This is a genomic window from Rhodococcus sp. no. 34, from assembly GCF_054589475.1.
This window is the reverse complement of sequence record NZ_BAAILK010000012.1, coordinates 723478-781148: the sequence shown is the minus strand read 5'-3', so window position 1 is coordinate 781148 and position 57671 is coordinate 723478. Positions and strand designations below refer to the sequence as shown.

At 61.4% G+C, this 57671-nt stretch carries 53 protein-coding genes (2 of these 53 only partly in view); 33 read left to right on the top strand and 20 right to left on the bottom strand.

The features are described from left to right. A protein-coding gene (gene bphC / locus ACYP01_RS04615) for a biphenyl-2,3-diol 1,2-dioxygenase (protein WP_042924009.1) crosses the window boundary here: on the top strand, positions 1–396 show its end. The gene continues 525 nt to the left of window position 1, outside the view; the window shows 396 of its 921 coding nt (coding positions 526–921); the start codon falls outside the window, past its left edge; the stop codon is at positions 394–396. Between the two features lie 64 nt (positions 397–460). On the opposite strand, the gene ACYP01_RS04610 is transcribed toward bphC, so the two are convergent. The 3 genes from ACYP01_RS04610 to ACYP01_RS04600 all read right to left on the bottom strand — a co-directional run bounded on the left by ACYP01_RS04610 (position 461) and on the right by ACYP01_RS04600 (position 3330). Then, entirely contained in the window at positions 461–1774 is a 1314-nt protein-coding gene (locus ACYP01_RS04610) for a bifunctional o-acetylhomoserine/o-acetylserine sulfhydrylase (protein ID WP_019745377.1), read from the bottom strand. A gap of 37 nt (positions 1775–1811) precedes the next feature. Continuing rightward, positions 1812–2327, bottom strand: a complete 516-nt coding sequence (locus tag ACYP01_RS04605; protein WP_007732784.1) for an OsmC family protein — start codon at positions 2325–2327, stop codon at positions 1812–1814. A 241-nt stretch (positions 2328–2568) separates the two neighbouring features. Then, a complete protein-coding gene (locus ACYP01_RS04600; protein ID WP_003940058.1) occupies positions 2569–3330 on the bottom strand; it encodes an enoyl-CoA hydratase-related protein in 762 nt (253 codons plus the stop codon). Between the two features lie 117 nt (positions 3331–3447). On the opposite strand from ACYP01_RS04600, the gene ACYP01_RS04595 reads away from it, so the two are divergent. Continuing rightward, the gene (locus ACYP01_RS04595) at positions 3448–4041 is read left to right on the top strand and encodes a TetR/AcrR family transcriptional regulator (RefSeq protein ID WP_003940428.1); all 594 of its coding nucleotides are present in this window, start codon (positions 3448–3450) and stop codon (positions 4039–4041) included. On the opposite strand, the gene ACYP01_RS04590 is transcribed toward ACYP01_RS04595, so the two are convergent. Then, positions 4042–4644: a TetR/AcrR family transcriptional regulator gene (locus tag ACYP01_RS04590; RefSeq protein ID WP_459678794.1), complete on the bottom strand. Its 603-nt coding sequence runs from the start codon at positions 4642–4644 to the stop codon at positions 4042–4044. Positions 4645–4987: 343 nt separating this feature from the next. On the opposite strand from ACYP01_RS04590, the gene ACYP01_RS04585 reads away from it, so the two are divergent. The 14 genes from ACYP01_RS04585 to ACYP01_RS04520 all read left to right on the top strand — a co-directional run bounded on the left by ACYP01_RS04585 (position 4988) and on the right by ACYP01_RS04520 (position 18362). Further along, the gene (locus ACYP01_RS04585) at positions 4988–5791 is read left to right on the top strand and encodes an SDR family NAD(P)-dependent oxidoreductase (protein WP_459678782.1); all 804 of its coding nucleotides are present in this window, start codon (positions 4988–4990) and stop codon (positions 5789–5791) included. Between the two features lie 55 nt (positions 5792–5846). Continuing rightward, the gene (locus ACYP01_RS04580; RefSeq protein ID WP_003940189.1) at positions 5847–6968 is read left to right on the top strand and encodes a DUF5938 domain-containing protein; all 1122 of its coding nucleotides are present in this window, start codon (positions 5847–5849) and stop codon (positions 6966–6968) included. Between the two features lie 73 nt (positions 6969–7041). Beyond that, complete coding sequence (locus ACYP01_RS04575; RefSeq protein ID WP_459678781.1) at positions 7042–8562, top strand: AMP-binding protein; 1521 nt, start codon at positions 7042–7044, stop codon at positions 8560–8562. Positions 8563–8767: 205 nt separating this feature from the next. Beyond that, complete coding sequence (locus tag ACYP01_RS04570; protein WP_007732774.1) at positions 8768–10147, top strand: MFS transporter; 1380 nt, start codon at positions 8768–8770, stop codon at positions 10145–10147. 137 nt (positions 10148–10284) lie between these two features. Continuing rightward, complete coding sequence (locus ACYP01_RS04565; RefSeq protein ID WP_459678779.1) at positions 10285–10827, top strand: VOC family protein; 543 nt, start codon at positions 10285–10287, stop codon at positions 10825–10827. Between the two features lie 2 nt (positions 10828–10829). Further along, positions 10830–11594 (top strand): SDR family NAD(P)-dependent oxidoreductase, encoded by a 765-nt coding sequence (locus ACYP01_RS04560; RefSeq protein WP_042448491.1) that lies wholly within the window; start codon positions 10830–10832, stop codon positions 11592–11594. Next, the gene (locus ACYP01_RS04555) at positions 11584–12504 is read left to right on the top strand and encodes a beta-keto acid cleavage family enzyme (protein WP_215516093.1); all 921 of its coding nucleotides are present in this window, start codon (positions 11584–11586) and stop codon (positions 12502–12504) included. The genes ACYP01_RS04560 and ACYP01_RS04555 overlap by 11 nt, the downstream gene beginning before the upstream one ends. A 58-nt stretch (positions 12505–12562) precedes the next feature. Further along, the gene (locus ACYP01_RS04550) at positions 12563–12919 is read left to right on the top strand and encodes a hypothetical protein (protein ID WP_128638072.1); all 357 of its coding nucleotides are present in this window, start codon (positions 12563–12565) and stop codon (positions 12917–12919) included. Next, positions 12919–13353: a hypothetical protein gene (locus tag ACYP01_RS04545; RefSeq protein WP_459678778.1), complete on the top strand. Its 435-nt coding sequence runs from the start codon at positions 12919–12921 to the stop codon at positions 13351–13353. The genes ACYP01_RS04550 and ACYP01_RS04545 overlap by 1 nt, the downstream gene beginning before the upstream one ends. Further along, positions 13350–14345: a dihydroxyacetone kinase subunit DhaK gene (locus tag ACYP01_RS04540; RefSeq protein ID WP_042448479.1), complete on the top strand. Its 996-nt coding sequence runs from the start codon at positions 13350–13352 to the stop codon at positions 14343–14345. The genes ACYP01_RS04545 and ACYP01_RS04540 overlap by 4 nt, the downstream gene beginning before the upstream one ends. A gap of 32 nt (positions 14346–14377) precedes the next feature. After that, on the top strand, positions 14378–15007 hold the full coding sequence (gene dhaL, locus ACYP01_RS04535; protein WP_007732765.1) for a dihydroxyacetone kinase subunit DhaL: 630 nt from the start codon (positions 14378–14380) through the stop codon (positions 15005–15007). Continuing rightward, on the top strand, positions 15004–15897 hold the full coding sequence (locus ACYP01_RS04530; protein WP_007732764.1) for a beta-keto acid cleavage family enzyme: 894 nt from the start codon (positions 15004–15006) through the stop codon (positions 15895–15897). Before dhaL ends, ACYP01_RS04530 begins: the two co-directional genes overlap by 4 nt. Then, positions 15890–17620 (top strand): IlvD/Edd family dehydratase, encoded by a 1731-nt coding sequence (locus tag ACYP01_RS04525; RefSeq protein WP_215516092.1) that lies wholly within the window; start codon positions 15890–15892, stop codon positions 17618–17620. The genes ACYP01_RS04530 and ACYP01_RS04525 overlap by 8 nt, the downstream gene beginning before the upstream one ends. Further along, positions 17607–18362, top strand: a complete 756-nt coding sequence (locus ACYP01_RS04520; RefSeq protein ID WP_007732761.1) for an SDR family oxidoreductase — start codon at positions 17607–17609, stop codon at positions 18360–18362. The genes ACYP01_RS04525 and ACYP01_RS04520 overlap by 14 nt, the downstream gene beginning before the upstream one ends. Positions 18363–18367: 5 nt before the next feature. Here ACYP01_RS04520 and ACYP01_RS04515 read toward each other — a convergent pair whose 3' ends face one another. The 3 genes from ACYP01_RS04515 to ACYP01_RS04505 form a co-directional block, all read right to left on the bottom strand. Further along, positions 18368–19153: an IclR family transcriptional regulator gene (locus ACYP01_RS04515; protein WP_042926091.1), complete on the bottom strand. Its 786-nt coding sequence runs from the start codon at positions 19151–19153 to the stop codon at positions 18368–18370. A gap of 92 nt (positions 19154–19245) precedes the next feature. Next, positions 19246–20802 (bottom strand): alpha/beta fold hydrolase, encoded by a 1557-nt coding sequence (locus ACYP01_RS04510; protein ID WP_459678777.1) that lies wholly within the window; start codon positions 20800–20802, stop codon positions 19246–19248. Between the two features lie 78 nt (positions 20803–20880). After that, positions 20881–21648, bottom strand: a complete 768-nt coding sequence (locus tag ACYP01_RS04505) for a MerR family transcriptional regulator (RefSeq protein WP_003940101.1) — start codon at positions 21646–21648, stop codon at positions 20881–20883. A gap of 175 nt (positions 21649–21823) precedes the next feature. Between ACYP01_RS04505 and ACYP01_RS04500 the strand changes: the two genes are divergently transcribed. From ACYP01_RS04500 to ACYP01_RS04485, 4 genes are all read left to right on the top strand, one after another. Then, positions 21824–22774 (top strand): TauD/TfdA dioxygenase family protein, encoded by a 951-nt coding sequence (locus ACYP01_RS04500; protein ID WP_052416968.1) that lies wholly within the window; start codon positions 21824–21826, stop codon positions 22772–22774. Positions 22775–22916: 142 nt separating this feature from the next. Then, positions 22917–24047 (top strand): ABC transporter permease, encoded by a 1131-nt coding sequence (locus tag ACYP01_RS04495; protein WP_003940527.1) that lies wholly within the window; start codon positions 22917–22919, stop codon positions 24045–24047. After that, on the top strand, positions 24044–24730 hold the full coding sequence (locus ACYP01_RS04490; RefSeq protein ID WP_003939803.1) for an ABC transporter ATP-binding protein: 687 nt from the start codon (positions 24044–24046) through the stop codon (positions 24728–24730). The genes ACYP01_RS04495 and ACYP01_RS04490 overlap by 4 nt, the downstream gene beginning before the upstream one ends. Positions 24731–24757: 27 nt before the next feature. Next, positions 24758–25309, top strand: a complete 552-nt coding sequence (locus ACYP01_RS04485) for a TetR/AcrR family transcriptional regulator (RefSeq protein WP_007732757.1) — start codon at positions 24758–24760, stop codon at positions 25307–25309. 9 nt (positions 25310–25318) lie between these two features. Here ACYP01_RS04485 and ACYP01_RS04480 read toward each other — a convergent pair whose 3' ends face one another. Continuing rightward, complete coding sequence (locus ACYP01_RS04480; protein ID WP_003940550.1) at positions 25319–25693, bottom strand: nitroreductase family deazaflavin-dependent oxidoreductase; 375 nt, start codon at positions 25691–25693, stop codon at positions 25319–25321. Between the two features lie 110 nt (positions 25694–25803). Between ACYP01_RS04480 and ACYP01_RS04475 the strand changes: the two genes are divergently transcribed. The 6 genes from ACYP01_RS04475 (at position 25804) to ACYP01_RS04450 (ending at position 31665) form a co-directional block, all read left to right on the top strand. Next, positions 25804–26478: a TetR/AcrR family transcriptional regulator gene (locus ACYP01_RS04475; protein WP_459678773.1), complete on the top strand. Its 675-nt coding sequence runs from the start codon at positions 25804–25806 to the stop codon at positions 26476–26478. A gap of 195 nt (positions 26479–26673) precedes the next feature. Continuing rightward, positions 26674–28146, top strand: a complete 1473-nt coding sequence (locus ACYP01_RS04470; protein ID WP_459678772.1) for an aromatic amino acid ammonia-lyase — start codon at positions 26674–26676, stop codon at positions 28144–28146. Between the two features lie 99 nt (positions 28147–28245). Then, on the top strand, positions 28246–29361 hold the full coding sequence (locus tag ACYP01_RS04465; RefSeq protein ID WP_373937650.1) for an ABC transporter ATP-binding protein: 1116 nt from the start codon (positions 28246–28248) through the stop codon (positions 29359–29361). Continuing rightward, positions 29358–30008: an ABC transporter permease gene (locus ACYP01_RS04460; RefSeq protein ID WP_003940005.1), complete on the top strand. Its 651-nt coding sequence runs from the start codon at positions 29358–29360 to the stop codon at positions 30006–30008. Before ACYP01_RS04465 ends, ACYP01_RS04460 begins: the two co-directional genes overlap by 4 nt. Continuing rightward, positions 30005–30745 carry an ABC transporter permease gene (locus tag ACYP01_RS04455; RefSeq protein ID WP_003939798.1) on the top strand — a complete coding sequence of 247 codons (741 nt, stop codon included), beginning with the start codon at positions 30005–30007 and terminating at the stop codon, positions 30743–30745. Before ACYP01_RS04460 ends, ACYP01_RS04455 begins: the two co-directional genes overlap by 4 nt. 11 nt (positions 30746–30756) lie before the next feature. Next, positions 30757–31665 (top strand): ABC transporter substrate-binding protein, encoded by a 909-nt coding sequence (locus ACYP01_RS04450; RefSeq protein WP_030536963.1) that lies wholly within the window; start codon positions 30757–30759, stop codon positions 31663–31665. Positions 31666–32467: 802 nt separating this feature from the next. On the opposite strand, the gene hutG is transcribed toward ACYP01_RS04450, so the two are convergent. From hutG to ACYP01_RS04395, 11 genes are all read right to left on the bottom strand, one after another. Beyond that, the gene (gene hutG / locus ACYP01_RS04445; protein WP_042926100.1) at positions 32468–33436 is read right to left on the bottom strand and encodes a formimidoylglutamase; all 969 of its coding nucleotides are present in this window, start codon (positions 33434–33436) and stop codon (positions 32468–32470) included. A 23-nt stretch (positions 33437–33459) separates the two neighbouring features. Next, on the bottom strand, positions 33460–34650 hold the full coding sequence (gene hutI, locus ACYP01_RS04440) for an imidazolonepropionase (RefSeq protein ID WP_042926102.1): 1191 nt from the start codon (positions 34648–34650) through the stop codon (positions 33460–33462). 37 nt (positions 34651–34687) lie between these two features. Continuing rightward, positions 34688–36361, bottom strand: coding sequence for a urocanate hydratase (hutU, locus tag ACYP01_RS04435; RefSeq protein ID WP_007732742.1), 1674 nt, complete (start codon positions 36359–36361; stop codon positions 34688–34690). 42 nt (positions 36362–36403) lie between these two features. Next, complete coding sequence (locus ACYP01_RS04430; protein ID WP_003940251.1) at positions 36404–37840, bottom strand: purine-cytosine permease family protein; 1437 nt, start codon at positions 37838–37840, stop codon at positions 36404–36406. A 203-nt stretch (positions 37841–38043) separates the two neighbouring features. Continuing rightward, positions 38044–39408 carry an FAD-binding oxidoreductase gene (locus ACYP01_RS04425; protein WP_459678771.1) on the bottom strand — a complete coding sequence of 455 codons (1365 nt, stop codon included), beginning with the start codon at positions 39406–39408 and terminating at the stop codon, positions 38044–38046. A 16-nt stretch (positions 39409–39424) separates the two neighbouring features. Continuing rightward, positions 39425–40498 carry a histidinol-phosphate transaminase gene (locus ACYP01_RS04420; protein WP_459678770.1) on the bottom strand — a complete coding sequence of 358 codons (1074 nt, stop codon included), beginning with the start codon at positions 40496–40498 and terminating at the stop codon, positions 39425–39427. Further along, positions 40495–42063 carry a histidine ammonia-lyase gene (gene hutH / locus ACYP01_RS04415; protein WP_007732730.1) on the bottom strand — a complete coding sequence of 523 codons (1569 nt, stop codon included), beginning with the start codon at positions 42061–42063 and terminating at the stop codon, positions 40495–40497. The genes ACYP01_RS04420 and hutH overlap by 4 nt, the downstream gene beginning before the upstream one ends. Positions 42064–42173: 110 nt before the next feature. Beyond that, positions 42174–42965, bottom strand: coding sequence for an IclR family transcriptional regulator (locus tag ACYP01_RS04410; RefSeq protein ID WP_003939864.1), 792 nt, complete (start codon positions 42963–42965; stop codon positions 42174–42176). Between the two features lie 119 nt (positions 42966–43084). Beyond that, positions 43085–43747: an IclR family transcriptional regulator gene (locus ACYP01_RS04405; protein WP_003939923.1), complete on the bottom strand. Its 663-nt coding sequence runs from the start codon at positions 43745–43747 to the stop codon at positions 43085–43087. Positions 43748–43784: 37 nt separating this feature from the next. Continuing rightward, positions 43785–44927, bottom strand: coding sequence for a CaiB/BaiF CoA transferase family protein (locus ACYP01_RS04400; protein WP_003940060.1), 1143 nt, complete (start codon positions 44925–44927; stop codon positions 43785–43787). Positions 44928–44938: 11 nt separating this feature from the next. After that, on the bottom strand, positions 44939–46108 hold the full coding sequence (locus tag ACYP01_RS04395; RefSeq protein WP_007732726.1) for an acyl-CoA dehydrogenase family protein: 1170 nt from the start codon (positions 46106–46108) through the stop codon (positions 44939–44941). A gap of 233 nt (positions 46109–46341) precedes the next feature. Here ACYP01_RS04395 and ACYP01_RS04390 point away from each other — a divergent pair, with 233 nt between their 5' ends. The 6 genes from ACYP01_RS04390 (at position 46342) to ACYP01_RS04365 (ending at position 56204) form a co-directional block, all read left to right on the top strand. Beyond that, positions 46342–50988 carry an NAD-glutamate dehydrogenase gene (locus ACYP01_RS04390; protein ID WP_459678769.1) on the top strand — a complete coding sequence of 1549 codons (4647 nt, stop codon included), beginning with the start codon at positions 46342–46344 and terminating at the stop codon, positions 50986–50988. Between the two features lie 109 nt (positions 50989–51097). Continuing rightward, on the top strand, positions 51098–51853 hold the full coding sequence (gene hutC, locus ACYP01_RS04385) for a histidine utilization repressor (protein ID WP_024487384.1): 756 nt from the start codon (positions 51098–51100) through the stop codon (positions 51851–51853). Between the two features lie 217 nt (positions 51854–52070). After that, a complete protein-coding gene (locus ACYP01_RS04380) occupies positions 52071–53465 on the top strand; it encodes a serine hydrolase domain-containing protein (RefSeq protein WP_373937662.1) in 1395 nt (464 codons plus the stop codon). A 97-nt stretch (positions 53466–53562) separates the two neighbouring features. Next, a complete protein-coding gene (locus tag ACYP01_RS04375; RefSeq protein WP_373937663.1) occupies positions 53563–54642 on the top strand; it encodes a dipeptidase in 1080 nt (359 codons plus the stop codon). Between the two features lie 32 nt (positions 54643–54674). Further along, a complete protein-coding gene (locus ACYP01_RS04370; RefSeq protein ID WP_007732711.1) occupies positions 54675–55610 on the top strand; it encodes an alpha/beta fold hydrolase in 936 nt (311 codons plus the stop codon). A gap of 87 nt (positions 55611–55697) precedes the next feature. Continuing rightward, positions 55698–56204, top strand: a complete 507-nt coding sequence (locus ACYP01_RS04365) for a ClbS/DfsB family four-helix bundle protein (RefSeq protein WP_064443723.1) — start codon at positions 55698–55700, stop codon at positions 56202–56204. On the opposite strand, the gene ACYP01_RS04360 is transcribed toward ACYP01_RS04365, so the two are convergent. Beyond that, complete coding sequence (locus ACYP01_RS04360) at positions 56195–56773, bottom strand: GNAT family N-acetyltransferase (RefSeq protein ID WP_314675163.1); 579 nt, start codon at positions 56771–56773, stop codon at positions 56195–56197. The two genes, ACYP01_RS04365 and ACYP01_RS04360, sit on opposite strands and share 10 nt — an antisense overlap. Before the next feature lie 214 nt (positions 56774–56987). Between ACYP01_RS04360 and ACYP01_RS04355 the strand changes: the two genes are divergently transcribed. Beyond that, a protein-coding gene (locus ACYP01_RS04355; RefSeq protein WP_075834420.1) for an SDR family NAD(P)-dependent oxidoreductase crosses the window boundary here: on the top strand, positions 56988–57671 show its 5' portion. 111 nt of this gene lie beyond the right edge of the window; 684 of the gene's 795 nt are visible here — the first part of the coding sequence; it begins with the start codon at positions 56988–56990; its stop codon lies beyond the right edge, outside the window.

The following is a 57671-nucleotide window of genomic DNA, read 5'->3' as shown; positions in this document are numbered from 1 at the left end:
GGCGGTATCGATGCGCCGCCGCCGGCTCGCCGCGTTCGCTTCATGGGTGTCAACCAGCGCCACCACAGCCTGGCGTTGTGCCCGGCGCCGCCGGTTGACGAGCCCGGTCTCGTGCACCTGATGATGGAAGCCGAGACTCTCGACGCCGTCGGTCAGGCTCTCGATCGTGTTGCCAAGCTCGGCTTCTCGATCTCCTCGACGTTGGGTCGCCACACGAACGACAAGATGGTGTCGTTCTACGTGCGCGCACCGGGTGGATGGGATCTGGAGTTCGGTTGCGAAGGCATGCTTGTCGACGAAGCCTTCTACACCGCTGAGGAAATCACGGCCGACAGCTACTGGGGCCATGACTGGTCCGAGAGTGAACCGCTGGCCGCGTTCACTCCCAAGAGCTAGCTCTTACGCAACGAAAAAGCTCGGTCCCAATGCATATCGGGGCCGAGCTTTTTCGTGCGATAGATCAGGAAGCTGCTGCGGCCAAACCGGTTTCGAGGTCGGCGAGAATGTCGTCGATCCCTTCGATGCCGACCGCAAGGCGGACGAGCCCCGGGGTGACGCCCGAAGCGAGCTGCTCCTCGGGGGTGAGCTGCGAGTGCGTCGTCGACGCGGGGTGGATGACGAGTGAGCGAACGTCACCGATGTTGGCGACGTGGCTGTGCAACGTCAGTGCGTTGACGAACTTCTTGCCTGCGTCGACTCCACCGGCGAGCTCGAACGCGACGATGGCGCCGGTTCCCTTGGGAGCCAGCTGCTTTCCGCGCTCGTGCCAGGGCGAGGATTCCAGTCCGGCGTATGCGACCGACGTGACTTCGGCGCGGCCCTCGAGGAATTTCGCGACCTTCTGGGCGTTGGACACGTGGCGCTCGATGCGCAGGCTCAGTGTCTCGATACCCTGCGAGATGAGGAAGGCGTTGAACGGTGCGATGGCCGAGCCGAGGTCGCGCAGAAGCTGAACGCGTGCCTTGAGGGCGTAGGCGGGTGCGCCGAGATCGGCGAAGGTGACGCCGTGGTAGCTGGGGTCGGGGGTCGTGAAGTTGGTGTGGCGTCCCTGGGTCCAGTCGAAGGTGCCACCGTCGACGATGACGCCGGCGATCGCGGTGCCGTGTCCGCCAAGGTATTTGGTGGCGGAGTGGACGACGATGTCGGCGCCGTGCTTCAGCGGCTGAATGAGGTACGGAGTTGCGACCGTGTTGTCCACGATGAGCGGGATGCCGTGCTCATGGGCGACTGCGCTGATGCCGGGGATGTCGAACACGTCGTTCTTGGGGTTGGAGATGGTTTCGCCGTAGAACGCCTTGGTGTTCGGACGGATTGCCTCACGCCAGTGATCGAGGTTGTCCGGGTCCTCGACGAAGTCGACGGTGATACCGAGCTTGGGCAGCGTGTAGTGGAAGAGGTTGTACGTGCCGCCGTACAGGCGAGGGCTTGAGACGATGTGGTCCCCGGCCTCGGCGAGGTTGAGGATCGCGAAGGATTCGGCGGCCTGACCGGACGCAACCAGCAGAGCCGCGACTCCGCCTTCGAGGGCGGCGATGCGCTGCTCGACGGCGTCCTGCGTCGGGTTCATGATGCGGGTGTAGATGTTGCCCGGCTCTGCGAGGCCGAAGAGCGCCGCCGCATGGTCGGTGTTGTCGAAGACGTAGCTGGTGGTCTGGTAGATCGGAAGCGCCCGAGCGTTGGTAGCGCTGTCCGGGCCCTGTCCGGCGTGGACCTGCTTGGTTTCGAACGACCAATCGGCGGTCGGATCGGTATCGACGGGGGTGTTCTCGCTCATGAATTCATACTCCGTGGTGAAGGTGGGTTGGTGCGGGTCAGGCGGTTTCGACGACTGTATGCACTGGGACGGGATTGCGGGTGAGATCGAGTACGGGGCAGTGGGCGTCGACCGTTTCCTGCAGTTCCAGGTAGCGCTCGCGGGTTTCGGGGCCGGTCAGGGTGACGACCACGCGGACCTCGGAGAATCCCGGGCGGACGGCGTCGTCGAAGCCGAAGAATCCACGAACGTCGAGGTCACCTTCGGCTCTGGCCGAGATGTCGTCGAGAGCGATACCGAGTTTGTCCGCCCAGACGCGGTAGGTGACCACCTGGCAGGAGAGCAGGGAAGCAAGGTAGTACTCGACAGGATTGGCTGCGGTGTTCTCGCCGCCGAGGGCCGGCGGCTCGTCGACCTCGACGCTGTACTTACCGAGAGAAATGGTGCTGGCAACGGCGTCGTGCGCCTGGGCGGAAGCCTTGAATACGACGTGCGCTTTGCTGGCGTCTTTGTCGATGGCGTCGGCGTTGGCTGCTACGACGGAACTCAGGTGTGAGATGGAGGCGGTGGTCATGACAGAAATGTCCCCTGATCTGGGTGTACATACGAGTATCGACGTGAGCGGCGCTCACGTCGTAGGTCCGATCAGTAGATCGGACACCCGGATGTACAGACATGCGCAAAGTCGACATGGCGCCGCCGCGTCAGCAGCGTGCCCGTCTCGTATGCGCCGATTCCCGTCACAGGAGAGACTGTAACCGGTTCATACCCTTTCCGACCAGACGTATAGGAAATCTGTCTCGGATTGTGGTCTGTCATGCGGGCGGCAGTCCGCTCCATCGGGGTGTCCGACGAGTGGCGAAAGCGTCGAGTCCTTCGGCGATGTCCGGAGAGCGCAACACTGCGTCCTTGGCGTCGTCGGTGACCTTCCATCCGTCGGCGTCGGCGTCGGCGTAGAGAGCCTCGATGGCCTTCAGACTCAGACTCACGGAGGTGGGGGAGGACTCGCAGATCTCCGCTGCCATCACCAGTGCCTCGTCGAGTGCCTTACCAGGGGCAGTGACTGCATTGACGACGCCGAGGTCCTTTGCCCGTTCGGGATCGAGTGTGCGGCCGGTGATCAAGAGTTCACGGGCGACGTTGATCGGAAGCGCGCGAGGAGCCCGAAAGAGTGCGCCGGACGTCGCAACCAGACCGCGTTTGGTTTCGGGAAGGCCGAATTGCGCTGTGGCAGAGGCGACGATCAGATCGCAGGCCAGTGCGATTTCGAAACCGCCACCAAGCGCGTAGCCCTCGACTGCAGCGATCAGGGGCTTGTTCCGCCGGCGCCGAATGACGCCGTACTCACCGCCGCGAGGCATGCGAAGGTCGGCCCGCTCTCGGATATCGGTTCCGGCGCAAAAGATGTTGGGGGTTCCGGTGATGATGCCGACCCACAGATCAGGGTCGTCGTCGAGAAGATTCAGCGCGGCTTCGATTCCCTCGGCAGTCTCACGGTTGATCGCGTTACGGCGTTCTTCGCGTTCGATCCTGACGATGAGAACGCGGTCATGGCGTTCGGTGGAAACAGTCGACATAATTGGACTGTAGTCCACCTATCGGAGGCGGAGGTGCGTCACCTGACGGGACGGACATTGGACACATTCCGGACTGTGGCGAAGACTGTGTTCTGAGGCGGAGAAGGGCAGGTCGACGTGATTTCCAAACGAGAACAGAACAAGCGCGACACCAACGACAGGTTGCTCTCGGCTGCTCGAATTCTGTTCTCGGCGCAGGGTTTCGCCAGCACGACCGTCGACGACATCGCCGAGCGAGCCGAGGTGTCGCGAGCCACCTTCTTCAATTACTTCCAGGGCAAGGACTCGGTTCTCGAGGCGCTGCACAGTGATCATCTCGATCAGCTTGCGGCACTGGTGGATCAGCTCATGGAATCGCCGATGCCGACTTCTGATCGGATCTCCCGGATTTTTCAGGACTTTGCGCAGCAAGCGATCATGCATCCGCGCTATCTGCGCATGGTGACTGCAGAACTCGAGCGCGACTTCGCCTCCTCCGGAGCGGGGGCGGCCCACGATCATCGGTTCCACGTGGAACTTCTGCGGATCGTCACTGCCGGTATCGAAGCCGGCGAAGTGAGATCGGACTACCCGCCGCTCTTTCTCGCACAGATGATCGGTGGTACGTACGGAGCGTTGGTCCGCTTCTGGCGGCAAGACGCCGATTACGACGTGGTCGGAGAATTCGATCGCGGAGCCAGGTACGTCGCGGAAGGCATCGCTGCTCGCTGATCAGGGAGTGGGCACTACCAGAGGCAGCATCTGCTGGACGCTCACCGAAAGACAGTTTGCGGCAGTCTGATCGCCGGACAGATGGCGCAGCAGGCTCTGCTGGAACAGGCCGTCGAAGATTGCGTACATCGCCGCCGAGGTGACCGATGCCTCTACGTCGAGGAGCTCGGCGTAGCGAGAAACAATGCGCCAGATCATGTTTTCGAGACTCTCGTCGATCGCGGCGACGTCGGCTCGGAACGACTCCTCGAACATCGACTGCGCGCGCAGGTCGTACCAGAGGCGGTGCATCGTGGGTTCTTCGATCATGGTCTCGGCGAGCAGTGCGCCGAAACCGGTTTTCAGTTCCTCCGGTGTCTTCGCGGTGGCGACGATGCCGTCGTAGCGGGTGACGCAGCGTGCCTTGTAGTGGCGCACGCAGTGGGTGATGAGATCGACCTTGTCGCTGAAGTAGTAGTGCAGGACGCCGTGGGAGAACTCCGAATTCTGGGCGATTTCGCGCAGGCTCGTGCGTGCGTAGCCCAATTCGGCCAGGGTTTGCAGTGCGGCCTCGGCGAGTTGATCACGTCGCTCGGAGAATTTGTCGACCTGGCGACGCGACACCTTGTCTGCGTTGGACCGCTTGGCGGAGTCGGACCGCTTCGCGGAGTCGGACTGCTGGTCCGGGGAGCTAGGTGCAGCCTTTTTCCCTGCCCCACTAGGCGTCTCGACTGTCGTGGTCACGATGGCACGTCCTGTTCCCTGCGGTTTCCACAGCGGCACGATCACCGCGTCCGAATCAGTGTAACCCTTGGTCTTTGACGAGCGTGTAACAAAATCTTGACAGTCGTCAAGATTTCTCTTGACACTCGTCCAAAGTTGAATACTCTGTGACTCACACCACTTGGCAGCGTCGCTGTGAACGGTGGCATCGCGAGAGTCGTTTCAGTCATGGAGGCAGTCGAAAATGAGCGTGTTTGATCTCAAGGGACGAAAAGCACTGGTCACAGGTGGTGCCAAGGGGCTCGGAGCCGGAATGGCTGAGGCGTTGGCGAAGGCGGGGGCGTCAGTGATGATCGGCGACGTTCTCGAAGACGAGGGTCGTGCCACCGCAGAGGCTGTTGGTTCGGGCGGAGTCAAAACCGGCTTCGTAAAGCTGGACGTCACCGACGATGCCAACTGGGAAGAGGCAGTCGCCGCCACCGCGGAGACCCTCGGCGGCTTCGACATCCTCGTCAACAACGCAGGCATCGAGATTTCCTCGCTGGTGGTCGACCTCGATCCGAATGACATCCGCCGTATGTGTGAGGTCAACATTCTCGGAACAGCGCTCGGAACCAAACACGGACTGCGCAGCATGCGTCCGGGTGGCGTAGCCGGAACCGGCGGTTCCGTCATCAACATCTCTTCAGTGGCCGCAACCATTCCGTTTCCCGGGATCAGTGGATACTCCGCGACCAAGTCCGCGGTCGATCGCTTCACCAGAGTTGCCGCCGCCGAGTCGGGCAAGCTCGGCTACGGAGTCCGCGTCAACTGCATCTACCCGGGTCTTGTCGCCACGGAGATGGGTCTCGGACTCGCGGCGGACATGGAGAAGCTCGGTCTCTGGCCCAGCGCCGAAGCAGCAGTCGGAGACGTCATCGGCCTCACCCCGCTCGGCCGCCTCGGTGAAGTGAACGACATGGCTGACGCCGTTGTGTTCTTGTCCTCCGACGCCGCGCGATTCATCACCGGAATCGGCCTACCGGTCGACGGTGGCATGGGCATGTAACTCGCCCTTCATTCGTACGTACACCCTTCTCACGTCTTCGAAAGGTTCCACGAACATGTCCGAAAAGAAGCCCGTCATCGTCTACGGCGTCTCCGGGTACACCGGCCGTCTGGTGTGTGAATACCTGCGCGAGTTCAACATCCCGTTCATCGCAGCCGGCCGCGACGCCGCTCGCATCCAAGAGGTCCTCGACAAGATCCCCGGATTGGACACCGTCGATCACGAGGTCGTCGAGGTCGAGCACACCGTCGAGGCGCTCACCGAACTGTTCACCGGTGCACAGGTTGTCAGCAACATGGTCGGGCCGTTCATCAAGCTTGGCGGGACCGTCGTCGAGGCCGCGCTGAATGCCGGTTGCCACTACATGGATACCACCGGTGAGCAGGACTGGGTACTCGACGTCCAGGAGAAGTTCAGCGACAAGTATCAGGAGAAGGGCCTGCTCCTCTCTCCCGGTATCGCGCAGATGTACACCACCGGTGAGATCGCGGCCAATATCGCACTGGAAACGCCGGGGCTCGATACGCTCGACATCCTCGTGCTGTGGAAGGGATTTCCCACCTACGCGTCCACTCAGACGATCTTCACCATCCTCAAGGCGAACTGGTACTACCTCGAGCAGAACAAGTACGTGCAGTGGGCGCCCGGCCAGACTTTCGACGTCGTCGTTCCGGGCCAGCACGAAACTGCGCTTGCATTGCCGTGGGGCGGAACATGCCACCCGGTGTGGTTCAAGAACGATCCGCGAGTTTCCAACGTCAAGGCTGCGGGCGGAGTGTTCGACCGCACCGTGATGGAAGGCGTTGTCGCGACGCAGAAGATCGTGGAGGAGCAGATCAAGACCCTGCCCGCCGACGAGCAGGAAGCCGCCTTGGCCGAGATCGCCGGATCGGTTCAGGCCGGTATGCCCCCTCGTGAGAATCCGCGCATCAACACCTCACTCGACTCCGTCTACGCGTCGGGCCCGCTGGGTCGCTCGCACGTCGTGATCCACGGAAACTGTAACTACAAGCAGACGGGCCTCCTGCACGCCTATGCAGCGCATTCTCTGCTCCAGCAGGCGCCGAAGCGGACCGGGCTTGCCTCGGCTTGCCAGGCGTTCGGCCATCGCGAACTGCTCGGCGCGCTACGTAGTTTCGGGCTGGCTCTGGAGCCGGAAGTAACCATCAACGCCTAACTCGTCGCCCTCGTCATCATGTTCACGGCTCCCGGCGTGTAGCGCGCCGGGAGCCCCGCCCTGGAGGCTCCCCATGCGTTTGACCGACTATCTCGACAAGGGAGCCTCTCTTGGTTCCACCGCACCGTGTTTGACGATGGGGGAGCGCACTCTCTCCTACGGCGAGGTGCAACAGTTCAGCCGACGCTTCGCAGCTTCGCTCGCGGCTTCGGGCATCGCGCCGGGCGAAAAGGTCGCGATTCTGTCCGGCAACGACCCGATCTCGTTCTCGTGCGTATTCGGAATAAGCCGGGCCGGCGGCGTCTGGTGCCCGATCAACCCTCGCAACGAAGCTGCGGAAAACCGAGACCTGTTGGATTTGTTCGATTGTCGCGCTCTGTTCTTCCAAAAGTCCTATGCGCCGCTAGTCGACCAGATCAAGGATGCGCTTCCCCAGTTGGTGACGCTCGTCTGCATCGACGGCGAATCGGAATCGGCACAATCTCTCGAAAGCTGGCTCGGGGAAGACGAACTCGACGTCGCTGCGCCCGACGACGTCACCATGCTGGTCGGCACCGGTGGTACAACTGGACGGCCAAAGGGAGTGATGTTGACCGGGCACAACATCGAGACGATGACCGCAATCACTTTGATGAGTTATCCGTTCGAGGGGCGCCCGGTGTATCTGGCGCTGGCGCCGCTGACTCACGCCGCCGGTGTTCTGTGCTTCCCGATCATGGCCCTCGGCGGCGAAGTGGTGATCATGCCGAAGCCCGACCTCGGGTACTTCCTCGCGAACGTTCAGAAGCACAAGGTGACTCACACCTTCCTGCCGCCGACGCTCATCTACATGCTGCTCGAGCACGAGGCCCTGTCGGCCACGGATCTCAGCTCGCTGCAATGCTTCTGGTACGGAGCGGCGCCGATCTCCCCGACCAGACTCGCGGAGGCGATCGACAAGATCGGCCCGGTCATGGCTCAGTTGTTCGGGCAGAGTGAAGCCCCCATGATGATTTCGACGATGTCACCGAAGGAGCACTTCGGCTCGGACGGCACTGTCGCAACGTCACGACTTTCGTCGGCGGGTCGACCGTCGCCGCTGGTGACCGTGGGGATCATGGACGACAAAGGCGCGCTGCTCGGACGTGGCGAGCGTGGTGAGGTGGTGATCCGCAGTTCGTTGGTGATGGCGGGTTATTACAAGAACCCCGACGCAACCGCGGAAGCGTCAGCCCACGGCTGGCATCACACCGGCGATATCGGGTACCTGGACGACGACAATTTCCTGTTCATCGTCGACCGTGCGAAGGACATGATCATCACCGGCGGTTTCAACGTCTATTCGGTCGAGGTGGAGCAGGCACTCATGGCGTATCCGGGGATTCAGGACTGCGGAGTGATCGGGTTGCCGGACGACAAGTGGGGCGAACGCGTTGTGGCAGTGGTGCAACCGCACCTCGGCGCCGACATCGACGGCGCCGAGGTGATGGCTTTCGTGAAGGCTCGCATCGGAAGTGTGAAGACTCCGAAGCAAGTCATCGTCTGGGACGATCTACCTCGCTCCAAGGTCGGCAAAGTTCTCAAGAACGAGATCAAGAGCGAGCTGACTGGCTGAATACCCTCGGGACGCCTATGTTTCACCGCACGGAGTGCCTGTCGAAACCGACAGGCACTCCGCTTTCTTGTCACCCCGGCTGGTCGATTGCTCACGAATCGAGTACCGATCATCGGGAATCGTGTCTGTGAAGTTCGAATCGCGACCCGCATCGTCTCTGTGTCAGCCATCACAATGATGTGTTCGAATGAGTACGAGGTGAATCATGCGTCACGAAAGAACAGTCACCGAGCAACTTCCCCTTCCGGCCAGGACCGTCCGGAAGGTCATGCTCCGCTTCATGCCGGTCATCGGATTGGCATACATCGTCCTGTATCTCGACCGATTGAACATCGGCGTTGCAGCATTGACGATGAACAAAGAACTCGGAATATCGGCCTCGATGTTCGGGTTTGCGGCCGGAATCTATTTCTGGAGTTACACGATCTGCGAACCCCCGAGCAACTACATCCTCACAAAGGTCGGTGCGCGGCGCTGGATCACACGAATCATGATCACGTGGGGCGTGGTCACCATCGGAACCGCGTTCGTTCAGGGTGCCAGCGGATTGGTGGCAGCACGATTCCTGTTGGGTATTGCCGAAGCCGGCTTTTCGCCCGGCATGCTGTTCTTCGTCTCGAAGTGGTTCCCGAATCGGGATCGAGGCAAAGCAATGGCGTGGATCGTGACCTTCATCTGTATCTCCGGCCTGGGTACTCCGATCACCACACACCTGATGGCTATCGACGGCTTTCTCGGGCTTTCCGGATGGCGATGGGTTTTCATTCTCACCGGCGTCCCCGCTGTGGTCATGGCGTTTGTGATCTACAAGGTTCTGCGGGACAAGCCTTCCGAGGCGGAGTTCCTCTCCGAGGAAGAACGCGGTTGGCTCACCGATACGCTCGAGTCCGAGGCGCAAGAGCGCGAAGCGGTCGTCGGTAAGCACAGCTTCCTCCAGGGACTCGTGCACCCACGAGTACTGGTGTTGATCTCCGTGTTCATTTGTTTCACCTTCAGCCTCAACGGTTTCCAGATTTGGATGCCGCAGATTTACGCGCAATTCGGGATGAGCACCAATCAGATCGGATGGGTTGCCGCACTACCTGCACTGATTGCGATCGGACCGATGATCTGGTGGACGCGCCATTCGGACCGCGCCGGAGAGCGCCCCGTGCACTTCGCCATCGCCGCATCGGTCGCAGCACTCGGATTTGCTATTGCTGCGCTGTTCTTCACCACACCGGTTGTCGCTATCTTCGGATTCTGCATCGCCGGGATCGGTCTCTACAGTTCGATGAGCATCTTCATCACCATGCCTTCGAGCTTCCTTACCGGCGCTGCCTTGGCGGCAGGTTTCGGTGTCATCAACGGAATGGGTAACCTCGGAGGCTATTTCGGTCCACAGGTCACCGGCTGGATCAAGGACGCGACCAACAGTTTCACACCGGCAATCGGGGTGTACTCCGCGGTGCTGGCGACGGCAGCATTGATCGTGCTGCTGCTCAAGGTGATCACCAGAAAGGCCGACAAGGCCAACGACCAACTGACACTGGATTACCGGGCGGAGCGCGACGCCGGAACCTTGGTTGCACCTGAACAGGCTTGAGCCGAGTCTCGGCCCCGGAAGATTCCCGATCAACGGGAATTCTTCATTCTTCAGGCGATCATGCGCAGGACATCATCACTTATCAGGATCACAGTCGTCGACCGTGGTTTCGTCGGCAACGAACAAACGAGGACTTCGTGAGTAGATACTTCGGGCCTTTGCGCCAATTGGGTTTTGTGGTCAACGACATCGACAGCGCGCTGAAGCATTGGATCGACGTTGTCGGCGTTGGCCCCTTCTTCTTCGTGGAGGACCAACCGTTGAACGACTTCGTCTTCCGTGGCAAGTCGAGTGCGCCTCGATTCAGTGTGGCGCTCGCGCACAGCGGAAGCGCGCAGATCGAGCTGATTCAACAACACAACGATGAGTCGTCGGCATTTCGCGAGTTCGCCGATCGAGGGCTCGAAGGACTTCAACATGTTGCCTACTGGACAACGGATTTCGATCGATATGTGGAGGAATCCAAGAACCGAGGGCTCGTCGAATTGCAGAGTGGTAGATCCGGTAGTGGCGCACCGGACGAGCGATTCGTGTACTACGAGGACGGCCCGTATCCGGGAACAGTCATCGAAGTCTCGGAGGTCAGCGGAAGGAAGGGCGATCTGTTTCGCGCAGTCGAGGCTGCATCGAAGGAGTGGGACGGGTCGAATCCCATTCGCGACATGAGGAAGGTGCTGTAGTCGTGAGTAGGAAGGTAGCGATCGTCACTGGTGGCGCATCCGGGATCGGCCTGGCAACGTGCAAACGATTCGCCGACTTGGGTTGGCATGTCATCTCTGCCGACCTGTCGCATACATCCGGAGACACTGCGCCAGAACCAGATACACGGACGGTCGGCGTTCGAGTGGATGTCACCGATGAGGGAGACATCCGACGGCTTCGCGACGTCGCCGAAGAGCTGTTCGGTCGTGTCGACACGGTTGTGACCTCGGCGGGAACCGCGGACAACGCGCCGATCCGGCACACCACACCCGATCGATTCAGGCGAACCCTCGAGCTGAACCTCGTTTCCACGTTTGCGGTGGTCAGGGAGTTCGTGGATCTGCTCGCCGCAGATGGCGGCGGATCCGTGGTGACAATTGCCTCGGTTTCCGGCCTACGCGGCAGCGTAGACCGTGCTGCGTATTCCGCATCGAAAGGTGGCGTGGTCGCGTTGACCACACAACTCGCGATCGAGCTCGCCGGCGAGGGGATCCGAGTCAATTGTGTTGCACCGGGTTCGACGCGGACACCGCTTGCAAGTCGGGCCCAGAGCCCTGAAATGCAGAGCGCCATCTTGCAATCGATCCCGTTGAGCCGTTACGCGGAGCCGGCTGAGATTGCCGAAGTCGTGACCTTTGTCGCTGGTCCCGGCGCCGGTTTCGTGACGGGTCAGACGTGGACAGTCGACGGAGGTCAGTCGATGACAGCCGGTTGGAATCTTCCGAAGGAGCGACATGACTCTTGAGGCAACGTCCAGTACAACGGATAAACCGGTAATCATCGGAGTGCACGTCAACGAGAACACCATGCGCGCACCCAATCCCCACATTCCGTGGACGCCCAGCGAAATAGCCGACACTGCCCTCGCTTGTGAGGATGCGGGGGCGTCGTTGATGCATTTTCACGGTCGAGCCGTGGACGGCGGCGTGGATCACTCGGCGGCGACCTACGGAGAGATCGTCGAGCGGGTTCGGGCGGTATCGAATCTGCTGCTTGCGCCGTCGATGGCCAATGTTCCCGGCTACACGATAGACGAGCGGCTGTCGAATCTTGCCCCGAACCAAAGTGATCCGAAACGACGTTCGGACTTCTTGGTCGTCGACATGGGCTGTGCGGCGATGGACTTGATCGATGCGACGACAGGCTTGTTCGCAACCGATTCCAGGGTCTTCGTCAACGACACTCGAACACAGATCGAATTACTCTCGCGCGCTAGTGAATTGGGTCTGGTGCCGTATCAGACGTCATTCAACGTGAGTTGGACGCGCGCGATCTTCGCCCACGCAAGGGTGCGGAATCCGTCGTCACCATTGGTGATCGCTTTCATTCTCGGTGGTGACGAGTTTCCGGCTGCACATCCGGCGACAGCAGCAGGGCTACGTGCGCAACTGGACCTCCTGCCGGCTGATCTTCCAGTGGAGTGGATCGTCTCGGCCTACCGAGGCAATGTTCTTGCAGCAGCGGAGGAGTCGATCAAGCGCGGGGGCCATGTAGCAATCGGTGCCGGTGACTACCACTACGAAGAACTGGGATACCCCTCCACACCTGATCTGGTCGCCGAAGTTGTTTCGATCGCTCGGCGGTACGGGCGTGAACCCGCAAGTCCTGATCAGGCACGTCGAATTCTAGGGGTGGATGTCCATGCGAGTAGTTGAAACCGAAGGTGCCGAACCTACTTTGGTTCATTCCTCTAACGGAAAGAGAGTGTGGATCATGGATTCGATTGCGTTTGCTTCCTCGGCTCAGGCCGGTGATGTGATCGTGACCGGATCACACGGAGGGACGAGTGCTGGAGAGTACGCCGTCGGGTTAGGGGTTCGTGTTGTGGTGTGCAATGACGCCGGCATAGGGAAGAACAAGGCCGGAATCGCAGGTTTGGCTGCGATCGACGCCCAGAAGATCGTCGGCATTGCAGTCGGACACGAGAGTTCGCGTATCGGAGATGGCAACGACGTGTGGGAGTGCGGCATCGTGACGTATGCCAATCCGACTGCAGTCGCAGCGGGTGTGCGTGTGGGCAGCCGCGTTTCCGAAGAAGTGCTGGCACTGATAGAGAGGAGCGTCGACTGATGTTTCGGAACATTGTCGGTGTGGAGAACGGTAGACAGATTGTCGTCATGGACAGTATGTCGCAGATCGAACGGTCGGACCGCGACCGCATCGTCGTTGCGGCATCCAACGGCGGTCAAGAGTCAGGGCGGATGGCGATTGCGACGGGCTGTGCGTTGGCGGTGCTGAACGATGCCGGAATCGGCAAGGACAACGCGGGGATCATCGGAATCGTCCGCATGGGAGATTCGGGACTTGCCGGCGTAGCGGTCAGTCACGACTCTGCCGAGATCAGCAATGGAATGGATATGTGGCACAACGGAACTATTTCGTATGTCAACGAGCCCGCAGCGGCGGCTGGGATACGGGTCGGTGACAACGTTCGCACGTGTGTGAGTGCGTTTGCGGTTCGCTTCCCTGTCGGCCCAATGTCGGCGTCCGAGAGTTCGTCATGATCGGCCATGTGGTCAACCGGCCCGAGGATGTAGTCCGCGAAGCGCTCGAAGGACTTCAGATCCTGCACCCGGAAATGCTCTCCTACCACCGAGATCCGTTGTTTGTGACTCGCGCGGGTGTCGCCCGAGACAAAGTTGTGTTGGTCTCAGGTGGCGGGGCCGGGCATGAGCCGTTACACGCGGAGTTCGTCGGATCCGGCATGTTGGACGCCGCAGTTCCTGGGTCGGTCTTCGCCAGTCCCACAGCCTTTCAGATCCGCGCTGCGGTCAATGCTGTCGAGACCGGACGGGGTGCACTTCTCATCGTGAAGAACTACACCGGAGACAAACTGAATTTCTCGATCGCGGCCGAGTTACTCGGAACTGAGCGGCAAGTGGAGATCGTGATGGTCGACGACGACCTCGCGACGACGACTGCAGACGAGGGTGGACCTGGACGTCGTGGTACCGCTGCGGTAATTGCCGTGGAGAAGATTTGTGGGGCGGCCGCGGAACGGCACTGGGCGCTTTCCGAGATCGCTGACCTGGGGCGCCGGGTGGTGGCGGCGTCGGCGACGTTGGGTGCAGCTTTCCGCTCGTGCACGGCTCCCGGACAGGATCGTCCGTCCTTCGAACTGGCGCCGGGGGAGATGGAGTTCGGCATCGGAATCCATGGCGAGCGTGGACGTGAGACGCGTCCGACGGTTCCTGCCGCCGAACTCGTGGCGCAGTTGTCGGAGCCGATCCTCGATGCTGTCGGGGTTGAGCGCGGGGACGGTGTGATAGCGATAGTGAATGGGCTAGGGGCAACCCATGGACTCGAATTATCCATTGCCACTGCAGAATTAAAGTCTTTCCTCGAGGATGCCGGTATCGGTTTGGATCGTGTGATTGCAGGTTCTTTCGTCACTGCATTGGATATGCACGGGCTCTCTATCACCCTTCTCCGTTCGACCGAGGAGTTTCTGGATCTCTGGGATGCAACGGTACGCACTCCCGCACTCGCTTGGTAACTCGAATATGCACTACTGAAAAGAGTTTCATGATGACAATGTTGAGCGTCGGGGACACTCGGGCGTGGATCGATCGATTTGCCGATGCCGCCGAAGATCAATTCGATTCCCTCACAGATTTGGACCGGCTTGTCGGAGACGGCGATTTCGGAATGAATCTGCGGACGGGCCTGCGAAGTGCGGTGCAACGACTTCGTTCCGACCCGCCGACCAGTCCTGGTGAAGTGTTCGCCCGTACGTCGGATGCGTTTCTCGACATCGGTGGGACAAGCGGACCACTTCTCGGTCTGTGGTTCGGCCGGATCGGAGCAGTCTCTGGAGTTGAAGTGACCGCAACAGACTTGGCTTCTGCCCTGGGTACGGCGACAGCTGCGGTGCAGCGTCTCGGCAATGCCCAGGTGGGTCACAAGACCATGGTCGACGCCATGGTCCCCGCAACCAGCGCATTGACCGAGGCGGCAGTCAGCGGGGCAACCTTGTCCGCTGCCTTGAACTCTGCGGCCACGGCTGCGAGGCTCGGCGCCGAATCGACTCGCGCGATGCTCGCCCGCCGCGGACGCGCGACCTACGTGGGAGAACACGCCAGGGGCGTCGAGGACCCGGGGGCATCGGCGATTGCCATGTTCTTCGCCGCATCCAGCTACAGGAGCGTTCCGGCATGAGCGATCTGCGAGACAAGGTCATCGTCACAGTTGCCCCGACGGGTGGCTTCCTCACTGTTGCCGACAATCCGTTCATTCCGACTCAGCCTGAGCAGATTGCGGCGGATGTGGCACGCTGCCACAGCGCTGGAGCCAGCGTGGCAGCACTTCATGCTCGACGACCGGACGATCAAGCGACCTGTGATGCCGCAATCTATCGGCAGATGAATACGCTTGTCCGCCAAAGCTGCGACATCGTGATCAACAACTCGACCGGCGGCGGAGTCAACGGTGACATGGTGAGTGTTCGCAGTGACGGTGCGCGCATCGTGGACTGGGACGCGAGGCTCCAGGGCCTGCATGGCGGCGCAGACACATGCACGCTCGATGCCATCACGGCCTATGTGACCTCACCGGTCGGTGAGGTACTGATGGACACGCCGCCCAGTCGTGCCGCCGAACTGGCAGCGTCAATGCGCAAACTAGGAATCAAACCTGAGTGGGAGGCCTTCAGCCCGTCACATCTGCTCCAGGAGATACGTACGTTGACCGAAGGGCAGCCTGGCCCGCACCTCGTCAATCTTGTACTGGGACTTGATCGAACTTTTCAGAATGCGATGCCGTACTCCCCGCAGATCTTGCAGCAGATGGTGGAACACCTACCGGAGAAATCGGTCTTCTCCGTGAGCATCAGCGGGCCAGATCAACTGCGTGGTCTGACTCATGCACTCCTGCTCGGAGGGCACGTGCGTGTGGGAATCGAAGACTATCCGTTTCTCGCGAATGGAGAGCCGGCCGAGAACGTTCGTTTGGTGGAGAACATCATCGACATCGTCCAGCGACTCGGAATGCAGCCTGCAACACCTGGGGAGGCAAGGGCAATCCTTGGTTTGGAGGGTTCGGATGAGTAGAACACCGACGAGTAGAACACTTCGCTCGCAGGATTGGTTCGGAGGCAATGATCTCAATGCATTCATCCACCGCTCGTGGATGAAGAACCAGGGTATCCCTGATCGGATGTTCGACGGCCGACCGGTTATCGGTATCTGTAACACGTATTCCGAGCTCACGCCGTGCAACGCTCACTTCAGAGATCTGGCCGAGCAGGTGCGACTGGGTGTCATCGAAGCAGGCGGATTTCCAGTTGAGTTTCCGGTGATGTCATTGGGTGAGACGATCATCCGCCCCACCACGATGCTCTATCGGAACCTCGTCAGCATGGACGTGGAGGAGTCGATTCGAGCCAATCCGATCGACGGCGTCGTACTGCTCTGCGGCTGCGACAAAACCACCCCGGCGCTGGTGATGGGCGCAGCCAGTTGTGACCTTCCCACCATTGTCGTATCCGGTGGGCCCATGTTGAACGGCCGCCATCAAGGTAAAACTGTCGGATCTGGAACCTCGGTGTTCGAGATGAGTGAAGCAGTGCGAGCCGGGTGCATGAGCGAATGTGAGTTCAGAGCAGCGGAATCGGCGATGTCTCGATCGCCTGGTCACTGCAACACTATGGGCACCGCGTCGACGATGGCGTCGATTGTCGAGACTTTGGGCCTCACGCTCCCCGGTAATGCTGCGATCCCGGCAGTGGATTCACGGCGACGTGTACTTGCACGCGACAGCGGCGTGAGAATTGTGGAGATGGTCGCCGAGAATCTGACGATGTCTTCGGTCGTCGACCGAAATTCTCTCGAGAATGCGATCAAGGTGAACACGGCTATCGGTGGGTCCACCAACGCTGTGGTGCACTTGCTTGCCATCGCCGGGAGGCTGGAAATTCCCCTCGAACTCAGCGATTTCGCTGAGCAGAGTCGTGGCGTTCCCCTGCTCGCCAACCTCATGCCTTCGGGTACCTATTTGATGGAAGATTTCTTCTACGCAGGCGGACTGCCCGCGGTGATCGCCGAACTCGGGGACATCCTCCATCTGGATGCCGCCACGGTTACCGGAAAGACTCTCGGTGAGAACAACTCCGGCGAGACGATTTGGGACGACGACGTAATTCGTAGCACGGCGGCACCGTTGCTGGAGCAAGCCGGCATAGCGGTATTGACCGGCAACCTCGCGCCGAACGGTGCAGTGATCAAGCCGTCTGCGGCGTCGCCCGAGTTGCTCAGCCACGTGGGTCGTGCGGTCGTGTTTCACGGAATGGACGACTTCACGGCGCGCGTCGACTCGCCGGATCTCGACATCGAAGCCGACGACGTCATCGTCCTCACCGGTGCTGGGCCGAAGGGGTTTCCGGGTATGCCAGAGGTAGGTAATCTGCCACTCCCTCGAAGGCTGCTCGAGCAGGGTGTGCGAGACATGGTCAGGATCTCGGATGCGCGAATGAGCGGAACAGCCTTCGGTACAGTCGTTTTGCACGTTGCGCCTGAAGCGGGAGCCGGTGGGCCTCTCGGCGCGGTCAGGGATGGTGATTTGATCGAGTTGGATGTTGCTCGTGGGGTCTTGCGTGTACTCGTCGACGACGACGAGCTGGCCAGGCGTCTCGAGGCGTTGCCGCCACGCGTACAAAAGAGTCCGAGTGGGTATCAACGACTGTTCGTGGATCATGTGATGCAGGCCGACCGCGGAGTCGATTTCGATTTCCTGGTGGGCAGGCGTGGAACGGAGGTACACGGTGACAATCACTGAGCGTGTCGGCCGAGTCGTGGTCGTGACCGGTGCAGGGTCGGGACTCGGCCGCGCAATGGCCAGAGGTCTACTCGATGCAGGACACCACGTTGTATTGGCTGGTCGAAACAGCGTGAGCTTGGAAGCGACAGGTGGGGGTCACGAGCGCGCAGTGGTAATTCCCGCTGATGTGTCCTCGCCCGAATCGGTTCACCGGTTGTTCACATCCGTGACTGAGCGTTTCGGCAGACTCGATGTGCTTGTCAACAACGCAGGGACATTCGGGCCGTCGGGGAGTGTGGACGAGATCGATCCTGAAGCGTGGAACGCGACAGTCGCAGCCAATCTCACCGGCGTATTCCTTTGTGCGCGTGAAGCGATTCGTATCATGAAAACACAGGATCCGAGAGGAGGCCGGATCATCAACAACGGGTCGCTCTCCGCTCACACGCCCCGGCCCGACAGTGCCGCCTACACGGCGACCAAACACGGTGTGTCAGGTTTGACGAAGTCGATCTCTCTCGACGGCCGAGAGTTCGACATCTGTTGCAGTCAAATCGACATCGGCAACGCGGCAACTGACATGACAGCCGGAATCGGCCACTCGGCAAGACAAGCTGACGGCACCACCAGGCCCGAGCCGACATTCGATCCTCGTCATGTCGCGAACACCGTTGTGCAACTGATAGATCTACCACTCGACGTGAATGTCCCGACTCTGACGATCATGGCAAACCGGATGCCGTACGTCGGGCGCGGTTGACGGCGTCAGCGTCGTTGTAGGACAGGGCGGACGACGGACTGGGCACTCGAGAGATCACGTGAGATGGCGATTGCCGTCGTCCGCACCGCCGCGTCGATACGGGTCAGATTTATTCGGCCTGCCATACCGGAAATGGAGATTGCGCCGAGGACGCCTTCGTCCGGGCCGAATATTGGTGCTGCGGCGCCGACGATCCGGGGAAATGCTTCCTGGCGGTCGAAGGCGACACCACGCTTGCGAACACGATCCAGTTCTCGGTGGAAGAGTTCGGGATCGGTGATGGTGTTCTCGGTGTGTACTTCGAGGACAGTGGGCATCGTGAAATCCGCAGAGTTGGTGAACGCCAATACTGCTTTGCCGGAACAACTTGCGTGTGCAGGCCACCGACCACCGATTTGCTGCGGAAGGCGTGGTCCGTCGTCGCCACGGAAGACATCAAGGTAAACCACGTCGAAACCGTCCAATACAGCGAGTCCCACGTTGTGTCCCGTTGCTTCACGCAAGGCCGAAAGGTGGCGCCGCGCTGCTTCGCGGAGGTTTCGCTGCCGTGGAACAGATTCGCCGATCTCGAACAGGAGGAGGCCCAAGCGGTAGTTGGTTCCTTGCCGTTCGAGCAACCCGACTCGGACGAGATCGTCGACCATTCGATACACCGTTGTTTTGGCCATGCCTGTCCGTCGAACAAGCGCTGCTGCGCTGAGAACGCCTGAGCTGTCACGAAAAGTCTTCAGTATCTCGGTGGAACGACCAATTGCGGAAACCTCGCCATCGGCCCGATGAATGGGACTCACCGAACTATTCTGTCTGCCTGATGCGCGATTGTCGAGGGGCAATCGCGCATCAGATCACGCAGGTCTTCCGGTGATGGGATCGCCGGATATCGTCACGACTCGCACACCACGTCTTCGGCCGGCAGTGAGCCGTCGAGCAGGTACGAGTTGACGGCGGCGTTCGCGCAAGTATTCGCGTAGCCCGGGAACACCGCATGAGTGCGGCCTGGAACTGTCACGAGCCGTGAGCCTTTCATCGCTTCATGCATGCCGAGGCCTTCGTCGTACGTCGTGCGGGTGTCACCGGTTGCCTGGATCTGCAATGCCGGAACGTTGTTGTCGATGTCGATCCGCGTAGGGGCCTCACTGCGCCAGAACGCGCACGGCATGATCGTGTTGTGTGTGCCGGCAAAGATCGGCTGATCAGCACGGTGCTCCTCCAACTTGTTGCGGTACCACTGGGGATCGCTCGGCATCGACACATCTCCGCAGACGATGGCGATTGTCCCGGCATAGTCAGGACCGGTTCCCAGTTCGGTCTGGAACCATGCCTGCATCAATCCCGTCAGCTGGGGATGGATGTTCTCGACGGTCTTGCCTGCGGCGAGATCGCGCAACTGAACCAATACCTGTGCGAATGCCTCGCTCTCCTTCTCGGTGTCGCCGGTTCCGTTGACGTACATCAGGAATGGAAGGACGTGATCATCGACGGCGTAGTCACCGATCTGTATCGGAGTGGTGGCCGCGTCCGAGATCAGCTTCTCGATGAGGGCGCGAACTTCGGCGGGCGTCGATCCGAGTGCATAGGTCGAGTTGTGTTCTGCTGCCCACTGCGAGAATCCGTCGATCGCTTTCTCGTTGGCCGGGCCCATGTCCTGGAACATCTCGTATCCGTATTTCTTCGGATCCGGTGCACTGTCGAGAACCACACGGTCGATCCTGTCCGGGAACATTTGAGCATAGGTTGCACCAAGGTATGTGCCGTACGACCACCCGAAGTACGACGCCTTCTCCTGGTCGAGGGCGCCACGAATCACGTCGAGGTCTCGGGCGATGTTTTGAGTATTGATGTGCGGCAGATAGTCCGGGTACTTGTCCCAGCATGTGTCAGCGGCCTCGCGTGCGAGCGCAACACTCTCGTTCCATCCCTCGTCCGTGGTGCCCGGCGACCGCATCCATGTCATCTGTTCGACGCCGCAGTCGATCGGTGTGCTCTTGCCGAGTCCTCGGGTGTCCATGCCGATGACGTCGTATGCCGCTGCGACTTCCGGTGTCATGCCCGCATTCAGAATCTCGGGCAATCCCAGTCCTCGGCCACCCGGGCCACCAGGGTTGGTGAGCAGGATCCCTCGTCGCTGTGCGGGGTCGGTGGATGCGACCCGCGAGATCGTCACTTCGATCGTTTTGCCGTCAGGGACGGAATAGTCCAAAGGTACTGTGACCATGGCGCATTCACTTGCGGTCGACGTTCCGGTGTCTGTGGCGCATGGCCCCCACTCGAGATCCTGTTCGTAGAACGCGCTGAGATTCGATTGTGGATCTTCCTGCGGAGTAGCAGGATCCGAGCACGCCGCCAATGCAGGTACGGCGAGCGCGGCAGCGGCGATTGTGGTAGCCAGCCACCTTCGTGATCGAGGCATGCGTGATCTGGGCATGGTGAATCCAGTCATTATCGTGTCCTTGCGTTGAGCCCATTTTCGGGCAGTGTTGGTCACCCCACTTCGAACGTGGGGGTTAATCAGGGTTTTTCAGAGGCGGGATTGACGGGCGGCGAACTCCGCGGCCACAGCCTTCGCGAATCTTTCCTGGGTGACGGTTCGTCGATCCGCTTGGTGTTCGCGCAGTACCGCTACCAGCCGGGTGGGGGAAGCGTCCTCCGGTGCAGCCTGTTCGGGTAGCACGCTCTCGGTGAAGTCGCAGAACTGAATGGCAAGGGCCGCAATCGTGTCCGCGTCAGCCGGTGCGTCGGCGAGGGCATACATGCGAGTTATCAATTCGATGGCCTGCTCGCGGTTCGGCTCGGCCAATACCCGGCGATGGGCGGACAGGAGTGAATCGCAGACCTCGGGATCGCCCCCGGAGACCGTGAGTGCGAGGATCAGAAGTTCACGCTCGTTGTCGATCCACGCTGTCGGCGCACCGGCAACGACGTACTGTGCGAGCACTTCCGAAAACGCGTCGGGTAGTTCAGGATCGGCATTGCGGCGTAGCGACTCGATGTGCGCACGCTGAACAGCGATCTGTTCGGCCTTCGTCGCCAATTCCTTGTCGAGGGCATCGAGTGCGGACCGAGTGTCGTGAGCGTCGCCGTCGAGTAGTTCGGCGATCTTGGCAACAGGAATCCCCAGATCGCGCAGGCGGCGGATGCGACTCAGTCGTGCCAGGTCCACCGCCCGGTACATGCGGTAGCCGTTGGGTTGGCGTTGTGGTTCTTCGAGAAGGCCGTTCGAGTGGTAGTAGCGCACGGATCTGACGGTGGTGCCGGCCAATTTGGCCAGCTCGCCGATGGTCATCATCGCCCTGCCCTCCCGTGATCGAATCGGATTCCGTCTGTGAAAACCATTCTCCAACCTTGACGCGGCGTCAGGGTCAAGATTCGCGCCGGAGAACGTGACCGTTGACACTTTAAGGAGGCGGACTTAATCTGACTTTTGTCCTTTACGACATCGTCGATTTCGAGGAAGTGCCCTGATGGCTACCCTTTTTCCTGCGGCAACAATCTTTCCGATCCCCACCGACCCGCTTGCTGCGTACGGTCCACTCGTTGCTCGCCGGAATCCCGAGTCGGTAGTTCCGGCACCGTACGAACACCTTGCGGTCAAGGCGGTCGCGCCGACGATCGGAGCGGAAATCTCCGGTATTCGACTCGGCGGGGGTCTGTCTGATGCCGTGATTGCGGAACTCCGCCGAGCTCTCCTCGAATGGAAAGTCCTCTTCTTCCGCGATCAGGACCTCGACCGAGCGGAACATCGAGCTTTTGCCGAGCGTTGGGGCGATCTCGAACAGCATCCGTTCTTCAAGTACACGCAGCCCGGGCAGACGGACGTCGATGTCACGACACTGGCGAAGGATGCGATGGTCGGCGGAGTCGAGAACAACTGGCACAACGACGTTACGTGGCACGAGTTTCCTTCGTTCGCAGCAGTTCTTCGTGCGGTGGAGGTGCCGGAGGTGGGTGGTGACACTTTGTGGGCCGATACTGCAGCTGCCTACGATCTGCTTCCTGAAGACATCAAGAAGCGTATCGACCCGCTTGTTGCAGAACACGATTGGATCAACTCGTTCGGCAGGTCGATGCCGGTGGATGCGGTCGAGATGTTGCGTCCGAAGTTCCCCGCTGTGCAGCATCCGGTGGTTCGGATCATTCCGGAAAGTGGCAGGCGGGTGTTGTTCGTCAACATGACCTTCACGCAACGGATCTTGGGTGTGTCAGAAGAAGAATCGAACGAACTTCTCACGATGCTGTATCGCCACGTCAATCGTCCGGAATTTCAGGTCCGTTTGAAGTGGGAGCCGAATACTGTTGCCTTCTGGGACAATCGGACCTGCCAGCACTACGCGGCCAGTGACTACTTCCCGGCTCGTCGTGTGATGGATCGAATCTCGATTGTCGGGGATCGACCGGTGGGCGTCGGGGGCTGATACGACGCTCAGCGCCTCGAGTGTCTACTACGGGAAGTAGTAACGCACCTCACATAGTTTTTCGACGCCTTGTCGATATGATTTCGACAAGGCGTCGATAAAAGTCGGCGTGACTCGTATCGACGACTTTGGAGCTTCCCGAATGTTCCTCGCCCTGCGTGAACTGTGGTTTGCGCGAAATCGATTCCTCTTGATGGGTGCCGTGGTTGCCCTCATCTCGATCCTGATGGTGATTCTGTCCGGCCTCTCGTCCGGACTGGTAAATGACGGTGTCTCCGCTTTGCAGCGGACGCCGATTCAGGCGTTTGCCTTCGCGCCGGACACCAAAGCCGACTCGGCGTTTTCGCGCTCGGTCGTCACCGAGGAGCAGGCGCAGGCATGGCGTATGCAACCCGATGTCCAAGACGCCGAGCTCTTCGGCAACATGATCGTCAATGCAAAAACTCGCAGTGGCACGCCTGTCGATCTCACGCTCTTCGGCATCGAACCTGGCTCCTTCCTCGAGCCCGTCTCCGCCGACGGGAGGGGGCTGCATGCCGACACGGACATCATCGTCAGCTCTACCTTCCGTGACGACGGTGTTGCGATCGGTGACACCGTGATACTCGATCGACTCGGTACGGAGCTGACAGTTGTCGGATTCACCGAAGACAAGCGCACTTTCGGTCACGTCGACGTCGCCTACCTGCCCCTGCGTACTTGGCAGGAGGTTCACGCCGGTGCCAAGATCGGCGAAACCGCCAATGCCAGTGCCTATTCCGAAGCAAGTGTTGTTGCGATTCGGGGCGTTGGTGGCGCGTTGCCGGACCTCGTGTCGGGCGATGCGGCGGCGGGAACGTCCGCAAAGACGCTCGAGGAATCTTTCGACTCCTCACCAGGGTTCTCCGCGGAAATGATGACAATGTCGATGATCAAGGCGTTTCTGTACGCGATTTCGGCCCTGGTGGTCGGTGCATTCTTCAGTATCTGGACGGTTCAGCGCGGTCGTGAACTCGCAGTGTTGCGCGCGATGGGAGCCTCTACCGGCTTCCTGCTTCGTGACGGCATGGCGCAGGCACTGGTAGTGCTGCTTGGTTCCATCGGCCTCGGTGTGTTGCTGGGCTTGGGGCTCGGTTCGGGGCTCGAAGGCGGGGGGATGCCGTTCGCCCTCGAGTCCGGCCCAGTCGTCAACGGCGCAGTGCTCTTGGCGGTACTCGGGCTGGTCGGCGCAGCCGTTGCCATCGTCCGTGTTACCCGTGTCAACCCGCTCACCGCATTGGGAGAAAACCGATGACCACAGTCGAAAAGACCACAACCGGATTGGTATTGACCGCTGTCAGTCTTCGATTCGGTGACGGTGACTCCACCGTGCTCGCCCTCGACAACGTGAACCTGGAGGTCTCGTGCGGCGAACTTGTCGCGATCGTCGGACCGTCAGGCGCTGGAAAGTCGAGCTTGCTCGCTGTGGCCGGCGGACTCGGTCGGCCGTCGAGTGGAACGATTGTCATCGACGGCGTGGACGTGTCGGCGATGCCGGCCCGTGCTCTCGCCAAACTTCGACGAGACAAGGTCGGCTTCGTCTTTCAGTCCGGCAACCTGATTCCAGCGCTGACGGCGCGCGATCAGCTTCGGCTGATTCCCAAGCTCACGGGGCGGCCGGGTCGCGATCCCGAGGAGTTGCTCGACTCGGTCGGTATGAGTCACCGTGCAGATCGTCGACCCGGTCAACTCTCCGGCGGTGAACGCCAGCGCGTCGGTATCGCTCGGGCATTGATGAGCAATCCCTCGCTACTGCTCGTCGACGAGCCGACGGCTGCTCTCGACCGCAAACGCAGCCATGAGGTGGTCGAACTGCTCTCGCGCGAAACTCACGAGGCAGGCGTCGCTACGATCATGGTGACCCACGATCACGACGTGCTCGGGCACTGCGACCGCATCCTCGAAATGGTTGACGGTCGGTTGCGTCAGAGCGAGTAAGCCCGCGAGGGGACTGGAGGAGATTCGGTGCCGAGGATCGATGCGCCCACTGTGGTCGAGCATCGTGCTGCTCAGCGCCGTGCCCTCCTCGACGCTGCACACGCTCTTCTGTCCGAGGCCCCGGACCGGCCGCCGGGGCTCGGTGAGGTGGCAGCGAAGGCAGGGCTCGCCAGGTCGAGTGCCTACCACTACTTCCGGTCCCGGGAAGATCTCCTCAGTGCCGTCGTCGAAGACATGTTCCCGCGCTGGAACGACAAGATCGTCGAGGCGATGGCAGGCGCAGACGATCCGGTATGGGCGTACGTCGAGGCAAACCTCCAACTGGTTGCCGACGGGGAGCATGCGATAGTCGGAGCGCTGGCGACGCTGACCCCACAAACGTTTCGAGATTCGCGGATCATGGAAATGCACGACAGTCTTGTGCTTCCGCTGGTCGAGGCCCTTCGCCTCCGTGGCGTGTCGGACCCGAAGCTCACCGCCAAGTTGATCAACTCGCTGGTGCATACGGGTACCGAACTGATCGAATCCGGTTGCAGCATGGACGAAGTCAGGTCCGCCGTGCGTGAGGTCCTCGCATGACGGGCACCCTCAGGCCGTAATCAGATCCATCCGAAGGTACTCGGTGATGCGGAGCAGCCTCGGGGGTTGGGACACGTCTGAGGAAAGTGCTTGAAATGCTTCGTCTTTCGCGACGAGGCGTGGGGTGCCGAGGCTCACCTCCGTCTCGTCGACGGACAGTCGAGCGCTTCCCGCTTCCAGGACGTTCTGCACCCAGTCCGAGCCTGATCCGTACACCAGAATGAAGACGTAGCCACCCTCGACCGGATAGGCGTCGAGGGGCGTCCGGTAGGTCGTGCCGGATGTGCGTCCGACGTGAGTCAGTACCGGCCATTTACCGCTCGAAATTGCACGCGGGTTGAACACTCGTTTGTTGACATGTCCCCACCATCTAGGCATCGGCATTGTGATCTCCTCTCTCGATCGCCTTACGAGCGTAAGGCGGGCTTACACCTGTAAGGGTGACTTACGTATGTAAGGTTGTCAACGTATTCGTTCCGCCGAGGGGAGTCTGTGTGTCACGGCAACCGCGACAGTCGCTGAACAGGACTCGCGTAATCGAGGGTGCGATCCGCGTTGCCGACGCGGGTGGTGTCGAGGCCGTCACGATGCGACGGGTGGCCCAGGAGCTGGGCATCGAGGCGATGTCGCTCTACCACCACGTGCCCAACAAAGATGCGATTCTCGACGGCGTCGTCGATGCGGTCTTCGAGGCGATCGACCTGCCCGACAGTGAGTGTGTGGATTGGCGAGACGCAATCCGTGGACGCGCCTTTTCTGCTCGCACAGTCCTGTCGCAGCACCGTTGGGCTCTCGGTCTGCTGGATTCGCGACGCAACCCTGGCTCGGCGACCCTGCGTCATCTCGACGCTGTGCTCGGAGTCCTCCGGAAGGCCGGGTTCACGCTGCCGATGGCCGCCCACGGAGCCTCGCTGATCGACAGCTACATCGGCGGATATGTTCTCCAGGAGGCGAATCTGCCGATCAGCGGGCCCGTCGACGTCGAAGAAGTTGCGAGTGACATCCTCGAGCGCCTTCCGGCTGAAGAGTTGCCCTTCCTTCACGAGATGATCGTCGATCACGGTCTGAGTCCGGCTTACGACCACACGAGTGAGTTCGCCTACGGTCTCGATCTCATCCTCGATGCGCTGGAGGCGCGTCGAGGATCGGCGACACCGGTCCTCGAATAGCGACGATTCGTGTCTAGTTGCTCACCCTTACTGAGGTGACGCAAGGTGTGTGCACGCGGGTGAGCTGCAGTGTCCCTATTGACAGGTGGCTGTATATACAGGACTATACATTCATCAAAAGTGACCCAAGGCACACTGCGTAGATGATGTGATGCACGCCCGCGGTGGCCGAGTCCTTCGATCGATGGAGTTCTGATGACTGAACGTCTTCCTGAGGAAGACCAGACGGGAGACAACAGTGTCCTGCTCGACGGGAGGAGGCTCTCGGTTCATCGGGTGAACGAAATCGCGCGAGAGCCGGCCGTGATTCGACCTGCCGACGCGGCTCTCGAGCTCACACGGCGGTCATGGGAGACCGCGGTTCGGGTTTCCTCTCGTCAAGCGGTGTACGGGCGCACTACCGGGGTGGGCGGGAATCGCGAAACATCCGTCTCCGACGGCGTGCAGCAGGATCTGAGGCTTCTGAGAAGTCACGCGACGGGATCGGGCCCCAGGCTCCCTGACCGGGTGGTGCGCGCCGCGATCGTCATCCGCACCAACCAGATCCTCAACGGCGGCTCAGGTATGCATCCCGACATCATCGACGGTCTGGTTGCTGCTGTTGCTTCACAGAACCTGCCGACAGTGCACGCACGCGGTGCGATCGGAACGGGTGACCTGAGTGCGTTCTCCGAAATCGCCATGGGGCTGATCGGTGAGAGCCCGCTTCGCGACGGACGCACCGGAATCGGTTGGACTCCGCACCACGGTGATGCGCTTCCGTTCATTTCCACCAATGCGATGACGGTGGCGATCGCCGGCGACACCAGTATCGAAGTCGCGGGGTGGCTTCAGCACTGCTTGGTTGTCAGTGTTCTTTCCGTGCTTGCGTCGCGTAGTTCTGTCGAACCGTTTGCTGCACAAGTACAGTCGGCAAGAATGCACTTCGGTCAAGCGGAAGTCGCAGAGCGGGTTCGCGATCTGCTGGCACCACACGACATCACACCCGTGAGAGTTCAGGACTCGTTCGGGTTTCGCGCCCTACCGCAAATCTTGGGTGCCACCTGGCAAGCGGTGCATCGACTGCAGAACACGCTGAGTATCGAGATGAATTCGTCTTCGGAGAATCCGCTGGTGTCGGTCGAAGACGACATGGTGTTTCACAACGGAAATTTCCACGCAATGCCAATAGCCCTTGCAGTCGACGAGGCGAAGTTGGCGGTCGCCAGTGCTGCCCTGCTCTCGCAATGTCGGCTCGCCAACCTCTCCGACCCCGCAGTCACCGGCCTTCGTGCGTTCCTTGCAGACGGTCCCGACGGCAGCAGCGGAACCATGCTTCTCGAATACACGACTTCTGCTGCCATTGCCGAGATCCGCTCGTCGGCGGCACCGGGGTCGTTGGGCCACACGGTAATTTCGCGCGGCACCGAGGATCACGCAAGTTTCGCATCCCAAGCTGCAACTCAATTGGCGGACATTCTTGCCCAATCTCGATTGGTGCTGGCGTGTGAACTGATCTCGGCAGTTCGCGCACTCTCGCAACAACAGCGTGAGCTGGATCCGGCGACCGAGCTCGGCGCGTACCTCGCGCGTGCGCGTTTGGTGCTGGACACGAGGACCGAAGACCGGCCACTCAGTGCAGATCTGAGTGCCGCCGTGAACCTTCTTTCTCAACCGCTCGACCAGTAAGCAGGTGGACCGAATCACAAGTAGGTGTGTGCTCGAACGGAACTCGACCATTTCTCCTGGGTGCGTCCGGACTCAGGTCGACACGAAAGTAGTTCGTAGATGATCAAATTCGACAAGGTCACCAAGGCGTATCCAGACGGAACCATTGCCGTCGATGCTCTCGATCTGGAGTGCCCGACGGGAAAGATCACCGCGTTGGTGGGTCCTTCCGGCTGCGGCAAGACGACCTCACTCCGCATGATCAACAGGCTGATCGAACCGACGTCAGGCACGATTTCGCTCGACGGCGAGTCCACGGCGGGAATGGATCCGGCCCTTCTGCGTCGACGCATCGGGTACGTGATCCAGCACGCGGGTCTCTTTCCCCATCGCACCATCGTCGACAACATAGCGACCATGCCTCGATTGCTCGGTGCGAGTAAAAAGGAATCTCGCACTCGCGCTATGGAATTGCTCGAAACGGTTGGTCTGACGACCAACTTCGCCGACCGCTATCCGTGGCAGCTCTCCGGAGGGCAGCAGCAACGAGTCGGTGTTGCGCGAGCATTGGCTGCGGATCCGTCATTCATGCTGATGGACGAACCGTTCAGCGCCGTTGATCCGGTTGTTCGCGGCCAGCTGCAAGACGAGTTTCTCCGTCTGCAGAAGGAAATCGGAAAAACGATCATCATCGTCACCCACGACATCGACGAAGCGCTGAAACTCGGGGATCAAGTGGTGGTTCTGCGTACCGGCGGCATTCTTGCGCAGGCGGCGACGCCCCTCGAATTGCTGACTCAACCTGCCGACGAATTTGTTGCCGACTTCGTCGGACGTGACCGTGGGTACCGATCGTTGGGGTTCACGAAATTGGACGGAGACCTACCGACGGTGTCAGAACCCGTTGCGCATCTGGGCGATTCCGCTGCGGCGGCCCGCGCACTCACCGGCGATACGTGGCTGTTGGTAGTGGATCCCGCGAACAAGCCGCTCGGGTGGGTGAGGCCGGACGCGCTCACGGATTGTATTCGCCCGGATGACTTGAATCTCAGTGGAACACTTGCTGATTCCACCGGGACGATGCGCGCTCTGCTGGATGCGGCGCTGTCAGCGCCGAGCAAGCGGGGCGTTGTCGTGGACGACGCCGGACGCCTGGTGGGAACCGTCACTGCGCATGCTGCAGTGGAAGCCATCGAGGCTGCCGATCTGGCTGACGCGGGGAGGGCGCTCCGATGAACTTCGAATGGCTCGGACGTCAGTCCGACCGGATCATGGACTTGGTGGGATGGCATGTTCTGCTGTCGTTGATTCCCTTGGTGATCGGCTTGGTGGTCGCGTTGCCGATCGGCTGGGTCGCCTATCGCAGTCGTCGGTTGCATCCCTACGTGGTGGGGACGGCCGGATTGCTCTACACGATCCCTTCGCTCGCGCTCTTCGTGCTCCTGCCTCCAATTCTGGGTACCAAGATTCTGGATCCGATGAACATCATCGTGGCGCTCACCGTGTACACCGTAGCTCTGCTCGTGCGGGTAGTGGCCGACGCGCTCGATTCGGTTCCGCCGGAGACGGTTCTGGCAGCGACGGCGATGGGTTACCGGCCGTATCAGACGCTGTTGAAAGTACAGTTGCCAGTAGGAGTTCCGGTGATCTGTGCAGGTTTGCGCGTCGCAGTCGTCTCGAACGTCAGTCTTGTCTCACTCGGCGCACTCCTGGGTATTCCGCAGATAGGTTCCTTGTTCACCCAGGGATTTCAGTTGCGTTTCTACACGCCCATCATCGCGGGTATCGCTCTGTGTCTGGTGCTGGCGTTGATCCTTGATCTCCTCATCATGTTGGCGAATCGGCTGTTGACGCCGTGGACCCCGAAAGTGACTACATCATGATCAGCTTCCTTCTCGACGGATCCCACTGGACCGGGCCGGACGGCATCCCCACCCTTCTCGTTCAGCATTTGATGTACACATTCGCCGCGCTGGCGGTGGCTGCGGTTATCGCGATCCCGCTCGGTCTCTACATCGGACATACGGGCCGAGGCTCCGTTGTTGTTGCTGGACTGGCCAACTCGCTACGGGCGCTGCCGACCATCGGTCTGCTGATCCTACTGGTTCTCATCATCGCGCCGTCATTCCCGAACAAACTCGCGTATCTGATCCCCAGCCTCATCGTCCTGGTGCTTCTCGCGATCCCTCCCATTCTCACCAACACGTATGCCGGAGTTCGAGCGGTCGATCAGGCTGCGGTCGACGCAGCGCGGGGGATGGGATTTCGGTCGATGCGGATCTTGACCGAGGTCGAGATTCCATGTGCCCTGCCACTCATGTTGTCCGGCATCAGAAGTGCCGTTCTTCAGATCGTCTCCACTGCGACTGTGGCCGCTTACATTTCGTTGGGCGGGCTCGGTCGGTTGCTGATCGACGGAAAAGCTCAGAGCGACTACGGCCAGATGGCGGCCGGAGCCGTACTGGTATCGCTGATTGCCCTGGTTTTCGATCTCGGAATCGGCGCACTGACTGCGCGGGTCGTTTCGCCTGGCCTGACCAGGCGCGATCGGAAGAAGAAGACAGAGAAGCCTGCCGCCACCTCACAGCGCACTGCTGTGCCTGAGCCCGCACCGATCTGAGGACGTTCGACATGAAGAAGGTATTGATCGCCGCGTTGGTCGGCGTGACAGCGGTTGCGTTGTCCAGCTGCGGAATCGGCAAGGACCCCTTGGCTACGGACGGCGGCGGTAGCGCTGAGGGCGCCATCGTGATCGGTTCCGCCGATTTTCCCGAGAGCCAACTGATTGCGACCATTTACGCCGAAGCGCTTCGTGCCAACGGTATCGACGTTACCGAGAAGTTGAACATCGGTAGCCGAGAACTCTATGTACCGGCACTGCGCGACGGTTCCATCGATCTGATCCCCGAGTATTCCGGCGCCTTGTTGCAATATCTGGACAGCAAGACAACGGCGACGGCTTCAGATGAAGTATCCGCTGAAATCGATGCGAAATTGCCCAAGGGTCTGGTGGCTCTCGAGCCCTCGCCCGCAGAGGACAAGGATGTACTTGCCGTCAAACAGGAGACGGCGGAAAAGTATTCGCTGGAGACCGTCGAGGATCTGGTGCAGCATGCCGACGAGTTGACTCTCGGCGGACCGCCGGAATGGAAGACGCGCGAAAACGGCGTCGCCGGCTTGAAGACCAAATACGGCCTGACATTCCGGGAGTTCCTGGCACTCGATGCAGGTGGACCCCTCACGCTCAATGCGCTTCTGAGCGGGCAGATACAGGTTGCCGATGTCTTCAGTACCGATCCTGCGATGCGCTCGGAGAACTTGGTTGCACTCGAGGATACGAAGCACCTCTTCCTCGCGGAGAACATCACACCGATCATCAACGAGTTGAAGGCTCGCGATGACGTCCGCTCAGTGCTCGCGGGGGTTTCGGCGGCGCTGACCACCGAAGATCTCATCGAGATGAACCAGCGCGTTGCTGATCTCGACGACATGAGTGACATCGCTCAGGACTGGTTGCAGGAGAACTCCCTGGTGCCATGATCGAAGGCCGGGGTGGCGTCCTTGTCGTCGGCCGAACAGACGATATCGATTCGACCCCGCTCGGGGTAGCGTCGCGAAGTCAGGCATGCCTCGACCTCGCGGCGAGCCGTTCCGACCAAGGATGCCGACATGCCGAGAAGCCGACCGCGCACACCCATTGGACGAGTTCGGAACGGCGCAGCCACTACAACCACGGTTGTAGTGGCCGGCGTGTGTCTGGCATCAGGCTGGAACGCCCATGCAGTTTCCGAGTTGCGCTGTAGTTCCGTTCACGACGCCTGGTGGCACCGGACGGGCAATTCTCACCAGCGAGGGCGTCACCGTCATCGAATCACCGCCGGGAACGCTGACCGACCGCGGCGACGGTGACGGCTCCACCGTCGCTCAGATCGAATCGGTTTACGGCAACGATCATTCGACACGGACGATTCAGACTGAGTCAGGCCAATCGATCTTCGTCACCACCGGTGATCCGGGGCAAGTCGGTAATGGCGACCCCGGAGGGTTGATCGGCTTTTCGATTCACGACGGTACGGTCGGGCCTCCTGTGATCGGTGGTGTCCCCGGCTTCGAGTACTGCTCGGGCAATTCGTCGACTTCGACTTCACGATTGCCGACGGCATCCACATCCGAGGGGTGCGGAACGATCACGTACCCCGAGACAGGCGTTGTCGCCGCCATCGGCAATCTGCAAGGCGGCATCACTTGTGAGGTGGCAAAGGACATAGTTTGGAGTGCTCGGACAGAACTCGTGGAATCAGTTTTCAGGCAGGCCCGTAGATCTGCTGGAGGCGCGCCGAGGCTAGCGCTGAACCGGCACGTGCTTCGTGACTATCCGGTGGATCAGACGAGCAGCCGTTCGGGCGGTGCGATTGTCGACATCGAGGCTCGGGTTCAGTTCGGCGACATCGAGAACCGCGAGTTTTCCGCTGGACGTGACTCGGTCACATACGTATTGGATGGTTTCGAGGCTGACTCCGTAGGCCGCAGGTGCGCTGACGCCCGGCGCCACAGCTGCAGGCAGGACGTCGAGGTCGATGGTCAGGTAGACCAGATCGACGTCGTCGAGGAAGTCTGCGAGGAACTGATCCACGACGCCTCGGCCGATCGCTCCGCATTCTTCGTCGAGCAGATAGCGAACACCGAGGCGGTGAGCCGTGTCGAACAGTGCCGTGGTGTTGCTCGGTTGGCTGATTCCGATCACGCTGTACTGATGCGAGGTGCCTGCCGCGGCTTCGTCCTCGGCGATCTGACGAAAGGGTGTGCCGGAGCTGGGTATCGGATCGCCCCGCAGGTCGAAGTGCGCATCCAAGTTGAGGATTCCGAGTTTGGCTCCGGCGGTTCGCAACTCGGAGCCCGCGACGCCGAGGTATGTACCGTAGGCGATTTCGTGTCCTCCCCCGAGAACCACGGGGAAGTGTCCCGAATCAAGCGCAGCGCTGACGGCGTTCCCGAGTGCGGCTTGACCGGCCTCGAGTTCTTCACCCGACACGGCAACGGTTCCGGCGTCCTGAATCTGCAGTGGTTCGGCCAGCGCCATGGAAGCCAACCCGGCTCGCAAAGCGTCGGGGCCATCCGCGGCGCCGCGGCGGCCCTTGTTGCGGCGGACTCCTTCGTCGCTGGAGAATCCGATCAGAACACAGTCGCCGGGAGCTGTTTCGGCTGAATACGGTTGCACGGCATGATGCCACCGCAGATGCTCGGCAGTGGTGCCGTCGGAGCGCCCGGTCCACGGCTTGGGTTCGATGTCGACTGCGATCTGATGTGCCACGACGGCCTCCCGGTGAGTGTATTTCAGTAGCTTGTGGCGAGTGCGCCGTTTTTCCAGACCTCGCGCACCAGAGGGACGCCCGGGCGGTAGGCGAGGTGGAGGTACGACGGTGCATCGAGCGCGATGGCGTCGGCACGTGTTCCGAGAGAAAGGGTTCCGACGTCGGTGCGCTGCAGCGCCCGGGCGCCTCCTGCAGTGGCTGCCCAGACTGCCTCGGCGGGTGTCATGTGCATGTCTCGCACCGCAATTGCTATGCAGAACGGGAGGCTGGTGGTGTAGCAGGTGCCGGGATTGCAGTCGGCGCCGAGAGCTACGGTGACGCCGGCGTCCAGCAGTGCGCGGGCGTCGGGGTACTTGTTGCGGGTGGAGAAGTCGGCGCCTGGCAACAGTGTTGCGACGGTGGAACTCTGAGCCAGGGCGTCGATGTCCTCGGCGGTGACGTAGGTGACGTGATCGACGGACGCGGCTCCCATCTCGACGGCGAGCTGAACTCCTGGCCCTTCGCCGAGTTGATTGCCGTGGACGCGGGGGATCAGTCCAGCGGCGACGCCTGCGCTCAGGACTGCATGTGCCTGTTCGCGGTTGAACGCCCCTCGTTCGCAGAAGACGTCGATCCACTTCGCGTGTGGCGCACAGGCAGGGATCATCTCGTCGCACGCCATGGCGACGTAGTCATCGGCGCGGCCGGCATATTCGGGTGGTGGAACGTGGGCGGCCAGCAGTGTGACCTCGTCGGTGAACTGTCCGGCGATCAGTGCGCTGCGTAGTTCGCTCTCGGTGTTCTGCCCGTATCCGGTCTTGCATTCGACGGTTGTGCTGCCGGAGCGCAGGGATTCGTCGAGTAGGCGTCGAACATTGGCCTGCAATTGTTCGTCGGTGGCCGAGCGCGTCGCTTCGATGGTGTTGCGAATACCGCCCGCCGCGTACTTCTCGCCCGCCATGCGAGCTGCGAATTCCTCGGCCCGCTCGCCACCGAACACCAGGTGCGAGTGACTCTCCACGAATCCGGGGAGCAGGGCCCGACCGCCGATATCCTGACCGATATCGGCAGCCGGGGCGTCGGCGGAATCGCCGACCCAAGCAACAACGCCCTCGTCGAAAACGATTGCCGCGTCGTGTCGTACGCCGAGCTTGCCCTCACCCAGAGTCGGGTCATTGGTGACGAGGGTTCCGATGTTGGTCAGAACGGTGGTTCGAGAACCATTCGTGGTCAATGTAATTCCTAACTCAGGGTGAGGTGGTGGAGCTGTTTCAGTTCTCGGTCATCGGGATGCGGACGCCGCGGGTGGCTGCCGTGTCGATGGCGTGGTCGTATCCTGCATCCGCATGCCGGATGACACCCATCCCGGGATCGTTGGTGAGAACTGCTTCGAGCTTCTTGGCTGCGAGTTCGGTGCCGTCGGCGATGCACACCTGTCCCGCGTGGATGGAGCGCCCCATCCCGACGCCGCCGCCTTGGTGGAGTGAAACCCACGAAGCGCCGGACGCGGTGTTGACCAGGGCGTTGAGCAGCGGCCAGTCGGCGATCGCGTCGGACCCGTCGATCATCGATTCGGTTTCGCGGTACGGCGAGGCGACCGATCCGGAGTCGAGGTGATCGCGGCCGATGGCGATCGGTGCGGAGAGCTCGCCCGAGGCCACCATCTCGTTGAACTTGAGGCCGGCAAGGTGACGCTCACCGTATCCGAGCCAGCAGATGCGAGCCGGAAGGCCTTCGAAGGCAACCTTTTCGCCGGCCATGGTGATCCAGCGGCGCAGGTGCTCGTTCTCGGGGAAGAGTTCGAGGATGGCCTTGTCGGTGGCCTCGATGTCCTTGGGATCACCCGAGAGCGCCGCCCAGCGGAAGGGGCCGAGGCCTTCTTCGAAGAGCGGACGGATGTAGGCGGGAACGAATCCGGGGAAGTCGAATGCACGGTCGTAGCCGGCCTTGCGGGCCTCGTCGCGGATGGAGTTGCCGTAGTCGAATACCTCGGCGCCGGCGTCCATGAATCCGACCATGGCCTTGACGTGTGCGGCCATCGCGTTGCGGGAATCTTCGGTGAACTTCTGCGGATCCTTCTCCGACATGGTCTTCATGTCGCCGAAGTCGATGCCGATCGGCAGGTAGGCGAGGGGATCGTGCGCCGAGGTCTGGTCGGTCACGATGTCGATGGGGGCCTTCATCTCCAGCAGCGCCGGGAAGATCTCTGCCGCATTGCCTTCGAGGCCGATGGAGAGCGGCTTCTTGGCATCGCGTGCCGCGGTCGCCAGTTCGAGCGCGTGCTCGATGCTGTCTGCCTTGGTGTCGAGGTACTTGTGGGCGATACGACGGTCGATGCGGGTGATGTCGCAGTCGACGCAGATCGCGACGCCGTCGTTCATAGTGACGGCGAGAGGCTGAGCGCCGCCCATGCCGCCGAGACCCGCAGTGAGGGTGATCGTTCCGGCGAGTGAGCCGTTGTAGCGCTTCTTCGCGATGGCGCCGAAGGTCTCGTACGTACCCTGCAGGATTCCCTGGGTGCCGATGTAAATCCAGGAGCCTGCGGTCATCTGGCCGTACATGGTCAGGCCGAGGTCTTCGAGACGGCGGAACTCTTCCCAGTTCGCCCAGTCACCGACCAGGTTGGAGTTGGCGATCAGCACTCGCGGTGCCCACTCGTTGGTGCGGAAGACACCGACCGGCTTGCCGGACTGCACCAGCATGGTCTCGTCGTTCTTCAGCGTCTTCAGCGTGGCGACCATGGCGTCGAAGGCAGCCCAACTACGCGCTGCGCGACCGGTTCCGCCGTAGACGACGAGGCTGTCCGGGTGCTCGGCAACATCGGGGTCGAGGTTGTTCATGAGCATGCGCAGGGCACCCTCCTGCTGCCAACCGAGCGTCGTGAGCTCGGGGCCGCGGGGAGCACGGACGGGGCGCGGCTCGTGGCCGGGGGTGCTGATTTCCATTGTGTTCTCCTAGCTTGCTGAAGTTCGAAAGACGTTGGGGGATCAGACGCGAGAGTCGGTCATCGCGGTGTGATCGGGGTAGATCATCGACGAAGGGGGATTGCTCGTGCGCTTGGCGAGTGGGTAATAGATCAGCCCGGTGAACACGATGCCGACCAGCCACGAGATGTCGGCGCCGCCGAGCATGTCCGTGACGGGGCCGGTGTACATCTTCTGGGCGAGGAACGGGATCTGGGCGAGAACGCCGGCGGCGTAGCAAGCCAATGCGGTGAAGTTCCATGCACCGTATCGACCGTTGACGTCGTACAGCGCCGGAATGTCGATGCGTTCCTTGGAGATCAGGTAGTAGTCGATCAGATTGATCGCACTCCACGGCGTGAACACCATCAGCAACACCAGGACGAAGTTCTTGAAGTTGTCCAGGAAGTCGGCGCTGGCGGCGATGGCGATCAAGACCGAGACCGCAGTGAAACCGAGGATGTAGAGGGTGCGCGCGGTGCTCGAGATTCGCGACTGTCCGTTGAAGGCGGTGACGGTGGTCAGGATCGACATGAATCCGCCGTAGGCGTTGAGCACGTTCACCGTCAACTTGCCGACAAGGATGACGAAGTAGATCAGGAAGGCGATGGCAGCGGGTCCGGCCAGATCTCCCATGAAGCCGACCTGGTTACCCAGGAACGCGTCGCCGGCGCAGGCCGCGACGAGAGCGCCGAAGGTCATGGACCACTGCGATCCGATGACACTACCGAGGAACGTCGACCAGAACGTGGTGCTCTCGGAAGTGCTGCGCGGCAGGTAACGCGAGTAGTCGGCGACGTACGGGCCGAAGGTGAGCTGCCAACCGGCACCCAGCGAGATCGCGAGCAGGAAGGTGACTATGTCGAAGCCCTTGATGCCGACGTACGAGGCGACGTCGTACTCGAGGAACAGTCGAACGGCCAGGTAGGAGAATCCGACGATGCCCACGACGGTGGCGATCCTGCCGACGATGTGGATCAGCTTGTAGCCGGTGACCGCGACGAATGCGGTGAGGAGACCGAAGACGACGATGCCGACGGTGGGGCTGTCGATGTGCAGGATCTTGTTGACGGCCTGTCCGGCCAACACGGTGCCGGTGGCAGCGAAGCCGAGGTACATCAGGATGACGAGAACAAGCGGTACGACTGCTCCCTTGACACCGAACTGGGCGCGACTCGAGATCATCTGGGGGAGACCCATACGCGGGCCCTGTGCGGAGTGAAGCGCCATGACAGCGCCACCGAAGATGTTGCCGATCAGAAGTCCGACGATCGCCCAGATGGCGTCCGCGCCGAATACGACGGCGAGAGCGCCGTCGACGATTGCAGTGATCTGCATGTTGGCGCCGAACCAGAGAGTGAACTGGCTGCGCGGGGTGCCGTGTCGTTCTGCATCCGGGACGACGTCGATAGTGCGTCGTTCCGGAGTGAGGATGACCTCGGCCGGTCCATCGTGAGTCATAGGCCTGTCTTTCTGCTGCGAGCCCGTCGAGCGACGGAATCGACGTCGGGGTATTGCCCACCTTCTTCGTGCTTGGTGCTTTGCGCCTTGTGCTTTGTGCGCTGGGTCACTGTCACTGCGGATAAATGTATATGCCTGTATATACAGGCGTCAATACCCGGGACCCGTTTTCGCGTAAATGCTGTGTAACACCACGCGAGAAATCAGAAACCCTTACCCGGGTTGAGGATTCCGAGCGGGTCGAAGGCAGCCTTGATCGATCGGTGCAGTTGCATGCTGTCCTCGCCGAGCTCGAGAGAGAGCCAGCGACGCTTCAGAACGCCGACGCCGTGCTCTCCGGTCAGAGTTCCGCCGAGTTCGAGAGCACGCCGGAAGACCTCGTCCGCGGCGGTCCACACGGCTTCGGGGACCGAGCCGTCGGCAGTGCGGTCGAAGACGAAGGTCGGATGGACGTTGCCGTCACCAGCATGCGCGACAGTCATGATCTTGACCATGTACTCGGCGGCCGCTCGGTCGATACTCTCGAGCATGTCGGGCAGTTTCGACCGCGGGACCCCGACGTCTTCCACGAGACATTGCCCGAGTCGTTCGGAAGCCGGATAGGCGAGTCGGCGAATCTCGAGTAGCTGTGCGGCTTCTGCCGCGTCCTGCGAGACGGCGACAAAATCGGCGCCCGCCCTCTCGAAGTGTTTCTGCATCGCCGCGGCTGCTGCGTCGGCATCGACCCCGTCGGCCTGTGCGATCAGCATCGCGGCGGTGTTGTCTTCCAATCCGATTCGTTTCCAGTCGTCGACGGCGCGCAGCGTTGCTCGATCGATCAGCTCCAGCAGGCTCGGTCCGATCCCGTCGCGAACGACCGCGGCAACTGCGTCCGCTGCGGAGCGGAGAGAATCGAAACTGCCGACGACGGTGACCGGTACTCTCTTGGGCTTGGGCTGCAACTTCAGCGTGGCACTCGTGACGACTCCGAGTGTTCCTTCCGAACCGACGAGAAGACTGGTCAAGTCGTATCCCGCAACACCTTTGACGGTCCTTCGGCCTGTCCGCACGATCCGACCGTCGGCGAGCACAACCTCGAGACCCAGGACTGAATCGCGGGTGACGCCGTACTTCACGCAACGCAGTCCACCGGCGTTGGTGGCGATGTTTCCGCCGATCGTGGAGATCTCGAAACTGCTCGGATCAGGGGCGTACATCAGCCCGTACTCGTCTGCTGCTCGACTGATGTCGGCGTTGATCACCCCGGCTTCCACGACAGCGAGCTGATCGTCCGGATTGACCTCGAGAATCGAGCGCATGCGAGTGGTCGAGATGACCAGGCAGCCCTCGACGGCTGCCCCGCCGCCCGCCAAACCGGTTCCCGCACCGCGGGTTACCACCGGGACACGGTGAGCAGTAGCCCATTTCAGCGCCTCGGAAATGTCGGCCGCAGTTTCGGCGAGCATGACGGCTGCCGGATGGCCGGGTTCGGCGAGATGGGCCTCGTCACGGCGGTACGAGTCCATTACCGCAGGGTCGGTGATCAGGCGACTCGAACCGATCGACCGAGCAAGTTCGTGTACGGACATTCTTTTCTCCAGTCGGTCAAAGGTTGTGTGCGAGTGCATCCACAGCGGCGATCACGGCGTCTTCTGCTGCCCGCTCACCTACGGTCACCCGCACTCCCTCGCCGGGGAACATCCGGACCGAGACACCTTGCGCGACGCAGGCCGCTTCGAGTGCAGACGCTCTCTTGCCGAGAGGGATCCACACGAAGTTGGCGCCGCTCGGGACCGTCTCGACGCCGCGCAGAGTCAATTGCTCACGTAGGTGAGCGCGACCCGCAGTCACCGTTTCGACTATCGAATCGGTGTGCGCCGGATCGGTCAGGGCCGCGCAGGCCGCGGCCTCGGCAACTGCGCTGAGGCCGAAGGGCGGTGCAGCGCTGCGAAGATCGGCTGCGATCGCCGAGTTGGTGACGGCATAGCCGGCACGAAGTCCGGCCAATCCGTAAGCCTTGGAGAAGGTTCGGAAGACGACGATGTTGGGAAAGGTTCGAAGCAGGTCGACGCCGTCGACGTCGCTGGTCGCGAACTCCCGGTAGGCCTCGTCCAGGAGGATGAGGACGTCGCTCGGGATTGCACGGGCGAACGCGACGAACTCGGCGGTCGAGAACTCGCTACCGGTCGGATTGTTGGGGTTGCAGACGAGTACCGCGCGGGTTTGCGGGGTCACCGCCGCCGCCATTGCACTCAGATCGTGCCGATGTTCGGAATCGAGTGCGACGGGGACACCGCTCGCCCCGGCGATTCCGATCAGTATCGGGTACGCCTCGTAGCTGCGCCACGGGTAGACGACCTCGGTGCCCGGACCCGTGTACGCAGTCAATACCTGCTGGAGCAGTGCCAACGAACCGGCGCCGACCAATACCTGGTCGTCGCCGACGCCCAGGCGGCCGCTCAACCGAGCGATCAGCGTGTCGCCGAACAGCGACGGATACAAGTGCGAGTGTGAGGCCGCGAGATTGACGGCCTCGAGAATGGCCGCCGAGGGTGCAACCGTCGACTCGTTGCTCGACGCCCGCCACCGAACCTGCTCGAGGCCGGCGGCTTTGGAGTATCGAGGGAGTGCTTCGATTTCGGGTCGGGGGCGAGGCCTCAGCGCACCGGGCGCGGTCATGCCAGGGCGCCGATCGCGTTCTCCGCGGCCGCAACAAGTGCACCCGATGCCGCCAAGTCCACCGCGGCCTCGATCTCGGGGGACAGGAAGCGATCGGTACCCGGCCCCTGCACCTTCTCGCGCAGGGTCCGAAGGACGGCTCCGGTGGCGGGGGAGGGCTCGAGTGGGGAGCGCAAATCGATTCCTCGTGCTGCAGTCAGTATCTCGATCGCGAGAACTCGGGTGAGGCCGTCGATGGACCGGCGGAGCTTGCGTGCACCCGACCATCCCATGGAGACGTGATCTTCCTGCATGGCCGAGGAGGGAATCGAATCGACACTGGCCGGGCTCGCGAGTCGCTTGAGTTCGGACACGATGGCAGCTTGTGTGTACTGCGCGATCATCAGTCCGCTGTCGACACCGGGGTCGTCGGCGAGGAAGGGGGTCAGACCGTGATTGCGTGCTACGTCGAGGAAGCGGTCGGTTCGGCGTTCGCTGATACCCGCGACATCCGCGGTCACGATGGCGAGGAAGTCCAAGACGTAGGCCACGGGGGCTCCGTGGAAGTTACCGTTCGATCGAACCCGTCCGTCGAGGGTGACAACGGGATTGTCGACAGCACTGGCCAATTCGCGCCCGGCGACGAGGCGGGCGTGATCGACGGTGTCGCGTGCGCCGCCGGCGACCTGCGGTGCGCACCGCAGTGAGTACGCGTCTTGAACCCTGGTGCAGTCAGGGCCCGCATGGCTGGCGACGATCGGGGAATCGGCAAGCAGACGCACCATGTTCGAGGCGGCCGCGCCCTGTCCGGGGTGGGGGCGAAGCGCCTGAAGATCGGCGGCGAACACTTGATCGGTGCCGAGCAAGCCCTCGACGCTCATAGCGGCAGCGATGTCGGCCAACTTGAGCAGATGATCGAGATCGGTGATCGCAAGGGCCAGTTGACCGAGCATCCCGTCGGTACCGTTGATCAGGGCGAGGCCTTCCTTCTCGGCCAGAACCACCGGTTCGAGACCATGGGCAGCCAATGCCGTTGCCGCATCGGTGAGTTCACCGTCGGCGGTGCGGACGGAACCTTCACCGATGATTGCCATCGCCACATGAGCCAGTGGTGCCAGATCTCCCGAGCATCCGAGGCTGCCGTATTCGTGCACCACCGGGGTGATGCCTGCGGTGAGTAGGTCGGCGTACGCCTGTGCGACTACAGGGCGCACTCCGGTCCGCCCGGTGGCGAGCGTCGACAGACGCAGAAGCATCAAGGCCCGGATCACTTCGCGTTCGACTTCCGGTCCCGAACCTGCCGCATGTGAGCGGATCAGGCTGCGCTGCAACTGTGTCCGCAGATGCGCCGGAATGTGCCGGGTGGCAAGTGCGCCGAATCCGGTGGAAACTCCGTAGACCGGTGTGGGGTCTGCGGCCAGCGCTTCGATGCGTGCACGACTTTCGGCGATCGCGGCCAGTGATTCCGCGGTCAATGCAACACCGTATCCGTTGCGCGCGACGTCGACGACGTCGGCGATGGTGACAGCGCCGATTCCGACCTCGATGGTTCGGGTGGCTGTCTGGGTGGCAGGGGTGGCGTTCATGGGACTCCAATGATGATGCGGTGACTATCTAACAAAGTCTTGTATACGAGACTCTAGTCTTGAATATGAGACGAAAACAAGGCCCGCAAAGTACGGAACGGAGAATTTTGCTACATGTCTGCGGTCGGGGTCTCCACCATTCGATCTCCGAGATCGGCGGAGAACTCGGCGCTGACGGCGCGCACTCGGTCGGCGATCAGGGCACTCTCCTCGGCCGATTTGGAGCCGGAGAGGAAGGTGACGCCGAGAGCTGCGACCGGACGACCGTCCCGTGTGATCACGGGGCTGGCGATGCAGTTGATCCCGGATGTCGTCGCATTCTCTTCGACCGCATATCCGCTCTCACGTGCTGCGGCGAGCAGTTCTCGCAGTTCGGCGAGCGTCGACGGACCCGTTCCGGTCCGCGTCGGCCAGGTGTACCCCTCGTAGAGCGCGCTGATCTGTTCCGCATCCAGACGGCTCAGAATCGCCCGCCCGACTGCGGTGAGATGCGCCGGAAGGCGGGTCCCGATCTCGGTCACCAACCGCACGCCCGGCTTGAGCGGTTCACGTTTGTCGAGGTAGATGACGTCAGACCCCTGTAGCACCGCCAGGTGGGAGGTCTCGTCCGTCGACTGGGTAAGGGCCAGCATGAATCGTTGGCCCTCACGGTGAAGTGGGCCGGACCGCATGTACGACGCACCGACTTCGAACGCCGAGACACCCAGGGTCCAGGCGCGTTGATCAGCCCAGTACGAGACGAACCGTCGATCCCGCATGACGTTGAGAAGATGATGCGTCGTGCTCTTGGGCAGGTCGAGGGCGCTCGAGATTTCCGCCGTCGCCAGCGGCACACCCCGACGAGCCAGGAGATCGAGCACGTCGAGCACGCGCTCAGCAGATTTCACGCGGCTCGTCGTCATGTGGGGTGTGTCCTTACGGGTAGGGCTGAGGTGGGAGCGGGGAACCACATTGTCTCGGATACGAGACTGAATCGCCAAGTGCTCGGATACGAGACTGAATCGCCAAGTGCTCGGGGTGGTCAGGGTGTCTGGCTGCCGAGTTCCGCGGACAACCGGGCGCAGTGCTCCACCAAGACGCGGCCGTGGCTGGCGCAGACCTCGTCCGTCAGACGGAAGGTCGGGCCCACGACGCTGAGCGCTCCGGCTATCTGACCGACCGCGTTGTAGATCGGCGCGGCAACTCCGGTCGAGTGATCCTCGATGGTGTCGTGCGCAATGGCGTACCCGCTCTCGCCTACCTTGCCGCTCAACGCTGCGCCGACGGCGGTGCCGTCCAGGGGAACGCTCTGGCCCACCCACCCCATGTGGCGGATCGCGTGCGTGCCCTCGATCTGATCGAGATACAGCGCAGTGTCTTTCGGTCCCTTCGTCGACAGGTAGGTTGACTCTCTCGTGGTTTCGGCGATGGCCTTCATCGCGGGCCGCGCTCTCGGCAACAGTTGATTGTCACCGAGAGCGCGAGCCCCGATCTGTAGTAGCCGCGGGCCGACGCGATAGACGTTGTCCTCGCCGCGAACGACGAACTCGGTTTGTTCGAGGCTTCTGATCAGGCGAAGCGCGGTACTGGTTGCCAGATCGGTTGCCTTGGCGGCGTCGCCGAGCGTCAACCCGCCGTGCTCGACGATCGCACCGAGAAGTTCGAACGTGCGATTCGCGCTGCGGGTCACGTCGCCGGGGGCCATGTCCTACTCCAAGTGCCGAGGGATGTCTGCGCTGAATCTATCGCGAGCCCGGCAGTACCTCACCGTGGTGCTCGTCCAGCAGGGGACTGCGGCGGACATCGGGGCGTCGGCTATCACCGAACACGACGGGTTGTCGTACGTAGGAGATTTTTCCTGCTACCGGGTGCTCGAACGATTCGACGACTCCGCGATACTCGGCCTGCGCGGAGGTGAGTGCCTGCTGGACGTCCCAGATTTCCGAGCCGGCGAGGCCCGCGTCGCCGAGAATACCGACCACGTCGGCGACGGTCTTTCCGGCAGCCCAGTTTTCGATCTCCTTGCGCAGTGCCGGTTCGTTCTCGGTCCGGGCGGTGTCGTCGGCAAATCGGGGATCTGCGATCAGGTCGACGCGATTCATCGTCTGCGCCAGCTTCTCGAAACCCGACTGGCTCGCAACCGCGAGGACGAAGAGTCCGTCGTCGGCCTTGTAGGTGTCGAACGGTGTTGACACCGGATGACGGTTGCCGACGCGTGGGGGAGTGAGCCCGGTGGATTGCAGTTGGCTGTGTGCTGTCGGCAGCATGGCGAGCATGCTGTCGAACATCGCGACGTCAAGGTGCTGCCCGAGTCCGCTCGCCCGTGCACTCAGCAGGGCGGTACTGATTCCCCAGGCGGCGAACAGCCCGGCGACCAGGTCTCCGAACGACTCACCCAATCGTGTCGGCCCGGATTCCTCCGAACCGGTGATGCTCATGATTCCCGAAAGAGCCTGGACTACAAGGTCGTAGGCGGCGGCTCCGGACATGGGCCCGTCCTGTCCGAAACCGGAGATGGACGCGTACACGATCCGCGGATTGCGAGCCCGCGCAGCCTCGTAGTCGATTCCCAGGCGCTTGGTGACGCCGGGGCGAAAGTTTTCGACGACGACGTCGGCGGTCTCGATGAGCGTCAGCAGCGCCTCACGGTCCTCGTCGTTCTTGAGGTTGAGTGCCACCGAACGCTTGCCACGATTGAGCACGTTGAAGTAGATGCTCTCGCCGTCGCGGAACGGGCCGAGGTGCCGAGAGTCTTCACCGTGTTCGGATTCGATCTTGACGACGTCCGCACCGGCGTCGGAAAGCAGTGCGGTGCAGTAGGGTCCGGCAAGGACGCGCGAGAGGTCGATGACCCGGATGCCGTCGAGTGGGGGAAGTGCAGTCATGTCCGCGCCTTTCAGAACTCGGTGGAACGCGGCGACGGAGCATTGCCGGCAATGGTGAGCAACTGGATCTGCGAGGTGCCCTCGAAGATGCGGAGAATGCGGCAATCGCGGTACAGGCGTTCGATTTCCGATTCGCGCATGAAACCTGCGCCACCGTGGATCTGTACGGTTTGATCGACGATCGAGAAGCAGGCTTCGGTGGCGACGTACTTCGAAATCGATGCGGCGCGGCGGATGTCCTGACCGGCGTCCTTGACGTCGGCGGCCCAGTCTGCGGTGACGCGTGATGCGACAAGTTGCGCGTCGCAGCCACCGAGGAGTAGCTGGATTGCCTGGAAGTCGAAGATCGGCGTGCCGAACTGCTTTCGCTCCGTTGCGTACTCGCGTCCCAGTTCCCAAGCGCGCAGAGCGATGCCGTTTGCCATTGCCGCTACGTCGATGCGTGCTCGGTTCAGGGCGGTCAAGGCAATGTTGCCGCCGCGACCTTCGGTGCCGATCACGGAGTCGAGCGGCAGAACGACGTCGTCGAGGTAGACGGTGTACGTCGGGGCCGAACGAATTCCCATCTTGTCCTGCGGCTCCGAGTAGCTGATTCCCGGAGTTCCCTTGGGGACGACGAAGGCGGTGATGCCTCGGAATCCTGCGCTCGGGTCCGTCTTGGCGAAGAGCACGACCAGGTCGGCTTCCTTGGCGTTGGAGATGTACGTCTTCGATCCGGAGAGATGCCAGCCGTCGTCCTCGCGTCGGGCGACGGTACGCATCGAGGCGATGTCGGAGCCGGCATCGGGTTCTGTGAGTGCAAAGCCGGCCAGTAGTTCGCCCGACGCGAGCTGGGGCAACCAGCGATGCTTCTGCTCTTCGGAGCCGCCGACGAGAATCGGCTCGAGGCCCAGGTAGTGGGCGGTGTAGATCGATGCCAGCGCGGCGTCGGTGCGTGCAACTTCTTCGATGGCGACCAGTTGGGTTCGTGTCGACAGACCCAGCCCGCCGAATTCCTCGGGCACGGAAATGCCCATGAGGTCCTGCTGCCCGAGGCGCTTGACCAGCTGCGCCGGGAACTCCTTGGACTCGTCGCGTGCGGCTGCTCCTGGGTGGATCTCGGCGTTGGCGAAGGCTCGGACAGTGCTGCGGAACTCTGCGAGATCAACGCTGTCGGTGTCGGGCGCGGTCTGGGTAGTCACGGGGCTCCTTCGAGGCGGGATAGTTAAGAATTTCATCTAATGAAATCTAATTGCCACTAGTTGGCATGGACTGACTATGGCCGAGGGTGGCGAATTTGTCCAGGGGTGAAGCTGTTGTGTCGCGGCTCACGTTCTGCAATGATCAACTTGTCTAAGCCTGTATAGACAAGTTGATTGCGGATCGAACCCACTACAAGTCGGAAGCAGCGTGGCTTTCGACGGAAGGTGCTGACATGAGCCTCGTTTCAGTCGACACGACACCGGACTCCGAGAATGTGAGGAGGGTGTCCAGTACGTATTTCGAGGGCTTGTCGGCGGATCGATACGCTGCGCTCGCCGAAGACCGCAAGCTGGCGATTGTCGCCGCGCACATGGACCTTTCGCGTCGACGAGGACACAACTCGTCGATCTCGCGACTCGCGCCGGCCGGGGAGTTAGGGGACGGCCCCGCGATTCAATACGTCGGCGACGACATGCCGCAGCTCGTCGAAGCGGTCTTGGCGACACTTGCCCGTGCCCGCGTGGAACCGGAATTCGTGGTGCACCCCGTGCTTCGCACAGCCGTGCAACCGGCGCACAGCACTGAAGACGCCCGGGCCGGGGAGCGCACCGAATCATGGATCCACATAGGACTACCCGCACACTGTTCGGACGCGCAGGCGCAGGTGATCGCGGACGACGTCGCCGGAATCCTCGACCGTATCGCGCGTGCCTTCCGCGATTCCGTGCCCCTGCGGGACCTCGTCGACGAGGCGCGCGAGCAACTGGACTCGAACGGCTACGCCGAAGAAGCTGACTTTCTCCGGTGGTGCAGCGCCGGAAACTTCAGTGTCATCGGTGGTGCGCGAACTGTCGACAGTGACGAGCCGTACGCCATCGGCGTGCTCCCCGATCCAATCGGCTCTTCGGATTCGAAAGCGGCGCCCCTCGCGATTGCAGTGGTGTATCTCCGGCAAGGGTTCGGTGGATCCGAATACGCCACCGAGATCGACGTGTCCGTCGGCGACCGTGCGTACCGATTCGTCGGGTTCTTCACCGCGACCGGTATCGTCGCCGACGTCAGGCGAACCCCGCTCGTGCGAGGACGCGTCGCAGACATCTTCGAGGCCTCAGGATCCACCGTCGATTCGTTTGTCGGACAATCGATGCTGGCAGTGATTCAGTCGATTCCGGTCACAGTGCTCCTGGCGGCCGAGCCGGCCCGAATCGCGGACGCGCTGGACGAACTCACTTCCGTGGACGGCCGCACATCGATCCATCTGTTCTTGCAACCGGTGGGAAGTTCCCCGGCGACAGGGCGAGATCAAGAGTTGTCGGCTTTGCTCTTCGTTCCGCGCGAGAAATTCAGTACGACGATCAGAACAACGGCCGAGTCGGTACTCGCCGACGCACTCGGTGCCCACAATATCGAGTTCTCCAGTCGAGTCTCGGAATCCCCCTTGGCCGTCGTACATTTCACGGCCACAGTCGGCGGCGGCGCGAACTTCGCGTCGGCGCGACAAGCACGGGAGATTCGGGACCTCGTCGTCGACGCGTGCCTGACGTGGGACGAACGATTCGTTCTGGATGCTTCGCACTACGACGAGCGGCGCAGGCGTGCTCGGTTCGCCGAGCGCGTCCCGGTGGCATACAAGCAGGATTTCGACGCTGTCCGAGCCGCCGAGGACATGGCGGTGTTCGAGGGCCTCGCGCCCGGAGAAGTAAGTCCACGGTTGGCCCGATCTGTCGACGGACCGGGTACTCACCGTCTCGGACTGTACGTATCGGGTGATCCGCTCTCTCTGGGCGAGGTGCTGCCCGTATTGCAGAGCCTGGGCGTCGAAGTGGTCGACGAACGTCCGTACGAGATCGCACCGGTGGGAACCGAACAGTCCAGGATCTACGAGTTCACGCTCTACTACCCGAGTGCTCCGGTCGAAGGCTTCGACAACTTTGCTGCGCGATTCGGGGCGACGTTTGCCGCGGTTCGAAACGGTGACGCCGAGCCGGACTCGTTCAACGAATTGGTCGCGATCGCGGGACTCGGCTGGAAACAGGTAGTGGTGCTGCGGGCGTACGCGGAGTTCTTGCAGCAAGCGGGATTTCCTTACAGCACCGGTCGCGTCGCCGAGGTACTTGCCGATCATCCCGAGATCGCCGGCAGATTGTGCGAATTGTTCGAGAGCCGTTTCGATCCCGACGTCGTCGACGGAGATCGAGGTGCACGTGCAGCAGCGGACGTGGAAACGGCCGTGGCTCAAGTGCAAGGTCTCGACGCCGATCGGATCCTGCGCGCATTGTCCGAGCTGGTCCGTAACACGTTGCGTACCAACTATTTCGTGTATCCCACTGAATCGCTCGGCGCGCTCTCGTTGAAGTTCGATTCGGAGAAGCTGTCCGTATTGCCCTTCCCCCGACCGAAGTTCGAGATATTCGTGTACTCACCCGATGTAGCAGGTGTGCACCTTCGTTTCGGTACGGTGGCTCGCGGCGGCTTGCGCTGGTCGGATCGGAAAGAGGACTTTCGCACCGAGGTACTGGGATTGGTGAAGGCGCAGGCAGTCAAGAACGCAGTCATCGTGCCTGTCGGAGCGAAGGGCGGATTTGTCGTCAAACGCCCACCGGTTCCAGGGCTGGGCGCAGACGCAGACCGAGAAGCCGCGTTGGCGGCCGGGATCGATTGCTACCGATCCTTCATTCGCGGACTACTCGATCTGACCGACAACGTCGACAAGCAGAGCGGGGCCGTTGTCGCGGCGCGGCGGGTCGTTCGCCACGACGGGGACGACACGTATCTTGTTGTCGCCGCGGACAAGGGAACTGCGAAGTTCTCCGACATCGCGAACGAGGTTGCCGCGGAGTACGGATTCTGGCTCGGCGACGCCTTCGCGTCCGGCGGGTCGGTCGGCTACGACCACAAAGCCATGGGTATCACGGCGAAGGGCGCCTGGGAAAGTGTCAAGCGGCACTTCCGTGAGCTCGGCGTCGATACCCAGCATGATGACTTCACCGCGGTGGGGATCGGAGACATGAGTGGCGACGTCTTCGGCAACGGTATGTTGTGCAGCAAGCACATTCGCCTGATCGCGGCGTTCGATCATCGGCACGTGTTCGTCGATCCGGACCCGTCGCCTGAGCGCTCGTACGACGAGCGATCACGTCTCTTTGCACTCCCACGATCCTCGTGGGCCGACTACGATCCGACCTTGATCAGCGCGGGCGGCGGAGTGTGGGAACGCTCGGCGAAGCGCGTTCCGATCAGTGACGAGATGCGAGAAACCCTGGGCCTCGAGGGCGACGTCACCGAACTGACTCCACCGCAACTGGTTCGGGCGATTCTGCGGTCCCCGGCAGATCTGTTGTGGAACGGCGGCATCGGAACGTACGTCAAGGCCTCCGGTGAGTCCGACCTCGAAGTCGGCGACAAGAGCAACGACGCCGTTCGGGTGAACGGCAACGAAGTGCGTGCCCGAGTGATCGGTGAAGGAGGCAATCTCGGCCTCACCCAGGCCGGACGGATCGAATACGCACGCGGCGGTGGACGGATCAACACAGACGCCCTCGACAATTCGGCTGGAGTCGATTGTTCCGACCACGAGGTGAACATCAAAATCCTTCTCGACTCCCTGATCAGCTCAGGCGTCGTCACGGACTCACGTCGTGACGCACTACTCGAATCGCTGACCGACCAGGTCGCAGAACTCGTTCTTGCAGACAACCGTTCGCAGAACGAACTGATGGGTACCACGCGGGCGGATGCGGGGGCGATGATCGGTGTGCACGGCAGAGTGATTTCGAACCTCGAATCTCGCGGAATCGTCGACCGCGTCATCGAAGGGTTTCCGACCAAGAAGCAGTTCGCCGCGGCCGAGAAGTCGGGAACGGGGCTGACGTCGCCGGAACTCGCCACACTGATGGCCCACGTCAAGCTCGATCTGAAATCCACCTTGTTGGAAGGAAGCTCGATCGACAACCAGATCTACCGCCAGGTGCTGGCGAACTATTTTCCGGAGGGCGTTCGAGTTGCAGTGGGTGACGCCCTCGACCGGCACCCACTTCGTCGCGAGATCGTCGCGACAGTGCTGACGAACAACGTCATCGATCGAGGCGGCATCACCTATGCGTATCGGCTCGGTGAAGAAGTCGGCGCTGATCCGGAAGACGCAGTACGTGCCTTCACTGTGGTCTCCGAGGTGTTCGGACTGTGGGGGTTGTGGCACGACATCAGCGAAGCCTCGATCTCGACCGCAGTGTCCGACGAGTTGATCCTGCTCACCAGGCGACTGCTCGACCGGGCGTCACGGTGGATGCTGACACGTCGTCCGCAACCGCTGGCCGTCGGGGCCGAGATCAGCAGATTCGGTGATCGCATCGCGGAGGCGTCGGCAGAGCTCGATGGCTGGCTGGTAGGCGCAGATCAGCGGAACCTGGCTGCGCGAACGGTCCTCATCACGGACAAAGGCGCGCCGGAGAACCTGGTCAGGCGAGTGGAGATATTGCTCGATCAGTTCGGACTGCTCGACGTGGTGGAGATCGCGGACCTCGCCGATCGGACGATCTCGGAGACCGGCGAACTCTATTTCCGGCTCGGTGAGCATGTTGGGCTCGTCCCGATGCTCAATCGAGTGTCGGCATTGAGCAAGGACGGAAAATGGAACGCGTTGGCGAGGTTGTCGTTGCGGGACGAGTTGTACTCGACGGTGCGGGCCCTGACCCTCGACGTCTTGGCCGACGCGGAAGCGGGTGACACGACAGCGGAAAAACTCTCGAGGTGGGAAGAAAGGAATGCGTCGAGAATCGAGAGGTCCACTCTCGCGCTCGCAGAGATCGAGGCATCCGGGCAACACGATCTTGCTGCGCTTTCGGTTGCGACGAGCCAATTGCGGCGCATGGTGGGTTAGGTCCGGCGCGGACGCTCGCGGATGGATCGGAAAGGTGCACGAGGCGGATAGACTTCGGAGGCCGAACGGGAGAACCGACTCGGTGGTTTTCGACGAACGGGTGGTGGCGATGGCGATTGCCGAAGTGGACGCAGAACTCGCCGTGCTGTTCAACGAGGCAGGCGGCGAGTCCGCCCCTGCCTACGAACGGGTCAAGAACCTCGTGGTCTCGCAGATCAACTCGGGTCGGTGGACCGAAGGCGATCAGCTGCCTTCGGAGAATCAACTGGTCAGTGCGCTGGGGTTGTCACGAATGACGATCAATCGAGCGCTTCGCGAACTCACCAGCGACGGTCTGATCGTGCGGATGATGGGGGTCGGTACTTTTGTCGCCGCCACGAAGACCGCGTCCCCGCTGTTCGAAGTCAAGAACATCGCCGACGAGATTCAGCGCCGCGGCCACCGTCATCGAACCGAGGTCGTCTTCGTTCGTGAGGAAGAAACCGACCACGGGCAGACGTTCCTTCGTGAATCGGTGGGCAAACGGGTGTTCCATTCGCTGATGGTGCACTTCGAGGACGAAACTCCGATTCAGGTGGAAGACCGATTCGTGAATCCGAACGAGGCGCCAGACTATCTGCGCCAGGACTTCACCGCGATCACCCCCAACAACTACTTGAGTGACGTTGCGCCTCTGGTTCGCGGCGAGCATGTCGTGGAAGCGGTGTTGGGTAGCCCGGACGAATGCGAGCTGTTACGCATCGATCGCGGGGAACCGTGCCTGCTGATTCGCCGCCGCACCTGGTCGGCTAACGGATTGGTCAGCGCGGCGCGCTTGATCCATCCGGGTTCACGCAATCGCTTGGAAGGAACCTTCGAGCGCTGATCGTTTCGAATGGCGAATCCTGAACACTCGCTCGTCCGATTGCACCATTTTCGGGGCCGACTTCGGTGCAATCGACCAGGACGTGACTGCCAGCACACTGAGATCATGGGTGGACGGTTATTGCTTCCGCAACTTCACTTCCCGACGAGTGAGACCTGAGCGGATCCCAGCAACGCCGTCTACGCCGCTCGCTTCCATGATCGAAGGAGTTCGACCTGTGACCGACTTGCCCAAGGACCTACTTGTCGCCCCGAAGTGGCAGGAACGCCTCGACGAACTGGCAGCCAAGCATTCGGTACCGGGCGCGCAGGTCGGTGTGATCGCGCTGGGCGAAGACGGCGCAGCGGACATCCGTGTCATCACCACCGGAGTGACGAGCCTGAACACGCGCGTCGACGTCGATGCAGACACCCTGTTCCAGTACGGATCCGCGAGCAAGATCTGGACGACGACGCTGATCATGCAGCTCGTCGACGAGGGCAAGCTGACGCTGGACACCCTGGTGGTGGAGGTGCTTCCGGAGTTCACGATCGCGGATCCTTCCAACACGAAGGAAATCACGATCCGCCAGTTGCTCACGCACACAAGCGGTATCGACGGAGACCTGTTCAACGACACCGGTGACGGTGACGACTGCGTCGAGAAGTACGTCGACGAACTCGCGACCGCGATCAGCGTCACCGAGCCCGGCGGGCATCTGAGTTACAGCAACGCGGGTTTTGCCGTTGCCGGCCGCATCGTCGAGGTCCTTCGTGAGATGACGTGGGACGAGGCGTTGGTCGAATATCTCTGGAAGCCACTCGGATTGACGCACATCATCACCAAGGCCAAGGACGCGCCGCTGTTCCGCACGGCCGTCGGCCACGTGGCCAACCCGGATCGGACGTCGCCGGACAAGGTGATTCCGACCAAGCAGTGGCTGCTTCCGCGCGGTATCGGTCCGGCCGGGATCATCACCGGATCGGTCAGCTCGCTCCTGACCTTCGGTGCTGCACACATGCGTGACGGACTCGCATTGACGGGTGAACGCATTCTGTCCGAAGAATCCGCGCGCCTGATGCGCACTCCGCAATTCGACCTGACCGCGGTCTCGAGCGTCGATCAGGCCTGGGGTCTCGGCTGGATCCTGTCCGACTGGGGTGGCGTGACGTCCGCGCAGCACGGTGGTGCGACGATCGGCCAGATCACTCGTTTTCACACCTTCCCCGAGCTCGGTCTCGCCATGGCCGTGGTGACCAACTCGCGTGGCGGCGGCGCCCTGGCCCACGACATCGAGAAGGAGATCGCCCAGGAGCTCGATCTCGTTCTGCCGGAGCCGAAGTCCGAGCCGAATGCGGAAGACATCGACCTGTCGCACATTCTCGGAACCTATGAATCGACAACCGTGCGAATCGAACTCACGCGCGGCGAGGACGGCGGATTCCAGGTGCAGAACTTCGCCAAGGTCGAGATCGACGGCGAGCCGCCGGCTCCGCCCACCAAGGTCGTGCCTCTGTCTGCCTCCCGGTTCTCGATCAGTAACGAGAGCGCTTCGGGTGAGATGGCTCATCTCACGATCCATGGCGAGCAATATCTTTACATGACAAGGCTTTTCAAGAAGATTTCCGACTAGTCGCGGCGAGATGATTCTCTCCGCTGAATGAAATCTCGGGCAGGTCGAAGGCGATGAGGGTCCTCGACCTGCCCGCACTACTTTTCGAGGAAAACTCATGATGAAACCTCTCGCTCCTTTTCCGGACGTGAATCACCCCGCGGCACTCGATGCTTACGGCCTTGCGCCGGTCATCGACGGTCACAACGATCTGGCCTGGACGGCTCGCGAAACTGCCGCATACTCGGTGGAGAATCTCGAGAAGGATTCCATCTTCCAAACCGACATCGACAAACTCGGTCGCGGCGGCGTCGGTGCGCAGTTCTGGTCGGTCTACACCCCGTGTGACCGGACGGAGCCAGAGGCGGTTCAGTACACACTCGAACAGATCGACTACGTGTACCGGATGATCGAGCGATACCCGGATACTTTCGAATTCGCGCGTACAGGTGACGACGTGCGTCGCATCTGGAGCGAGGGCAAGGTCGCGTCCTTGTTGGGCGCGGAGGGCGGTCACAGCATCGGCAGCTCGCTCGGTGTCCTGAGAATGATGGCGCGCCTTGGTCTTCGGTACATGACGCTGACGCACAACGACAACACCGGGTGGGCGGACTCCGCGACGGATACGCGAGCGCATGGCGGCCTCACCGACTTCGGTCGCGAGATCGTGCGCGAAATGAATCGGCTCGGCGTACTCGTCGACCTGTCGCACGTCTCGGTGGAAACGATGAGAGATGCCATCGAGACGTCGTCGGCGCCGGTGATTTTCAGCCATTCGTCGTGCTCTCAGCTATGCGGTCACCCCCGTAATGTTCCCGACGACGTCATGCGACTGCTCGCGGACAACGGCGGGGTCATCATGATCGCCTTTGTACCCATGTTCCTTTCTGCCGAGTACAACGAGTGGTTCAAAGGCGGGCGAGTCGGCCCACGACCGGCGATGACAGTGGACCATCTCGCCGACCACGTCGAGCATGCCCGAGACGTCGCGGGCATCGACCACATCGGTTTGGGCAGTGACTACGACGGTTTCGACGACTTTCCGGACGGTATGCAGGACGTATCCGGTTTCGCGGTGTTGATAGACCGTCTGGCGGAACGCGGTTGGTCCGCGGAGGACTTGGCAAAGCTGATGGGCAACAACGTGTTGCGTGTGCTCGACGAGACCAGTGCGGCCTCGATGTCGAGCCTTTCCTAGCCGTATCGACGCCCGAGAAGATGAGGATGAGAATGAAGAAGATTCGTACCGTTGCACTGAAGCTGGTTGCTTCGGTGTCCGTAGTTCTGGTTGTGCTGGTATCGATAGCGCTCGTATTCAATGTCGGCTCCAGCAAAGCGAGCGTTCCGGCCGGGGAGACGGGCAACCAGTTCGTGTCCGTCGACGGAAAGAACATGAGCTACTCGATCCGCGGCAACGGCGATCAGACCATAGTGCTGTTACCCGGGTTCGGAACGTCCGCACCGATTCTCGACTTCACACCGCTTGTCAACGAGCTCGCACCCGACTACCGCGTCGTCACGATCGAGCCCTTCGGTTACGGCTACAGTGACGGAACGGACAAGGACCGCACGACTGCGAACATCGTCGAAGAGATTCATACGGCAGTACAGTCGCTGGGAATTGACGAATACATCCTCATGGGGCACTCGATCACTGGTCTCTATGCGCTGGACTACACCGCGAAGTACCGTGACGAGGTCACCGCATTCGTGGGTATCGACAGCAGTGTTCCAGGGCAGCCGAACATGGATACCAAATTCCCGATCGACGCACTCCGAGTTGGAAGGCAATTGGGCTTGGCGGAATTGCTGTCCAAGGTCGTCGGTGGTGAAGCCTCGGACGAGTACCTCGATCCCGCCGCAAAGGACGAGATGCGACAGTTGACTGCGAAGAACAACTTCAGCGATACCTATCTCAACGAGATGGATCATCTTTCGAGTAACTTTGCTGAAGCAATCGGCAAGACGTTCCCAGCCGATCTTCCGATTCTGTTGTTCGCCGTGAACAATTCAGAAGTTCAGGGCTGGACAGAGCTGCACGAAGGGCAGGCAGCCTCCGTCGATCACGGAGAGGTGATCTTGCTGGACGGAGACCACTACCTGCACCACACCAGGTCGAAGGAAATCGCCGAGAACCTCGGAAGGTTCTTGGGTGAGCTGAACTGAATCCGGGAGGACGTTAAAGTTGGAGGCGGGGCCATCGAGTCGAGATGGTCCCGCTTCTTTCTTCTCCACTGATCGTTCGGAGGCATTGTGGCGCAGACCTGGTCACGCGAAGAACTGGTGAGCGAGCTGGACTCGGCGTATTCGAAACTCGAAGCGTTACTCGACGGCGTCGCCGAGGCCGATGCGTTCGACGCCGTTGCCGTCGACGCGTGGACGGTGCACGACGTACTCGCTGTGCGTGTCTGGTGGGCAGAGGCCGTCGCAGAGTGGATAGGTGCCGGGCTGCGAGACGAGGCTCCGCAGACGCCGGCGGCGGGTTACAAATGGACGCAAACACCCGCACTGAACCAGTCGGTTGTCGACGCGAGCATCGACATTCCGGCTCAGGAGCTTCGTGACCGCTTGGGAGCTGCTGTTGCGATGTTGCGCAACTACATCGAGACCCTTGACGACGATCAACTGCTGTCGGTCGGGGTTTTCTCGTGGACCCGGACGTGGCCGGTCTCGAGGTGGATCGCCGTCAACACGATCACCCAATACGCGTCGTTGTCGAAAATGATTCGGCGAGTGCTGAAGTCGAACAATCAGCCCTGAAGTCGATGCATCCGCCATACCGTCGGTCCGTCAGTCAGTGAGATTTCGCCTGCTATCGTGAAACCGAACCGTTGATACAGCGGTAGATTTCGTTCGGTCGACGTATCGAGCCAGCAATTCTGTTCGGTTCGATCCAGTTCCGCCAAAGCATGTTTCAGTAGCGCAGAACCCAATCCGGTTCCGCGTGAACGCGGCATCGTACCGATCGTTGCCAACGACCACGCGTTGTCGGGGACGGGAAGCGCAGACAGTTGTTGGTCAGCCTGAAGAACGCGCTCGAACCGATCTCCGTGCAGTTCGACGATCTTCTCGACGGTCGCTTCATCAGGCTCTGGAGTGTCCGGCGGCAGGACTGCGATGACGCCGTTGCCGGAATCGTCGATGTAGGAACGCCCGAACGGTAGTGCCAGGTGTTCGAGATAGATCCGTTGCAGAGTCGCGACGCGTTCCACGTGGGAGTCTTCGGCGACGCACCAGTTCGTCCAGGGGTAGTCGGCAAACGCCTCGCCGAGAACCTCGGCGGCACGGTCGAGATCGTCGATGGACAGCGGTCGAACAGAATTCTGCATAGTGCCACTTCAGCACAGTGAGGTCTTCCGTCGCCACTCGATTTCGGCGGTGTAGCAGGTGCGCGGGCCGTGGTCACGTACTTGTGAGTTCATTCAAGAAAGTTGGACGAGGCTGTCGATCCTGCGTTGACTGGTAGTGATCGGGCAATCGCCGAGCTGTCAACTCCGGGCACGTGAGATCCGGGTATGGCGATTCTCCGCGAAAGGAACAGATATGAACAGGCTCGAAGGCAAGAATGTAGTGATCACAGGCGCCGCCAGTGGAATCGGGCGTGCAGCAGCACAACTCATGGCGGCAGAGGGCGCCAAGGTGCTGGTCGCCGACCTCGATCCTGCGCGTGCAGAGGAAGCGGCGGTGGCGATTCGCGAGACCGGTGGCAATGCACTGGGTTTCGGCGTCGATGTCATGAACGAGGACTCTCTGGCAGCGATGATCGAAAAGGCGGTCGCCGAATTCGGCGGCATCAACGTCCTGTGTAATCACGTGGGCGGTAGTAACCCGCGCAAGGATCTCGACCTGCTCCGGATGGACTTGGACGAGTGGGATCGCGTGATGTCGCTCAACGTCCGCAGCACTGTCGTCGCTTCACGACTTGCCATTCCGCACATGAACAGTGCCGGTGGAGGATCGATCGTCAACACGGCCTCGGTAGGTGGATTGATCGGGGATTCCCTGCAGTCTGCCTACGGATCCGCCAAAGCGGCAGTCATTCGTCTGACGCAGTACATCGCAGTCCAGTACGGAGCAAACGGTGTTCGGTGCAATGCCGTAGCGCCGGGCGCGATCATGACACCCGCTCTCGTGGACAACATCCCCGCTGATGTCATCGACGGCATGAAGCAGGCAAACGCCCTGCCTTACCTCGGCGAACCCGAAGACATCGCGCATGCCATGGTC

Bases quoted from the DNA above. Each gene is read 5' to 3' on its own strand.
- ACYP01_RS04610 (WP_019745377.1), bottom strand. From the start codon at position 1,774: ATGAGCGAGAACACCCCCGTCGATACCGATCCGACCGCCGATTGGTCG.
- ACYP01_RS04605 (WP_007732784.1), bottom strand. From the start codon at position 2,327: ATGACCACCGCCTCCATCTCACACCTGAGTTCCGTCGTAGCAGCCAAC.
- ACYP01_RS04600 (WP_003940058.1), bottom strand. From the start codon at position 3,330: ATGTCGACTGTTTCCACCGAACGCCATGACCGCGTTCTCATCGTCAGG.
- ACYP01_RS04585 (WP_459678782.1), top strand. From the start codon at position 4,988: ATGAGCGTGTTTGATCTCAAGGGACGAAAAGCACTGGTCACAGGTGGT.
- ACYP01_RS04580 (WP_003940189.1), top strand. From the start codon at position 5,847: ATGTCCGAAAAGAAGCCCGTCATCGTCTACGGCGTCTCCGGGTACACC.
- ACYP01_RS04575 (WP_459678781.1), top strand. From the start codon at position 7,042: ATGCGTTTGACCGACTATCTCGACAAGGGAGCCTCTCTTGGTTCCACC.
- ACYP01_RS04570 (WP_007732774.1), top strand. From the start codon at position 8,768: ATGCGTCACGAAAGAACAGTCACCGAGCAACTTCCCCTTCCGGCCAGG.
- ACYP01_RS04555 (WP_215516093.1), top strand. From the start codon at position 11,584: ATGACTCTTGAGGCAACGTCCAGTACAACGGATAAACCGGTAATCATC.
- ACYP01_RS04550 (WP_128638072.1), top strand. From the start codon at position 12,563: ATGGATTCGATTGCGTTTGCTTCCTCGGCTCAGGCCGGTGATGTGATC.
- ACYP01_RS04545 (WP_459678778.1), top strand. From the start codon at position 12,919: ATGTTTCGGAACATTGTCGGTGTGGAGAACGGTAGACAGATTGTCGTC.
- ACYP01_RS04540 (WP_042448479.1), top strand. From the start codon at position 13,350: ATGATCGGCCATGTGGTCAACCGGCCCGAGGATGTAGTCCGCGAAGCG.
- dhaL (WP_007732765.1), top strand. From the start codon at position 14,378: ATGACAATGTTGAGCGTCGGGGACACTCGGGCGTGGATCGATCGATTT.
- ACYP01_RS04530 (WP_007732764.1), top strand. From the start codon at position 15,004: ATGAGCGATCTGCGAGACAAGGTCATCGTCACAGTTGCCCCGACGGGT.
- ACYP01_RS04525 (WP_215516092.1), top strand. From the start codon at position 15,890: ATGAGTAGAACACCGACGAGTAGAACACTTCGCTCGCAGGATTGGTTC.
- ACYP01_RS04510 (WP_459678777.1), bottom strand. From the start codon at position 20,802: ATGACTGGATTCACCATGCCCAGATCACGCATGCCTCGATCACGAAGG.
- ACYP01_RS04505 (WP_003940101.1), bottom strand. From the start codon at position 21,648: ATGATGACCATCGGCGAGCTGGCCAAATTGGCCGGCACCACCGTCAGA.
- ACYP01_RS04500 (WP_052416968.1), top strand. From the start codon at position 21,824: ATGGCTACCCTTTTTCCTGCGGCAACAATCTTTCCGATCCCCACCGAC.
- ACYP01_RS04495 (WP_003940527.1), top strand. From the start codon at position 22,917: ATGTTCCTCGCCCTGCGTGAACTGTGGTTTGCGCGAAATCGATTCCTC.
- ACYP01_RS04490 (WP_003939803.1), top strand. From the start codon at position 24,044: ATGACCACAGTCGAAAAGACCACAACCGGATTGGTATTGACCGCTGTC.
- ACYP01_RS04480 (WP_003940550.1), bottom strand. From the start codon at position 25,693: ATGCCGATGCCTAGATGGTGGGGACATGTCAACAAACGAGTGTTCAAC.
- ACYP01_RS04470 (WP_459678772.1), top strand. From the start codon at position 26,674: ATGACTGAACGTCTTCCTGAGGAAGACCAGACGGGAGACAACAGTGTC.
- ACYP01_RS04465 (WP_373937650.1), top strand. From the start codon at position 28,246: ATGATCAAATTCGACAAGGTCACCAAGGCGTATCCAGACGGAACCATT.
- ACYP01_RS04460 (WP_003940005.1), top strand. From the start codon at position 29,358: ATGAACTTCGAATGGCTCGGACGTCAGTCCGACCGGATCATGGACTTG.
- ACYP01_RS04455 (WP_003939798.1), top strand. From the start codon at position 30,005: ATGATCAGCTTCCTTCTCGACGGATCCCACTGGACCGGGCCGGACGGC.
- ACYP01_RS04450 (WP_030536963.1), top strand. From the start codon at position 30,757: ATGAAGAAGGTATTGATCGCCGCGTTGGTCGGCGTGACAGCGGTTGCG.
- hutU (WP_007732742.1), bottom strand. From the start codon at position 36,361: ATGGAAATCAGCACCCCCGGCCACGAGCCGCGCCCCGTCCGTGCTCCC.
- ACYP01_RS04430 (WP_003940251.1), bottom strand. From the start codon at position 37,840: ATGACTCACGATGGACCGGCCGAGGTCATCCTCACTCCGGAACGACGC.
- ACYP01_RS04425 (WP_459678771.1), bottom strand. From the start codon at position 39,408: ATGTCCGTACACGAACTTGCTCGGTCGATCGGTTCGAGTCGCCTGATC.
- ACYP01_RS04420 (WP_459678770.1), bottom strand. From the start codon at position 40,498: ATGACCGCGCCCGGTGCGCTGAGGCCTCGCCCCCGACCCGAAATCGAA.
- hutH (WP_007732730.1), bottom strand. From the start codon at position 42,063: ATGAACGCCACCCCTGCCACCCAGACAGCCACCCGAACCATCGAGGTC.
- ACYP01_RS04410 (WP_003939864.1), bottom strand. From the start codon at position 42,965: ATGACGACGAGCCGCGTGAAATCTGCTGAGCGCGTGCTCGACGTGCTC.
- ACYP01_RS04405 (WP_003939923.1), bottom strand. From the start codon at position 43,747: ATGGCCCCCGGCGACGTGACCCGCAGCGCGAATCGCACGTTCGAACTT.
- ACYP01_RS04400 (WP_003940060.1), bottom strand. From the start codon at position 44,927: ATGACTGCACTTCCCCCACTCGACGGCATCCGGGTCATCGACCTCTCG.
- ACYP01_RS04390 (WP_459678769.1), top strand. From the start codon at position 46,342: ATGAGCCTCGTTTCAGTCGACACGACACCGGACTCCGAGAATGTGAGG.
- hutC (WP_024487384.1), top strand. From the start codon at position 51,098: ATGGCGATTGCCGAAGTGGACGCAGAACTCGCCGTGCTGTTCAACGAG.
- ACYP01_RS04375 (WP_373937663.1), top strand. From the start codon at position 53,563: ATGATGAAACCTCTCGCTCCTTTTCCGGACGTGAATCACCCCGCGGCA.
- ACYP01_RS04370 (WP_007732711.1), top strand. From the start codon at position 54,675: ATGAAGAAGATTCGTACCGTTGCACTGAAGCTGGTTGCTTCGGTGTCC.
- ACYP01_RS04360 (WP_314675163.1), bottom strand. From the start codon at position 56,773: ATGCAGAATTCTGTTCGACCGCTGTCCATCGACGATCTCGACCGTGCC.